Origin of the sequence: Streptomyces sp. NPDC056486 (assembly GCF_042795295.1) — a bacterium.
In the GTDB taxonomy this organism is placed as follows: domain Bacteria; phylum Actinomycetota; class Actinomycetes; order Streptomycetales; family Streptomycetaceae; genus Streptomyces.
Genome location: NZ_JBHTSF010000026.1, coordinates 1 through 56,570 on the forward strand (window position 1 = coordinate 1; position 56,570 = coordinate 56,570).

Genomic DNA, 56,570 nt, shown 5'->3' on the forward strand with positions numbered 1-56,570 from the left:
GCGTATGTCCGAACCGTGCATGGCCGGGCCGAAGCGGGTTACTCCGGGGAGTATGAACGGGACATCGGATGCCGAGTACAGCGCGGACCGCGAGCCGGCCGAACCCACGCAGTTGCCGAAGCGGTCCTGGCGGGCGGTCGTCACCGGCGTGGTCCGGGAGTTCAAGGACGACGAGCTGGCCGACCGGGCCGCGGCGCTGACCTACTACGGGGTCCTTTCACTGTTTCCTACGCTCTTGGTCCTTGTCTCTCTCCTCGGTGTCGTGGGGGAGTCGGCCATCGACTCGCTCCTCAAGAACCTGGAGAAGCTCGCGCCCGGTTCGGCGAGGGACATCATCAGCGACGCCGTCGAGCAGTTGCGGGGCCAGGGCGGTGTCGGCTCCGTCATAGCGGTGGTCGGCCTCGTGCTTGCCGTGTGGGCGTCCTCCGGGTACGTGGGGGCATTCATCCGCACGGCCAACGCCGTGTACGACATGCCGGAGGGGCGGCCCGTGTGGAAGGTCCTTCCGGTCCGGGTGGGCGTGACGGTGGTGCTGCTGACGCTGGCCGTCATCAGCGCGCTCATCGTGGTGTTCACCGGCGGTCTCGCCCACACCGTGGGGTCGGCCCTGGGGGTCGGTGACGCGGCGCTGACAGCGTGGTCGATCGCGAAGTGGCCGGTCCTCGTCGTCCTGGTGACCTTCATGATCGCGCTGCTGTTCTGGGCGACGCCGAACGTGAAGGGCCGCGGTTTCCGGTGGGTCAGCCCCGGCAGCGTGATCGCGCTGCTGATCTGGCTGATCGCCTCGGCCGGATTCGCCTTCTACGTGGGGAACTTCAGTTCCTACAACAAGACCTACGGCGCGCTGGCCGGAGTGATCATCTTCCTCGTGTGGCTGTGGCTCAGCAACATCGCGATCCTGCTCGGCCTGGAGTTCGACGCGGAGCTGTCCCGTCAGCGGGCCATCGCCGGCGGTCTCCCTCCTGAGGAGGAGCCCTACGTACCGCCCCGCGACACCCGCGCCTGGGACGAGCAGGACCACCGGCGCATGGAGGAGTGACGCCGCCCGGCGTGATCGCGTCCACCGGCCATGTGCCGATCGCGGAGATCGGGGTACTCGGCCGCAGAACAGACAGGAGGTTGATGACGATGGCCCAGGCAGACCCGCACACCACAGGCCGTGACAGCGGCGGACGAACCGCCCCCACCAGTGAGCCGGTGGGCGATCTCGTACAGCGCGCGGCACAGCAGCTGTCGGAGCTGGTGCGCGGCGAGATGCGGCTGGCTCAGGCGGAGATGAAGGAGAAGACCAGGCGTTACGGCAAGGGCAGCGGGTTGTTCGGGGGAGCCGGTCTCGTCGGCTTCCTCACCCTGCAGGCTCTCGTCGCCACCGCGATCGCGGCGCTCGCCGTGCCGCTTCCGGTGTGGGCCGCGGGTCTTGTCGTCACCGCCGTCCTCGGTCTGATCGCCGCGGTACTGGCACTGACCGGCAAGAAGGAAGTCGGCAGGGCCGCCCCGCCGGTCCCCGAGCAGGCCATCGGCGGCGTGAAGGCCGATGTCGCAGAGATCAAGGAGAGTGCACAGCGATGACCCAGTCCCACGACAAGCACACCGCCGGAGCCGGGGAACTGCGCGCGAAGGTCGAGCGAACCCGTCACGATCTGGGAGAGACGGTCGAGGCGCTTGCGGCCAAGGCGGACGTCAAGGCACGCGCACAGGACAAGGCGGTCGCGATCAAGGGCCAGACGGCCACCAAGGCCGCGGAGCTGAGCGGTCAGGCGGTGGCGAAGGCCACCGAGGCCGCCCACGTGCTCCAGGACAAGGTGCCCGACCAGGTCAAGGACAAGGCGGCCACTGCCACCGGGCAGGTGAAGGCAGCGGCCGAGCAGGCCACCGAGGTGTGGCAGGACAAGGCGCCGGAGCAGGTCCGCAACCACCGCACCGCGTTTCTCGCGGCCGGCGGCGCGACGCTCTTCGTCACGTACGTACTGGTGAGGCGCAAGCGGAAGCAGGGGAGCGCGGTGTGAAGGCATCGAAGATCGCGTACAAGCCGGTCGGCCTCGCTCTCGGCGCGCTCGCCGGTATGGCCGCGGGCGGGCTCTTCAAACAGGCGTGGAAGGTGATCGGACACGATGACGACGCTCCCGATGCCACCGATGAGGACCGCGACTGGGGCGAGATTCTGCTGGCGGCCACTTTGCAGGGTGCGATCTTCGCGGTGGTCAAGGCGACCGTCGACCGTGGTGGCGCGGTCGCCGCGCGCCGGTTGACGGGCACCTGGCCGGGCTGACGGAGGCCGTAGCCCGTGTCCCTGGTCCAGTGTCCCGTAATTCATCCGATGGATCGATGCAGGGCGGCGCAAATGTCCAAGTCCCCGCCGAGAGCAATGCATTGACACCCTGATGAGGCGCTTGAATCATCGGATGTCATGACTGACATGCGCATGATTTTGGCGCCCCGTGCGCGGCTACGCCGACTCAGAGTCGTCGCAGTGGCCCTGCTGCTGCTCGCGGCACCGGTCCCGGCGGCCCAGGCCGCCGGGACCCCGCAGCCCGCCACGGACCCGCCCCGCACCGTCCCCGCGCTCGCCGACTGGACGCCGGGGAAGGGGAGTTACGCCTACGGTCCTGCCACCCGCCTCGTCGCGCACGGGCAGGCGGCGCGCGAAGTCGCCCGTACCCTCGCCGACGATCTGCGCGCCGCGGGCGAAGGCCGGGTGCCGGTCACGGGAAGCGCCCCGCGCGACGGCGACATCGTGATCGACGTCGCTCCCGCGCGAAAGCCGCTCGGCGCCGAAGGGTACGAACTCCGTGCGGGCAAGCGCCTGACGATTACCGGCGCGACCGGCGCCGGAGCCTTCTACGGCACCCGCACCCTCCTTCAGCTCCTCGCCCGGAGCGACCGCGTACCGGCCGGACGCACGGTCGACGTGCCCCGGTACAAAGAGCGCGGCGTGGGCGTCTGCGCCTGCTACATCCACATCTCGACGCCCTGGCTGGAGAACCTCGTACGCGACATGGCGTACAACAAGCAGAACCAGCTGCTCCTCGAACTCAAGGTGAAGAGCGACAAGCACCCCGAGGCCAACAGCTGGGGCTACTACTCCAAGAGCGAGATACGCCGTCTCGTCGCCCTCGGCGAGAAGTACCACGTCACGATCATCCCGGAGATCAACTCCCCGGGCCATATGGACCCTTGGCTTGAGAAACGCACCGACCTCCAGCTCACCGACTCCGACGGCAAGCCGCAACCGTCGCGCCTGGACATCACCAAGGACGAGGCCTTCGCGTACTACACCAGCCTCATCGACGAGTACGCCGAGGTGTTCCCCGCGAAGTCCTGGCACATGGGCGCCGACGAGTACATGCTCGGCTCCGACTTCGCCAAGTATCCCCACATCCTCGAATACGCGAAGAAGAAGTACGGCGAGAACGCGACCCCGCAGGACGCCTTCGTCGACTTCGTGAACCGCGTGCACGCGTACGCGGCGGACAAGGGCAAGCAGCTGCGCATCTGGAACGACGGCCTGACCGGCGCGAACACGGTCCCGGTCGCGGCGGGGACGAGCGTGGAGCACTGGCTCGACGTGAAGACGAAGCCCAGCCAACTCATCGCGCAGGGCTACCCGTTGCAGAACGCCGCATACTCCCTCTACCTCGTCCGTGGCGGCTTCCACACCGACACCAAGGCGCTGTACGACAAGGCGTGGGACCCGCGCAGCTTCGAGGGCGAGAAGCTCGCCTCGCGGAACGGCATCACCGGCGCGAAGATCAGCCTGTGGCCGGACAACGGCCGGGGCGAGACGGAGAACGAGGTGGCGGCCTCCATGGCGATGCCGCTCAGCCATGTCGCCCAGGTCACCTGGGGATCCGCGCATCCGGATCCGACGTACGCCGACTTCACCGCACGCGCCAAGTCGGTCGGACACGCGCCGGGTTGGCGGGATCTGACGAAGACGCCGGTGACGGACGGAACGTACACCCTGCGGGACGCCAAGGGGCAGGCGGAGCCCGCCGCCCACGAGATCAAGCGCACCGCCGACGGCTACGTCACGCTGAAGTCCCCGGCGGACGGCACCTGCCTGGAGACCCGCAGCGGAAAGCTCACGCTCAACGTGCCTCTGGAGCCCGGCAGTTCGGTCACTCAGGAGACATGCGACGCGGCGAACACCTTGCAGCGATGGCAGCTGGTGAAGGCGCCGGGCGGCTACCGGCTGACGAACGCGATCACGCGCATGTCCGTGTATGTCGCCGATGACGGGCGGCTTCAGCAGTACCCGGCGGATCAGCGGACCCCGGCGACCTGGACCGTGACCGCTCGCTGAATCCGCTGACAGCCCGCTGACCCCGCTGATCCCATCGCCCCGAGAATCGACAGGGAGACCGGCACGCCCATGACTCTCAGCAGACGTCTTTTCGTGACCGCCGCCGTCACCACGGCGGTCGCCGCGTCGAGTAGTTCCCTCGCGCTCGCCGCACCCGGCTCCGTGGACACGGCCGCCAAGGCCGCTCCGGAACCGCCCTTCCGCATCCCTATCAGCCCCAAGGACTCCCCGGACGAGGTCGTCGCCAAGGCCTCCCGAGTCCGGCCCACCGAACGGCAGATCGCCTGGCAGCGTCTTGAGCAGACCGCGTTCCTGCACTTCGGCGTCAACACCTTCACCGGCCTCGAATGGGGCACGGGCGACGAGGACCCCGACGTCTTCCAGCCGTCCGGCCTGGACACCGACCAGTGGGCACGGGCCTTGCGCGACGGCGGATTCAAGCTCGCCATCCTCACCGTCAAGCACCACGACGGCTTCGTGCTCTATCCCTCGCGCTACACCAAGCACAGTGTGGTGAGCAGTAGTTGGCAGGGCGGAAAGGGCGACGTACTGCGCTCGTTCGCCGACTCGCTGCGCCGGTACGGCATCAAGGTGGGCGTCTACATCTCGCCCGCCGACGAGAACCAGTATCTGCACGGCGTCTACGCCAACGGCAGCGCCCGCTCGCGGCGCACCATTCCCACGCCGGTGGAGGGTGACGACCGCGCGGACGCCGCCGCCGTACGATCCTTCACCCTCGACGCGACCGACTACGGCGCGCACATGCTCAACCAGCTCTACGAGGTGCTCACCGAGTACGGGCCCGTCGACGAGGTGTGGTTCGACGGGGCGCAGGGGCGCATCCCGCCGGAGAAGGTCGAGACGTACGACTGGGACAGCTGGTACGCGGTCATCCGCGCCCTGGCCCCGGACGCGACGGTCGCCGTGCGCGGGCCCGACGTCCGGTGGGTCGGCAACGAGGGCGGTCTCGCGCGCGAGAACGAGTGGAGCGTCGTCCCCGTCAAGGACTCGGGGAACGGGAGCATCGACTACGCCCTGAAGTACGACGCGCCCGACCAGGGGAGCCGGGAGGCGCTGGCCGATGCGCGAGCCGTCGCCCAGTACGTGCAGTGGTGGCCTGCGGAGTGTGACGTCTCGATCAGGCCGGGGTGGTTCTACCACGAGGACGAACAGCCCAAGTCGGTCGAGCAGTTGACGGACATCTGGTTCCGGTCGGTGGGCCGGAACTCCGTGCTGCTCCTGAACATCCCGCCGGACGAACGGGGGCTGCTCCCCGAGGCGGACGCGGCGCGCCTTCGGGAGTTCCGCGAGCGGATCGGCCGCGAGCTGCCGCAGGACCTCGCGCGAGGCGCGCGGGTCAGCGGTGACGGTCGCCGCCCGTCGTACGCCGTCGACGGCGACCCGGACACGGCGTGGGCGTGCCCGGCACCCTCCCGGGGGACGCTCACCGTCGATCTGGGCAAGGCGCGCGAGGTCGACCGGATCCGGCTCGGGGAGGAGATCCGGCGCGGGCAGCAGCTGGAACACGCGGTGATCGAGGCGCGGGTGTCCGCCGGGGCCGGGTGGTCCCTGGTGACGGAGGTGGACACGGTGGGGGCGAGCCGGGTCCTCACGCTCGCCGCGCCGGTGCGGGCGCGGGAGTGGCGGCTTCGGGTCACGGGGTCGCGCGGGGCGGTGCGGGTGGCGGAGTTCGGCCTGTACCGGTCGCGGGTGTAGGGGAAAGCCTCTCGGAGGCCGTGCTCGTGGACGACGTCGCCCGCGAGCACGCCCCCGTCCACTTGCCTCACGAGGGCCAGTCGACCCCGCCGTTGCGCACCGTCAGCGGACTGGTCTCGTCGTCCTCGTAGAACCTGGTCCAGCCGACGCGTACGGAGCCGTCGAAGCGCTCGTGGTGGCTCGCGGCGTTGGCCGCAAGCCAGGTGAGCAGTTCCCCGACGAGATCGAAGTCGTCCGGGTGGATCTCCTGCCGAGCTGTCAACGCCCAGCCGTCCTTGCGCCGGAGCAGCACGGAGGTGAGAGCTCCGGCTATCTTGGAGGCTGTGCCATGGCATCCCAGGAGCGGCACGGGGGTGTCCTCCGTGACGAGTTCGCCCCGGTCGTCCTCCACCACGACAGGGAACTCGCGCACCACGGTCAGCGTCACCGGCCGAGGGCCCAGGCCGAGATGCCACCGGAGCTCGGCGATCTCCCCCTCGGAGAGATCGTCACGCAGGTCCAGCGCAATCGAGAGTTCGTAGCTGTCCGCCATACCGGCACAGTACTGGCGGGGTACGACAGGCCCGCTCGCCGGGCAGGGGAGTGAGGGACAGCTCAGCCCCCGGCCACCCGGCCCGTGCTCTCCCGCTCGATGAGTGTGGGCAGCGGTACCTGGACCGTGGCCGCGGGGCCGTCGTCCAGGAGTGACAGGAGCTCGCGGGCGGCTGTCCGGCCGAAGGACATCGTGTCGCGCGAGAGCGCCGTCAGCCAGGGGTGCACCATCCGGCACAGCGCCGAGTCCTCCCAGGCGATCACCGATACGTCCCCCGGTACGCCGAACCCGAGCGAGGCCGCCGCGGCGACCCCGGCGACGGCCATGACGTCGTTGTCGTACACGAGCGCCGTCGGCGGTGACGCGGCGGAGAGCACGCGCCGTGTCGCCGCCGCTCCCTCCGCGTCCGAGTAGTCCGTGGTCACCGAGCGGACCTCGGACAGGCCGCGCCGCTGCGCCTCGGCCCGCAGCGTGCGGATCCGCCGCTCCGTGTGGGCGAGTCCCGGCAGACCCGCGATGTGCACGATGCGGCGGTGACCGAGGGCGTGCAAGTGGTCCACGATCGACGCCATCGCGCCCGCGTCGTCCGCCCAGACGGTGGAGAGAGCGGGGTGGTGCGCGTCCGGGTCCGGCACGCCGCCCGTGACGACGGCGGGCAGTCCCAGCTCGTCGAGGAGCGCCGGGCGGGGGTCGTCCGTGCGCGGGTCCACGACCAGGACGCCGTCCACCCGACGCTCGGCCCACCACCGCTGGTAGACCGCGCACTCGGCGGTCACGTCCTCCGCCACCTGGAAGAGCAGGCCGAGCTGACGCTCCGCCAGGACCTCCTGGATCCCCGAGATCAGCTGCAGGAAGAACGAGTCGACGCCCAGCGTCCCGGCGGGCCTTGCCACCACGAGGCCCACCGTCGCCGAGCCCTCACCGGACAGTGCGCGCGCTGCCGTGCTCGGGTGCCAGCCCAGCTGCTCGGCGACCCTGCGGACCCGGTCGCGGGTGATCTCGGAGACTCCTGGCCGGTCGTTGAGCGCGAAGGACACGGCGCTCTCGGAGACTCCGGCACGGCGCGCGATGTCCTTCATGGTCGGCCGGCGTGCCGGGGACCGCTTGCCTTGCACCGGTGATGCCCCTTTCCTGTGGCGCGCAGACTAATGCGCTTGAGCCAGCACACTCTAAAGCGCATTAGTCGATCCCCGCAAGAAGTCGAACAGAACGCTCTGACCTGCATAGTTGGCGAGGTGAGCAAGGATTGGTCAACGAATCCATTGACTTTTTACCGCAGTTCCATGCAAGGTCTGCCTCACGCTGGGCCGAGCAAAGGAGCCGTTTCACCGTGCGCATCTCCCACCACCCCCGCATTCCCAGAAGGGCAGCCGCCGCTGCCGCCGCCCTTGCCGTGCTCTTGCCGCTGAGCGCCTGCGGCGAAGGAGGTGACGGCGGCGGCTCGACGGACGCGTCCGGCAAGATCGAGGGCGAGATCACCTTCCAGACCTGGAACCTGAAGGCCAACTTCAAGCCCTACTTCGAAGGCGTCGTCGACGGCTTCGAGAAGAAGTACCCGGGCACGAAGGTGAACTGGATCGACCAGCCCGGCGAGGGCTATGCCGACAAGATCAGCGCCGACGCCGCAGCCGGCACCCTCCCCGACGTCGTCAACGTCTCGCCCGACCTGGTGGCCCCGCTCGCCAAGGCCGGCCTCGCGCTCGACCTGGACAAGGCCGCGGGGAAGTACGAGAAGGAGTACCTGCCGGGGGCGTGGAAGAGCCACCAGATACCGGGTACGGAGGGGACGTACGCCTTCCCCTGGTACCTGAACACCGGGCCGCTCTTCTACAACAAGCGGCTCTTCGAGAGTGCGGGGCTCGATGCCGACAAGCCCCCGAAGACGTTCGACGATCTCTTCGACGACGCCATGCAGATGTCGAAGAAGAGCAAGGGCAAGACCGCCACGCTCGCCAACATCCCGACCATCGAGGACTTCGGCCGCTACGGCGTGCCGCTGATGGACAAGGACGGCACCAAGTTCACCTTCAACAGCGCCAAGGGCGTCGAACTCCTCAAGAAGTACAAGGAGTTGTACGACGTCAAGGCGCTCGACGGCCAGGCGCTCAACGCGACGCCCGAGTCGACGGGCAAGAAGTTCCTCACCGAGGCCGTCGCCATGAACCCCGGAAGCGCCCTGGATCTCGGCAAGTTCAAGAAGGACGCCCCCTCTCTCTACAAGAACATCGGGATCACCCCGCAGATCACCAACACGGGCAAGGACAACATGTACGTGATGGGGGTGATGGTCAACACCCGCACCAAGCAGACGCCCGCCGCCGTGGCCTTCGCCCACTACGTGACGGACGCCCAGCACCAGATGTCCTTCGCCAAGAAGGTCGCGATCTTCCCCAGCACGGAGGGCTCGCTCGACGACCCGTACTTCACCAAGGGGGACGGGACGGATGACACGCGCGTGCGCATCGAAGCCGCCAAGTCCATCAAGACCGCGGTGAATTACACGCCCGTGCTGTTCAGCGAGCAGATGAAGATCGAGCTGCGCAACAGCGTGGGCAAGGCCCTGCAGGGCAAGGAGAGCCCCAAGGAAGCGCTTGACAACGCTGTCAAGAACTGCGACCGGCTGCTGAAGCAGAGCTGAGAAGACGACACGGGACCCCCACCATGAAAAGCTCAAGCGCCGCCACGGCTTCCCGTGCCGCTGCCACCGTTCCCCGTGCCGCCGCCGATCACGGCCCACGGCGCCGCATCAGGCGTCAACTGCCCTCAAGCCCTTGGCTGTTCGCCGCGCCCGGGCTGCTGATCGTCGGCATCTTCATCCTCTACCCGTTCGTCAGCACGCTCATCAACTCCTTCACCGACAAACGGACCCTGATCCCGGGGGAGTACGTCGGCCTGGACAACTTCCGGGAGCTGCTGCACGACGACATGTTCTGGATCGGCCTGCGCAACTCGGCGCTCTACATCGTCGGGGTCGTCCCCGCGCTCGTACTGCTGCCGCTGCTGCTCGCGATGCTCGTCCAGAAGCACATCCCCGGCATCACCTTCTTCCGGTCCGCGTTCTACACGCCGGTGGTCGCGTCCATCGTCGTGGTGGGCCTGATCTGGGTGTGGATGCTGGATGAACGGGGTCTGGTCAACGCGGTGCTCGAAGCGGTGGGGGTCGGCTCGGTCGGCTTCCTCAGCGACCAGTGGCTGCTTCTGTTCAGCGCCATGGCCGTCACGGTCTGGAAGGGCCTCGGCTACTACATGATCATTTACCTGGCGGCCCTCGCCAACGTGCCGCGCGAACTCCACGAGGCCGCCTCGGTGGACGGCGCGGGCGCGGTGCGCCGCTTCTTCACGGTCACCGTCCCCGCCGTGCGCTCCACGATGGTCCTGGTCGCCGCACTGTCATCGGTCGCCGCCTTCAAGGTGTTCACCGAGGTCTACCTGATGGCAGGGCCCAACGGCGGCCCCGCGGGCGAGGACACCACGCTCGTGATGCTGGTGCAGCGCGTCGGCACCGGCCTGACCGGCCGCGTCGGGTACGCGTCGGCCATCTCGGTCGTCGTCTTCATCGTCACCGTCGCGCTGATGCTGCTCGTGCTGCGCGCGGACCGGAAGGAGGACGCGTGAGCATCGCGACGACGGACACGCACAAGACCGGGCAGGCGGAGAAGAAGGCCCAGGGGAAGGCCCGCAAGCCCGGCGCCCGCAAGCGCGGGCGGATCACCGACGAGAACGGCCGCAGGATGCCCGTGTGGGAGATCGTCCTGCGCTACGCACTCCTGCTCGCCGTACTGGCGGTGATGGTCGGCCCCTTCCTGTGGCAGCTGTCCACATCCCTGAAGGGGCCGCACGAGAACATCTTCAGCTCTCCGCCCAAGTTCCTGCCGAGCAACCCGACCTTCCACAACTACGAGCGGGTCGCGGACACCATCCCCGTCTGGGACTACGCGCTCAACTCGCTGAAGGTGGCCGCCGCCAACGTGGTGACCAACTGCGTGGGCGCCACCCTCGCCGGGTACGCCCTCGCGCGCCTGCGCTACCGGGGCCGCAGAGCGGCCACGCTCGTCTTCATCCTCGCCATGCTGGTGCCCGTGGAGGGCATCATCATCGCCCAGTTCACGACCATGCGGGAGCTGGGCCTGAACAACACCCTCATCGGTGTGCTGCTGCCCGCCTGCGTCTCCGCGCTCAACGTCCTGCTGATGCGCAACGCCTTCCTGAACCTGCCGTACGAGATCGAGGAAGCGGCGTACGTCGACGGCGCGAACGTATGGCAGCGGTTCCTGCGGATCGCCCTGCCCGCGGTCAAGGGAACCCTCGCCGTGGTGGCGATCTTCGCTTTCATGGGCGCGTGGGACGACTTCCTGTGGCCGCTGATCGTGCTGAGCGACCCGAACAAGTTCACCCTGACCATCGGCCTGAACTATCTGCACGGCACCTTCGCCAACGACGAACGGCTCGTCGCCGCGGGCACGGTCATCGCCGTCCTTCCGCTGATCGTGCTCTTCGCCTGCCTGCAGCGGTACTTCTTCCGCGGGGTGGGCGAGGGAGCCGTCAAGGGCTGAGCCGCCGCCGTACTTCACCACCCGCACACCGGGCCCCGCACCGGATCCCCCGCACCCCGGAGAACCAGGACTCGCATGCCTAGCACCACTCGTGTGCCTTCTGCCGACACACCGCCCGTACCGTCCGCATCGCCCGCATCGCCCGCATCGTCCACGCCGCGCTTCGGTGCGAACTACACGCCGAGCCAGGGCTGGTTCCACCACTGGCTCGACTTCGACATCGACGCCGTGCGCGCCGATCTCGACGCGATCGCCGCGCTCGGCCTCGACCACATCCGGGTCTTCCCGATCTGGCCGTACTTCCAGCCCAACCGCACCCTGATCAGGCCGCGCGCCGTGGAACAGCTCGTCGCCCTCGCGGACGCCGCGGCCGAGCGCGGGCTCGACGTCAACGTCGACGGACTGCAGGGGCACCTGTCGAGCTTCGACTTCCTGCCCGCGTGGACACAGACGTGGCACCGGCGGAACATCTTCACCGATCCGGATGTGGTGGAGGGGGAGGTCGCCTACCTGCGTACGCTCGCCGCCGCCCTTGCCGACCGGCCCAACTTCATCGGCATGACCATCGGCAACGAGGTCAACCAGTTCTCGGCGGGACCGCACCCCGATCCGGACCGCATCACGCAGGAGCAGGCGGGGGAGTGGCTGCGGCGGGTCCTCGCCGCGTGCGAGGAGGGGGCGCCCGGCAAGCTGCATCTGCACGCCGAGTACGACGCCGCCTGGTACCAGGACGACCAGCCCTTCACCCCGGCCCAGGCCGCGCGGCTCGGCGGCGCGACCGCCGTGCACTCCTGGGTGTTCAACGGCACGGCCCAGCGGCACGGCCGTGAGGGGGTCGCCACCGCGCACCACGCGGCGTACATGATCGAGCTGTCCAAGGCGTGGGCGGACGATCCGCACCGCCCCGTCTGGCTCCAGGAGGTGGGCGCGCCCGCTCCCCTCATCCCCGCCGAGCACGCGGCGTCCTTCACCGGGGCGACGGTTCAGGCGGCGCTCGACTGCGCGGATGTGTGGGGGGTGACGTGGTGGTGCTCGCACGATGTGTCGCGGGGCCTTGCGGACTTCCCCGAACTTGAGTACAGCCTCGGTCTGCTGACCAACGACGGGCAGGTGAAGCCGGGGGGTGAGGCGCTGGCCCGGATCGCCGAGGAGTGGCGGGGGCGGGAGTATGCGCCTGCGGTGCGGGCCACTGCCGTGGTGGTGGACGACTCGACCTCGGCGCGGTCCGCGTGCGCGCCCGGGGGTGCGGTGTTCGACGCCTTCATGGGCCTCGTCGCGGACGGGGTCCGGCCCACCACTGTGCTGGCCAGTAGGGCTGATGACTCGGCGCACTTGGCTGCGCGGGGCATCAGGGAGGTCGTGCGGGCGGGGGAGGTCGGCTAGGCCCAAGACCTTTCCCCAACCCCGCCCCTTCCCGGAAACCGTGCCTGCGCCCCGGACCTACCTGGGGGCTCCGCCCCCAGACCCCCGCTCCTCATACGCCGGAGGGCTGGATTTTCAGCCCGTCCGGCGTTTGAGGACGAACTCGGCGGAGCCGGTGATTGACGGCAACCAAGGCCCCTGCGCAGCAGGCTTTCGGGAAGCCCCGATGTTCCAGACTGACAGTTCTGGAGCCGTCGGGTCATGGTCACATCGTCGCAGGTCAAGGGCACCGGATCGGTGCGTGGGAATTCGCCGGTCTCTACAGACAGCATGAAGGCAACCGAGACAGCAGCGATCGCGGGGCGGGAGACCCTGCGGGGCGTGCGGTGCATCCGGCTGTCTGTCCGCACGGACGAGACGACCAGCCCAGAGCGGCAGCGCGAGGCCGACGACATTGCGGCGGCATCCCTCGGTATCGAGTTCGGCGAGGGCGACCAGGTCCGCGAAGCCGTCGACCTTGACGTAAGCGCGTCAAAGATCGGCCCGTTCGACCGTCCGCAGCTCGGCGGTTGGCTCGCTCGACCCGACGCGTTCGACGCCCTGGTGTGGTGGCGCTTTGACCGTGCCATTCGGTCGATGAGCGACATGCACGAACTCGCCAAGTGGGCGAAGCAGCACCGCAAGATGCTCGTCTTTGCCGAGGGGATCGGCGGGGGTCGACTGGTGTTCGACTTCCGCAATCCCATGGACCCAATGTCCGAGCTCATGATGATGATGCTCGCCTTTGCCGCACAGGTGGAGTCACAGAGCACCAGCGATCGAGTCACCGGGGCACAGGCGGCCATGCGTGTGATGCCGCTGCGTTGGCGTGGCGGGGGTCGGCCCTCATTCGGTTACATCCCCGTTCCGATGCCCGCCGAACACGGTGGAGTGGGCTGGACCCTCGCGCCGGACCCCATCGCGGTACGCGTCATCGAGCGCATCATTGCCCTTCTGCTTGCGGGCACGTCGCTGCACAGCATTGCGAAGATCCTTAATGCTGACGGAGTTCTGTCCCCGTCCGCCCACTGGGCAGCGCACCAGGCACGCAAGAAGGCCGAAGCCACGGGCGGTGTCGTCGAGAGCCCCGATTCGGAGAAGAAGCCCGCACAGTGGCGCTCACAGACCATCGGCAAGTTGTTGGCGAACCCCGCGCTCATGGGGTGGAAGGTCTCGGGCGGTGTCCCTGTGCGCGACGACCAGGGCGCACCCGTCATGGCCACCACAGCCCCCATCCTCACCCGCGAAGAGTTCGACCAGGTGGGCGCGCTGATTGCCCCCAAGCCCACGGCGGAGAAGGCGCCCGAGCGCCCCGACTCGTCCGCGCTGTTGCTGCGCGTCATCCACTGCGCGGGCTGCGAGGGGCGCATGTACTTCAGTCGGTCCTCGGACAACTACGGGTGCAGCTCGTACAAGTACGGGACGCACTGCCCGGCTCCGGCCACCGTCCGTGGAACGTGGGTGGACGACTACGTGAGCGCCGAGTTCATCAAGGCTGCCGGACCCGTACAGATCACCCGCGTGACAGAAATACCTGGCTACGACCCGCAACCCGAGATTGATGCCACCGTGGCCGAGATGGAAGACCACGACCAACAGCGCGACCGGCGCAAGTCCAAAGCTGGCATGGCGGCTTGGCAGAAGCGCGCCGACTCCTTGGAAGCGCGCTTGGCCGAACTGGAAATGCGAGAGAAAACCATGACGCGACGGGACGTTGTACCTACGGGGCGCACCTTTGCGCACGACTGGAACAGCGGTGACACCACGGCACGGCGCACCATGCTCATCGACGCGGGGGCGCGTCTGACGGTCAAGCGCGGAACCAAGGGCGGGTGGCGCACCCTGGATCTCCGTCGAGTCGAGTTCACCATCAGCGGCGACCTGGACCCAGCCATAGAAGAGGCCGTCACCGAAGCCGAGAACACCGCCAGCGAGGCACGCGGCGACACTCCCACACCGGGCAGCACGATCAAGCCCGGCAGGCAGCAGAGCCACCACCTAGCCGCCTGACAAACCACACCCGCCAGCCCCGGACCGTCCATGTGACCGCCGGGGCTGCCTGGTGTCCGCAGCGGAACCCGATCTCCCCCATGCCGAGCCATGGGGGCTTTTCATGCCCGAAATCACACACCGAAACAAGGACAGACGATGAACGAATTCCTCAGCGATGCCGAATTCCTGGACGGCCCGCGCAACAAGGGACAGATCCGCGCTGATGCTTGGAAGTACAGCGAGCAGATGGAAGAGCTTGCGGAACTCGCTGTTTCTCGCCCCGAGATCTTCGAGCGGATGAACAGCACGGCGCGCATGAGTCTCGGTTACTACCAGAGCGACAAGACGTACGCGGCTGCGTACGGGCGTGACGTGACCAAGGAAGGCAAGTGAACATGGCTACTGAGATTGAAAAGGCTGCCGAACGGGTCGCGAAGCTGCGGGCGCAGGCAGACAAGCTGTCCGGTCCGCTCGCTGACGCTCAGGCACAGTTGCAGGATGCCCAGGAAATAGAGGCAGCACGACGCGCTGAGCGGGCTGCCGCCTACAACCGTGGCGTTGTCGAGTCCTGGCGGGAACGTGCCGAAACCGCCGCTCATTCCGGTGACGACGCACACGTACGGTTTGTTGAACTACTCGCCGAAGAGCCGTGGTTCGTTGCGTACGTCGAATACCGGGCGGCCCGCTACAGGCGAGGTCACATCGTCACGGAAGCCCAGCGAGCACAGACCGCTTTGGGTGAGGCGGTCACTGCACCCGAACAGCGTTGGTACGACGCGCGGATCCTTGACGAGATCGTTGGGGCCGTAGAGAAGCAGGCGGCAGCAAGGGCCGCGGAGTTTGCGCACGAGCTGGACGAGACGCGGGAAGCCTACGTCTCGGGGACGGACTGACCTTGGCCACTGACGCACTCGACCCCGGACCGAACGGGGACTACCCGTACTTTCCGCGGGATGCCCAGGGTCGGCCCCGCTGGTCCGATACGCCGACGGGAGAGCCGGGCGGTGGGACGTACATGCCGCGCGGCGTTCAGCCGGTACGTGAGCCGGGCGGTACTGGGCGGGTCGTACTGGTGGACCTCACGCCGCGCCATGCGGACGGTTCGGAGGTAGACCCACCGGTCACCCCGCCGGGCGCTCCCGACGCTCCGTAGGCCCTCTGACCCCATGCAAGATGCCCCGGCAGTCGACGAGACCGCCGGGGCTCTCGCGTGCCCGCAGCCGGGCGTTCAGATGCTCGGGGGTTCGGCGAGCAAGGGCAGCATCAGCGGATGGAGTCATGACGAGATGACGGTTAGACCTACTTTTTTAATGCACATAGAAAAATACAGAGAAAACCAAAACGGCATCCCGAACGTCATCCCGTCATAGCCCGGCTCGTTGCTGTGCACTCGGGGCTGCTCGGCTCCGCGCTCTGGTCGGTGCCCGTGGTGGTGCCCGCTGCGCCCGGTGCGGCTCGCTCGTCCCGCGGACGTGGTGGACGTGGACCATGTGCAGCCGCTCGCGCTCGGGGGCGAGGACACGGACGGCAACGTTCAACCGCTGTGTCATGGGTGCCACTTGGACAAGACCGCTGAGGACTTCCCGGATGACCGTCCCGCACTTCGTGAAAGTGCTGCACGACACCAGGACAGGGCACTAGGGCGGGGACCGAGTTACCCACGTCCCGGTAAGCCTCATTCCTGATTTTCGCGACGCTTCCTCCCTCTCTCTAGCTCTCGCTGTCGTTGCCACTCCCGCAACAGCTCTTTGCGGTGGGCAGATGACTGCGGCCAGACAGCGCGGATGACGCCACGAACCCCAAGCAACACAATACCGAGGACGGTAACAGCCAAGACAGCCCACCAAGGGGCCGAGTCCGGCAGGGAAAACATGATCTCGAACCTTCCGACCGTTCAAGGTCGGCGGCCATCTAGGCAGCCAGTACGGCGCTCCCCAGCGCACGACTGCTGTGATGCCCGCCCCGGTGGATAAGCACGGGGAGGGCGAAGGTCGGGCCGCGCGGTGTGGCCCGTGGAGTTGCATCGATCAGGTCACTCGTCCAGTCCGAGGCGTCGTCGGCTGTGCCTCGCCCGAGGAGGAGCGAGAGCAGCGCAAGCAGGACACGGACCACGAACCGCAGTAGACAGAGGAACAGCTCAGCAAGGGCTGACAAGAAGTTCCGCACGGCAACACGCCGTTGGCTAGCCGTCACCGCCGATTTGAGGGCATCGGCAGCCGCTCGGAGCTGCCTCCGGGCCGTCGCCTCTTCGTTGGCAAAGCTCTCGGAAGTTGAGACATAGCGGTGTTGTCCATCCGCAATCACCAAGTCGATATCGACACCGACAGACAGCATCGCGGTATGCACCACAACGGAGTCTTCTAGGTCGCGCTTGGGTGTACTCAACCAACGCTTGACCGCATTCGCTAGCTGATCCGAAGGCGTATCGCCCGTCCACCACGTGATCTTGTACGGCTCGTTGGCGTCCATCTCACCTCCCACGGCGATCGAGTGCCGACAACCATAGCTGTCCCCGCTGGAAGAGCGGCCACACGAAGGGCTCTGCTCCGCCTGACGATGGTTCGTCTGCCGTCCAGTTTGTGGCCCGTGAGTGCGCCAACGAGACAGTCACCGCGACGTGAGCCACGCTGCGAGCCCGCTACCCGTCGTTGTGGCGAGAGCTGCCACCAGCCATCCGGGGATGCGTTGAATCGTCAAGTGCAGGCCGCCACATCGGAGTTCGAAAGCAGGGGTTTCGGTTCTCACCAGTCGTCATGGCGTCATCCCACCCCGGCGTACAGGCGTTGCGGCAGGGGGCACGGCCGTGAATATCCGTGAAGTCTGCGGCCGAAGCGTGAAAACCCGTGAAACCCCGACAGCTGCATGAACACCCCCCAACGTCAGGAGGTGCCCCCGCACCCCGCAGACCCCGCCCCCTTGCCCAGTCCCCGGCTGCCTTGAGTAGTCATCACCGAGACCCAAGCCACGCTGCGAGCCCGCTTCCGGTGGCCGTGCCGAGCCCTGTTAGCACCCATCGGGGACTCGCTGGATCGTCAAGTGCAGCCCTCCGCAGCGGATTTCAACTGCCGGACGCTGCTCGTTGGAACTCTCTCTTGGCGTCATGCCCGCAGTATGAGTGGACTTTTCGAAATGCCTCAATGCGGACATTGCTGCCCCGCCTGTGAGGTGATCCCCCCATGCCCCGCAGACCCCGCACCCCTTGCTCAGTCCCCGGCTGCCCGTAGCTAACCGCCCGTGGTGGCCGGTGCCCAACTCACGCCAAGGAAGCGGAAGCGGGTACGGCGTCCGATGGGAGCGCATCCGTAAGCGCTACCTCTACGCGCATCCGTGGTGCGTGCTCTGCTCGCGGACTGCGACGGTTGCCGACCACTTCCCCGACTCACGGCGTGCGCTGGTCGCTCGGGGCGTGTCCGATCCGGACGCATGGTCTCGCCTCCGTCCGCTGTGTACGACGTGCCACAACAAGGAGACCGCGAAGCACCAGCCGGGCGGTTGGGCTGCCGAGCGCGTCGAGCCCCGTCGGTTCTGACTCGTTGACCAGGCACCCACCCCCGACTCCTCCCGCAAAAGAACGGCAGGGAGGCAAAGAAATCGCGTGGCTCATTTGAGCGTTTCTGTGAAAGGAGAGCGGCCGTGGCAGTGCCCGGAGCGGCATTGCCCCGCCGGACCCCGAGGACGACGACTCGGATGTCTGGGACTGACTCGACGCACTACCAAGCTCCCGCGCTACCCACCATGGGGCTGCGTCTCGTTGGGCCGTCAGGCGTGGCGGATGGTGGGTCAGGTTGGCCCCTCAACGGTGCGCACTCACGCCGCTGGTGGTGCTTGCCTCGGGAAGTTGGCCCCTTGACGTTGATCATGCTCCGGAGCGACGCTCGTGCACACACGTGCAACCGACTCGGTAGAGGAGCGCCCAATGGCCTTACAGTTCCTGGGGATTTGGCCGAACACTCCGGATGACGGCTCGCCCACGATCTGGCTGGACGACACGACTGGAGACCTGATCATCCAGTCATGGAAAGCCGATGATGCAACGGTCCGGCAGGCTCAAGAAGTCGGTTCGGTGCCCGGCCATTCCACGGACGTACCGGATCATGAGACTGTGATTCGTCTGCCCGCGAACATGCTTCAGTTCATCCCGCGCCCGGATAGTGAGGTAAACGGTGGCAACAGCGGTACGTGAATGTCTCGCTAAGGCGCAGCGTTCGGCGATGCACCTTGAAATGCGGGACAGCTATATGCGCGATGACCCGGAATTCCTCCGCTGGAAAGCGGGGCACCGGTATGACCCGGCCGACCGCGAATCGTGGTGGCGTCCGTGGCTGGACGTAGTGGCCGAGACGACCGGCCGAGGTGTGACCATGCGCCGGTTGCGCGTCGTATCCGAACCGCTGAGTGCCTACGTCCGGTACGAATATGACGGCACGTTCACGAATGTGGCAGCGGGTGAGAACGTACGTTGGCTGCCTCGCGCATCGGCTCGTGACTTGCTGTTGCCCGCGCTGGACGGATGGGTCATGGATGAGGAAACCGTGATCCTGCACCACTTCAGCGGAGAGGGTCAGTGGACCGGGCCGCGTATGGAAGTCGTGCACGATCGGGCGCTAGCGACGCAGTACGTCACGGCGTATGAGGCAGCGTGGGAACGGGCAACCCCTCACGCGGATTACCGGCCTGTCTGACGCATGGCTGTCTCCTCGTACTCCAGTGCTCAGCAGGCCCGGCAGGCTCTCGCGGATCGTCTCGCGGAAATCTGTCGGGATGCTGGCTTTACCGGGGCCGATATCGCGGATCTCTGCGAATGGAGTAAGTCCAAGTCTTCCCGCATCATGAATGCCCGTACGCCCCCGTCCGCTGACGATATCCGGGCGTGGTGTCAGGCGTGCGGTGCCGACGATCAAACCGAAGATTTGATTGCCTCGCTGCGAACGGCCGAGGGAATGTGGATCGGTTGGCGCCGAATGGAGCGGGCCGGACTCAAACAGGCACAGGAATCCCGCCTACCGCTGTATCAGCGCACCCGCCGTTTCCGCTCTTATTCCTCGTGGCTTGTGCCCGGCATGATTCAAACGCGTCCCTACACGACGGCAGCGCTACAGGCAATTCAGCGTCGGCGCGGTTTGGTGGACGATGTGACCGAAGCGGTGGCCGCGCGTATGGAACGGCAACGCGTGCTGTACGAGGGCGATCGGAAGTTCGCCTTCCTTGTTGAAGAGTCAGTTTTGTGCGCTGGTATTGGTGGCGCTGAGGTAATGGCCGGACAGCTTGGCCACCTCGTATCGGTGGCTTCACTTCCCAACGTGAGTTTGGGAGTTGTGCCTATGGCCCCGGATAGGGAGCGCTGGCCGGCTGAAGGTTTCTGGATTTATGACACGACGCAAGTCAATGTCGAATTGATCTCCGGGTACCTCACGATCACGCAACCTAGCGAGGTAGCCATGTACGCGGAAACGTTCGCGGAGTTGGCCGCGCTGGCGGTCTACGGGGCGAACGCTCGTGCGCTTATCTCGGCCGCCATGGACCAGTTGTCGTGATTGGTGTGCAACCTCGTGCAACCGGCTGGCGGTTGGCTTGTCGGCGTTCTTAGCGTGGTTGGCCAACGGACCACGCGAGGGGACGGCAGCATGGCGGGGAAGACAGAGGCAGCGGACACCACTACGCGAATGATCGTGTCCAGCCATCCGACCCCGGAGATTCGGGCGACTCCGGCCGAGGGATGCGACGTGTGCGGCGCGCTGGCGAAACAGTGGGATGAGGCAGGCGACCGAGACCTACTCATCGAGATCAACAACCACCCCCACGACCCGCCCAAGCTGTCTCGGGTGGCCGAGTTGCAGCGTGAGGGGGTGGCGCTGGCATGAGTGCCTCCACCGGTCGTACAGGCGCCTTATCGGCCCCGGAGCTGGTGAGCCTCGCCGAGGAAGAGATGGGGCCTGTGGAGGGATGTCGGGGTTGTTACGACCGGGCCCAAGATCTGAACGTGTCTCGGGTGAACGGCGACCGCGAGGCAGAAACGCAGCACATCGAACGGCTACGCCGCCACGTGGAGGTGTTCCACCGGTGAGCGTTACCAGGGCAGATGTCGGCAAGACCGTAACGGACGGAGAGCGCACGGGGACTCTGGTCGATCTTGTGGACGGATACGAGGATGCGGCTACCCGTCTTCAAGTACTGGGACTAACCGCGTTCGTCCGACCCGAGGGCGGGGGCATCGAGTGGACGGCAGACCCCGAGCAACTGATCCCCGCGTCATGAGCTGGAGGTGGGCCGCCGCGTTTCTCGGGTGGCTCACATGGTCAGCAGTCGTGACCTACCTAGTGGCGAGAATGGCCCCATAAACCCCCTGCGGCCGGTGCCGTCAAACTCGGGCCGTAGGGAGACCGGGCCCCGCCCGTGTGCTGCCCCCGTGGCGCATGGGCGGGGCTACTTTGCGCTTTGGCCCTCGCCGCTGCGATCCCGGACGTACGTACCTCGCTGCGGCACGGTGTAGACGTACCCGAGTTCCCGCAGGTGCCGCACCGCTCGGCGTGCGGTGTCCCGAGCCACGCCCCACCGCTGAGTGATCGCGGCCTCGGACGGGATCGGCCGATCCACGGCAAGAACGCCGGACTCGATATCCCGAATGATCTCCGCTGCGATCTGCTGATACGGCGGTGTCGGTGCTTCGTAGTCAATGCTCGGGCCCATGGGGAAAGCGTAGACAACCGGACACGCGGGCACCCGTTGCCGTACGTAGGTAGACGAGGGTAGAGGAGTTGCTTTACCGTCGAACGTGAAACGCCCCGACAGACCGCTTAGGACCGGTCCGCCGGGGCTCCGCCGAACAGCTTTCTAGGAGCTGAACGACTATGCGCGATGCTATCGCCCGAGCCCTTTCGTGGGTGCTCTCCGTCCTCGCCCCTCGGCACCCCGGACGCCACTCCGCCGCATTCCTGGCCGAGCTGTCCACCCCGATCCCCGCACCGGTCACCCCTTGGTCCCGCCCGTGGTCCGGACCGACTAAAGAAGAAGCCGCAGCGCTCTTCCGGCGGGAAGCCGAGACCACCATGGAACTCGGGGTCATCCAGGAGCGGCGACGCGCGGCAGCCCTCGCAACGATGGGCGTGGACTACCCGTACACGTACGAGGGTGCCCCGTTCCCCCGGTCCGCGTTCGCCGCTGCGGGGGTGTCAGCGTGACCGCCGAAGAACTGTTCCCGGTCGTCCTCGCGGGTCACGTCGCGCTCTGTGCCGAGTGCCACGAACTCACCACGGCCCCCGTGGCAGTCCGCTGGATACAGAGCACGAGCGGCCCCGGAACCACCCTGTACGCCTGCCCCAACTGCGCCCCTAAGCTCGGAGCCGGACCAACCCCCGATGACGAGATCCCCACCCCGTAGTCATAGGCGCAGGAAGAAGACGTCCCGCCCGGTCAGATGCCGGGCGGGACAGAACACCTACTTACGAACATCGGGAAGGGGCGGGGTTGGGGAAAGGAACCCCCGCTACAGCAACCTCCCACGCGCCCGCACCAACATCACGGAGAGAACATGCACGACGACCGCACCCTCATAGAAGCCCGCCTCAAGCGCGTCCTCGACGAGCGCATCCGCCCCGCCGTCTACCCCGAGTCCGTCCCCCTGGACGTCGCCGTATGGACCGCCCCGGGCGAGCCCGTGCCGGTCGCGGAGGGGCTCGCCGCCACCCCCGAGCCGACCGAGGCCGGCGCCGCCTGGGGCGCCCCCTGGTCCACCAGCTGGTTCCAGGTGACCGGCACCGTGCCCGCACACTGGGCGGGGAAGACCGTCGAGGCCATCCTCGACCTCGGCTTCGACGAGAACATGCCCGGATTCCAGTGCGAGGGCCTGGTCTACCGCCCCGACGGCACCCCGGTGAAGGGCCTCAACCCCCGCAACCAGTGGGTGCGGATCGCCGCCCCGGCAACCGGCGGCGAGAACGTCAAGCTGCACATCGAGGCAGCGTCCAACCCCGTCATCCTCGACTACCACCCCTTCCTGCCCACGCAACTCGGCGACAAGGAGACGGCGGGCAGCGAGCCCCAGTACAAGCTCGCCCGCATGGACCTCGCCGTCTTCGACGAGACCGTGTGGCAGCTGGTCATCGACCTCGAAGTGCTCGGCGAGCTGATGCAGGAACTCCCCGAGGACTCCGGGCGCCGTTATGCGATCGTGCGCGCCATCGGCCGCGCCCTTGACGCCGTAGACCTCCAGGACGTGAACGGCTCGGCGCCCGCGGCCCGCGCCGAGCTCGAAGGCGTCCTGGCCACCCCCGCCGAGCCCTCGGCCCACCGCATCAGCGCCGTCGGCCACGCGCACATCGACTCCGCGTGGCTGTGGCCGCTGCGTGAGACGGTGCGCAAGGTCGCGCGTACGACGTCGAACATGACCGCGCTCATCGAGGACGAGCCGGACTTCGTCTTCGCCATGTCGCAGGCGCAGCAGTGGGCGTGGGTCAAGGAGCACAGGCCCGAGGTGTGGGCGAAGGTCAAGAAGGCGGTCGCCGACGGGCGGTTCGTGCCCGCGGGCGGCATGTGGGTCGAGTCGGACACGAACATGCCGGGGTCGGAGGCGATGGCCCGCCAGTTCGTGCACGGCAAGCGGTTCTTCCTCGACGAGTTCGGCATCGAGAACGACGAGGCGTGGCTGCCCGACACCTTCGGATTCGCGGCAGGGCTTCCGCAGATCATCAAGGCGGCCGGGTCCAAGTGGCTGCTCACACAGAAGATCTCCTGGTCGCAGACCAACCGCTTCCCGCACCACACCTTCAACTGGGAAGGCATCGACGGCACCCGGATCTTCACGCACTTCCCGCCCGTCGACACCTACAACTGCTCGATGAAGGGCAGCGAGATCGCCCACGCGGCGAAGAACTTCAAGGACAAGGGAGTCGCCAGGCACTCCCTGGCGCCGACCGGCTGGGGCGACGGAGGCGGCGGCACCACCCGCGAGATGATCGCGAAGGCGGGACGCCTCCGTGACCTGGAGGGTTCGGCGACCGTCGAGTGGGAGACGCCCGCCGCCTTCTTCGAGAAGGCCGAGGCGGAGTACCCCAACGCCCCCGTCTGGGTGGGCGAGCTGTACCTGGAGCTCCACCGCGCAACCCTCACCAGCCAGGCGGGCACCAAGCAGGGCAACCGCCGCAGCGAGCACCTGCTCCGGGAAGCGGAGCTGTGGGCGGCCACGGCGGCCGTCCGGGCGCCCGATTTCGCCTATCCCTACGAGGAGTTGGACCGCATCTGGAAGACGGTCCTGCTCCACCAGTTCCACGACATCCTGCCCGGTTCGTCCATCGCCTGGGTACACAGGGAGGCGCGGGCGACGTACGCGGCGGTCGCCGACGAGCTGAACGGCATCATCGAAGCGGCCCAGCGCGCACTGGCGGGCGAAGGCGGCACGGGAACTCTCGTCTTCAACTCCACCCCGCACACCCGCGACGGCGTTCCCGCGGGCGGCGCCCGCCCCGCCGCCATCGACGGCCAGTCGGCGATCGCCTCGCGCGCCGACGGCGGTTACGTCCTCGACAACGGCCTGCTGCGGGTCGAGATCGACGCGCGCGGCCTGATCGTCTCGGCGTACGACATCGCGGCCGACCGGGAGACCGTCGCACCCGGGCAGGCGGCGAACCTGCCGCAGATCCACGCCGACTTCCCGAACATGTGGGACGCGTGGGACGTCGACGAGTTCTACCGGAACACGGTCACCGACCTCACGGAGGCGGAGGAGATCAAGGCGGGCGAGGACGGCACGTCGGTCCGTGTCGTGCGGACCTTCGGTGACTCGCGGCTCACACAGGTGCTGTCCCTGACGCCCGGCTCCATGCGCCTGGACATCGAGACGGAGGTCGACTGGCACGAGACGGAGAAGTTCCTGAAGCTGGCGTTCCCGCTGGACATCCACGCGGAGCGGTACGCGTCGGAGACGCAGTTCGGCCACTTCTACCGGGCCACGCACACCAACACGAGCTGGGAGGCCGCCAAGTTCGAGGCGTGCAACCACCGCTTCGTGCACATGGAGGAGCCGGGCTGGGGCGTCGCCCTCGTCAACGACTCGACGTACGGCCATGACGTGACGCGTACGGTGCGCGCGTCGGACGCCGGTACGACCACGACGGTCCGCGCCTCGCTCCTGCGCGCCCCGCGCTTCCCCGACCCCGAGACGGACCAGGGCGTCCACCGCTTCCGGCACGCGCTCGTTCCCGGGGCCGGGATCGGGGACGCGGTGCGGGAGGGCTACCGGATCAACCTTCCCGAGCGGCGGATCACGGGCGGCGCCGATGTGGCCCCGCTGGTGACGGTCGACAACGACGCCGTGGTCGTCACGGCGGTCAAGCTCGCCGACGACGGCAGCGGTGACGTGGTCGTCCGCTTCCACGAGTCGCGCGGCGGTCGCGCGAAGGCGACGCTGGCCGCGGGATTCCCGGTCGGCTCCGTAGAGGTGACGGACCTCCTTGAACGGCCCCTCGCCGACGCCGCCGCGCCGGTGCGCTCGGGCGACGGTGTCGCACTGACACTGCGGCCGTTCGAGCTGGTGACGTTGCGGCTGACGCGGGCGTGACGTGCCGCTGAGCAGAGGCTGACACCGGGGCCCCGGGCGGGCTGGTTCCACCAGCTGGTCCGGGGCCCGATTCCTCGCGCGCCGGGGCATCAGCGGGGCACACTGGCCGACATGCCTGTCGCGCTGCATCACATCGTGATCGACGCCCATGATCTGCCCGCCCTGGCCCGGTTCTGGGCCGATGCGCTGCGCTGGCGGATCCTGTCCGAGCGGGAGCGGGAGGTCGTGATCGGTCCGGACGAGACCGCGCCCGTGGGCATCTGCTTCATGCCGGTGACGGACCGCAAAGTCGTCAAGAACCGTCTGCACCTCGATCTGACGTCCTCGGCGGAGGACCGGGACGAAGAGATCGAGCGGCTGCTCGCACTCGGCGCCCGCAGGGCGGAGGTCGGCCAGAGCGGCAAGGAGTCATGGACCGTCCTTGCCGATCCGGAGGGGAACGAGTTCTGTGTGGTCCGCCCGAAGGAGACCCTCATCGGCTAGGGGAGGGGAGGGGAGGACAGGGCAGGGGAGGTTAGGGCAAGCCGGGATCAGCGCCGAGGCGGGCCGCCCTGTGGTGGAACGCTCGCCGGACGGCGGGGAAGCGTTTGCCGTCGCGGCGCGGATGTACCCGGTTGGCGAGCAGTACGTGGAAGCGTCCGGCGGCCGGGTCCACCCAGAGGCTCGTGCCGGTGAAGCCCGTGTGGCCGTACGAGTCGGGGCCCATCGCGCCGCCGACCGGTGAGCCGACGGGGTCCTGCCCCTGCCAGCCCAGGCAGCGGCGCAGGTTGAGCCCTTCCGTGTGGCACTTCGTCATCTGGCGGAAGGCGGCGGGGCCCAGGAGACCGTCACCGCCCCTGACCAGGGCCGCTCCCAGGCGTTCGAGATCGGCGAGCGGGGCGAACAGCCCGGCGTGGCCCGCGACGCCGCCCAGGACGACGGCGTTCTCGTCGTGCACCTCGCCCGTCACCACATGGCCACGCCAGTCGCAGTGCTCGGTCGACACGGCGTGCGCCCGGTCGTCGCCGCGCGGCGCGAAGGTGAGGCCCGTCAACCCCAGGGGATCGCCGACCAGATGGGTGACGAGCGCGTCGAGCGGCTGTCCACCCGCCGCCTCGGCGATGAGGCCGAGCAGGATGAAGCCGGCCGACGAGTACCAGACCGCTGTGCCGGGCCGCGTCGCGAGGGGCAGCGCGTGCAGGCCTTCGAGGAGTTCCCGGCGTGTGGGGGAGCTGCGATAGAGCGGCACACCGCCCGGTAGACCCGAGGTGTGCGCGAGGAGCTGGCCGACCGTGATCCGGGCCTTGTCCGTGCCGCGGTAGGCGGGCAGCAGCTCCTCGATCGGGTCCGTGAGGGCCAACGCGCCCCGCTCGGCCAGGACGAGGACCACCAGGCCCACCACGGGTTTGGTCACCGACGCCAGGTCCCACAGTTCGGTGCCGTCGAGCGCGGGGCCGCCCCAGCGGCGGGTGCCCAGGTGCCCGGAGTCGACGATGCCGTCCGCGGTGCCGACAGACCAGGCCGCCGCGGAGAACAGCCTGTGCCGTCGGGCCTCGGCGAGCAGATCGCGGGGGCCGCGGGGCGCGCTCATTCGCGTACCAGGCCCAGCAGTGAACTCCCGCCGGACGAGGACGAGATGACGCCCGCCGCCGCACGCACCATGGGCCCGAACAGCGCCACGCTCTCCGCGTCGAGCGTGAAGGTCGGACCGATGATGCCCACCGCACCGACCGGACGGCCGTCCGCCCCGAGGACCGGAGCCGCCACGGCGCGCACGTCCGGCTCGGTGCACTCGTCGTCCAGCGCGTATCCCTGGGCGCGGACCGAGGCCAGTGCCGCGAGAACGGCCTCCGGATCGGTGACTGTGTGCGGTGTCCCGGCCGGAAGAGCAGCCGTGCCGAGGATCTCCGCGGCCTCCTCCTCCGGAAGGGCGGAGAGCATCGCCCGGCCCACGGCGCTGCAGTGCAGCGGGACCGTGCCCCCGGCCCGGACGGCGAGGCGGTAGGTGTCCGCCGCCTCGGACTGGGCCAGGTGCACGGCGGTGTCGGCGTCACGTACCGAGTAGTGCGCCACGTGTCCGGTACGCAGGCGCAGGTCGGCCAGTACGGGCCGGGCCAGGCGCAGTTCGGGGCTGTCGGCGAGGGCGGTCGCCGCGAGGCCGAGCAGCCGAGGCCCCGCGCGATATCTGCCGCCCGGCAGCGCGACGGCGTAGCCGTTGTCGCCGAGCGTGCCGAGGAGCCGGTGCACCGTGGGCTTGGGCAGCCCGGTGTACGCCGCGAGGTCCGCGAGCCGGTGCGGGCCGTGTGGCCGCACCAGCGCGTCGAGGACCTCAAGGGCTTTGTCCACGGGGCCCTTGGCGCCGGCCTGAGTGTCCGTCCGGGTGGTGATCCGGGTGTTGACCGCCTTCGTCATGTCGCTTAGCTTAACCCAACCGCGTTCCGGTGAACGGAATGCTCGTACTGTTCGATGGAACATTGAAAGGGTGCGTGGCGCGTGACCCATCCAGGTATGTCACGTCGTAGAGCCCTACGGCTGGGGGCACTTGCCGTGCCCGCCCTCGCCGTCCCCGCGGCGCTCACCGGCTGCGGGGCCCAGGCCGGAGGCGTGCGCGACGGGGTTCTTCGGGTGGCGCAGGCCGAGGACCCCTCGACCCTCGATCCGCACAAACAGGGCGACATGATCACTATGAACGTCCTGATCAACATCTTCGACACCCTGACCGCTCTGGACGCCCGGGGCCGGCTCGCCCCCCGCCTGGCGCTGTCCTGGTCCGCCCGCTCCAAGAACATCTGGCGCTTCAGACTGCGGCGGGGTGTGCGCTTCCACAACGGCGAGCCCTGCGACGCGGCGGCCGTCAAGTTCAGCATCGAGCGGATCCTCGATCCGGCAACCCGCTCGCCGATCGTCGAACTGCGCTACGTGAAGCGCGTGTCCGTGGTCGACGCGCACACCGTGGACATCCACACCAGCCAGCACGATCCGATCCTGCCCGCCAAGCTCTCACTGTTCGGCGGTGTTGTCGTGCCGCCCAAGCGCCTTGCAGAGGTCGGCGACGAGGCCTTCGCCCGCCATCCCATAGGCACCGGCCCTTTCCGCTTCACCAGCTGGCGGCGCGACCGTGAGCTGCGGATGCGGCGCAACACCGGGCACTTCCACGGCACTCCGGACGTCGAGGAGCTCGTCTTCACGCCGCTGCCCAACCCGGCATCCGCGCTCGCCGCCCTGCAGAGCGGCGAGGTGGACCTGGTCACCGGGCTCACCCCCGACGCCGCCCGGCAGCTCTCCGGATACGGGGGCGTGGAGCTGGAGAACCACCCCGGCACCCGGACCGCCTACCTCAACCTCGACACCCAGGTCGGGCCGTTGCGCGACCGAAGGGTGCGCCAGGCGCTGAACCATGCAGTTGACGTGCCCCTGCTCATCGACGCCGTACTGGACGGGAAGGCCCGCGAGGTGCCCGCGATGATCCCGCACGGCACCTTCGGGTTCGACGACTCGCTGCGGCCCTACCGCCGCTCCCTGCGCACGGCACGCAGGCTCCTCGCCGCAGCAGGACACCCCGACGGCTTCTCCACCACCCTCACCGCGTCCAACACCGACGCCCAGGTCGCCGAGGCCATCTCGGGACTGCTCGCCCGGGTCGGCATCCGCGCCCGCGTCGAACTCCTCGACCCCGGCACCTACTCCGCCCGGATCACCTCGAAGAACCGGCACGCTCTGGGCCCCCTCTACCTGGCCGCAAGCTCCGTGTGGACGCTCGACGGCAGCAGCATGCTGCAGTCCATCGTGCGCAGCGACCGGCGCCAGAGCCGCTGGCGCTCCGAGCGGGCCGACCGGCTCATCGACGTCGAGGAGCTGTCCGTCAGCCCCGAGGAACGCACCAAGGCCTTCTCCGCACTGCAGCAACTCATGCTCGACGAGGCGCCGTTCGTGCCGCTCTACCAGCAGGACATCATCCTGGCGCGCACCACCCGCGCCCACTGGACCCCCATCGTCAACGGCTCTCTGGCCATGGAGAGCGCGGAGGTTTCCCGATGAGCAAGGCCGCCGCCGCGCCACGGAGCCGGACAGCCGCCGCGCCACCCCTGCTGCGGCAGGTCGTGGCCCGCCTGGGCACCGCGCTCGGCGTCCTGTTCGCCGTCGCCACCATCGCCTTCCTTCTCGTACGACTCTCCGGCGACCCGGTCACTCAGCTCCTTCCGCCGGATGCCACCGCGGCCCAGGAGCACACCCTGCGCGCGCAACTCGGTCTCGACCGACCCCTGCTCGCGCAGTACGGCGACTATCTGTGGGGGCTGCTCCACTTCGACCTCGGCGACTCGCTCGTGCACGGCAGACCCGTCGCCGAAGTGCTCGCCGAGCGGCTGCCCGCCACGCTGGAACTCGCCCTCGGTGCCATGGTGATCACGCTCCTGGTGGCGATACCGGCCGGGATCTACGCGGCGATGCGGCGCGGACGCGCCGGGGACACCTCCGTGATGACCGCCGTCCTGCTCGGCCAGTCGACGCCGCCCTTCTGGATCGGCATCCTGCTCATCCTGGTCTTCTCCGTACAGCTCAAGGCGCTGCCCGCATCCGGCTACGGCACCTTCGCCCATCTGGTGCTCCCGGCCATCACCCTGGCCGTCTACTCGGTCGCCGTCATCGCCAGACTGCTGCGGTCCTCCCTCATCGACGTGCTCGGCTCCGACCACATCCGCACCGCACGCGCCAAGGGCCTGAGCCCCGGCAAGGTGGTCATCGCCCACGGCCTGCGCAACGCGGCCCTGCCGACCGTCACGGTGATCGGCCTGGAGTTCGGCGGACTGCTCGGCGGCGCCATCCTCACCGAGCAGGTCTTCTCCTGGCCGGGCATCGGACGGCTCACCGTCGAGGCCATCTCGCACCGCGACTTCCCGATGGTGCAGGCGGCGGTGCTGTTCTTCGCGGCGGCCTTCGTCCTCGTCAATCTGCTCGTCGACCTGTCCTACAGCTTCCTCGACCCGAGAGTGCGGGCCCAGCGATGACCACCACCCCGATACCCGACCAGGACCAGGCTGCCCCCGCACCCCTGCCGCCCGCGAAGACGCCCCGCGTACGCTCCGCCGCCCTGCGTACGCTGCTGCGCAACCGCCTGGCCGCCGTCGCACTCGGTGTCCTCGCCCTGATGGTGTTCGCCGCGGTGTTCGCCCCGCTCCTGGCCCCCCACGACCCGGCGGCCCAGAACCTGCTGGTCCGGCTCAAGCCCCCGGCCTGGCAGGAAGGCGGCAGCACGAGCCACCCGCTCGGCACCGACCAGCTCGGCCGCGATCTCCTCTCCCGCGTGATCTACGGTTCGCGCATCTCGCTGCTCGTCGGGGTGGGTGCCGCCCTGCTCGCCGGAGTCGCGGGCGCGGCCTGCGGCCTGTTCGCCGGATACCGCGGCGGCCGGTTCGACCGGATCCTGATGCGGGCCGCCGACATCCAACTGGCCTTCCCCTCGCTGCTCCTGGCGCTCGCCATCGTCGGCTTCCTGGGCTCGGGCCTGTGGAACGTGGTGCTCGTCCTCGGCTTCACCGGCTGGGTCTCCTACGCACGGGTGGTGCGCGCCGAGGTGCTTTCCCTGCGGTCGCGCGACTACATCACCCAGGCCCGCGCCACCGGCGTACGCGATCTCACCATCCTGCGCCGCCACCTGCTGCCCAACGTGATGGCGCCCCTCGCGACCATCGGCACCCTGCACATCGCGGCCGCCATCGTCGCCGAGGCCTCGCTCAGCTATCTGGGGCTCGGCGTTCCCAAGGAGACCGTCACCTGGGGCGCCATGCTCGCCGACGGCCAGCTGTACCTCGGCACCGCCTGGTGGATCGCCGTCTTCCCCGGACTCGCCCTGATGCTCACCTCGCTGTCCATCAACATCACCGGCGACGCCCTGCGGGACGTCGCAGACCCGAAGGCGTACCGCCGATGACCCCTCTCCTCCAGATCAAGGACCTGACCGTCGACTTCCGCCTCGGCTCAGGCCCTGTGCACGCCGTACGCAGTGTCAGCCTCGACCTCCACGCGGGCGAGACCCTGGCCGTCGTCGGCGAGTCGGGCAGCGGCAAGTCCGCCACCCTGCTCTCCGTCCTGCGGCTCAACCCCGAACCGCCGTGCGTCTACACCGGCGGCGAGATCCGCCTCGAAGGCCGGGATCTGCTCGCCCTGTCGGAGAAGCAGCTGCGCGAGGTCCGCGGCAACGACATCGCCATGATCTTCCAGGACCCGATGACCAGCCTCGACCCGCTGCAACGGGTGGGCCACCAAGTCGCCGAAGTGCTCCAGAGGCACCGGGGCGCCTCCCGCACCGAGGCCCGCAAGGAGGCGGTACGCGCCCTGGGCGAGGTGGGCATCCCCGAGCCCGAGCGGCGTGCACGCCAGTACCCGCACGAACTCTCCGGCGGCCTGCGCCAACGCGTCATGATCGCCACCGCGCTCGTCGGACGCCCCCGCGTGCTCATCGCCGACGAACCGACGACCGCCCTCGACGTCACCGTGCAGCGCCAGATCCTCGAACTCCTCGACGAGCTGCGCGAACGGCACGGCATGGCCGTCGTACTGATCACCCACGACCTGGGCGTGGTGGCCGAGACGGCCGACCGCGTCGTGGTGATGCACCACGGCCAGGTCGTGGAGAGCGGGCACGTCACGGACGTGTTCGAGGACCCGCAGCAGGACTACACCCGGCGCCTTCTCGCCGCGACCCCCCGACTGGAGTCGGCATGACGACGCTGCTCGAACTGACGGGCCTGCGAAAGGAGTTCGGTACCGGTCCTGGCGCCACCCTCGCCGTCGACGACGTATCGCTGACCGTCACCGAGGGAGAAACGCTGGCCCTCGTGGGCGAGTCGGGGTCCGGGAAGACCACCCTGACCCGGCTGCTCCTCGCGCTCACCGAGCCGACCGCGGGCAGCGTCCGGTTCGAGGGCCGTGACCTGGCAGGACTTCCCGCCGCCGAACTGCGCCGGATGCGCGCCCATATGCAGGTGGTCCTTCAGGACCCGTACTCCAGCATGAACCCCCGCCTGCGCATCACCGACATCGTCGGCGAACCCCTGGTCACCCATGACGCCTCCTACCGGGGCAGGCGAGGCAGGGCCCGGCTGCGCGAGCGGGTCGGGGAACTCCTCACGCGGGTGGGCCTCGACGCGGGACTGCAGGACCGCTTCCCTCACGAGTTCTCCGGCGGCCAGCGCCAGCGCGTCTCGATCGCCCGCGCGCTCGCGCCCGAGCCCCGTCTCGTGGTCCTCGACGAACCGACGAGCGCCCTCGACGTCTCGGTGCAGGCCCAGGTCCTCGACCTGCTCACCGAGCTGCAGCAACGCCTCGGCCTCACCTATGTGTTCGTCTCGCACAATCTGGCCGTCGTCCAGCAGGTCGCCGACCGGGTGGCCGTCATGCGCCACGGCCGGATCGTCGAGACCGGCTCCGTGGACGCCGTCCTCAAGCACCCGCAGCACCCCTATACGAGGGAGCTCCTTGCCGCGGTGCCACGGCCCGACGGATACCGCTCCCGGCGGACGGCGAGGGCCCGATGAGAGGGGCGGCGCAGGCGGGGCTACGCGTGGGTCAGGACAAGACCTGCCCCGCCGAGCAGCGCCACGTCGTCCGGGCCCACCTCACCGAGCAGGGCACGCGGCGGCTCGGCCGTCGACCAGGCCGTGTCGCGCCGCAGCCGCTCCTCGATGCGGGCGCGGAAGGACTCACCGCCCTCACGGGCCTCGCCGTGCAGCACGAACAGACCCGGCGCGAAGAGCTGCTGCACGTTGACCAGGCCCAGGGCGAGATTGTCCGCGTACTCCTCGACGAGCGAGCGGGCCACGGTGTCGGTACGGTCCGCGAGATCCGCGAGGGAGTCCACCCCGGCAAGGCCCGCGGACCGCGCCCGCTGCCGCAGCCAGCGGGTGGTCGCCATCGTCTTCCAGCAGCCGCGCGCCCCGCAGGTGCACGGCTCGCCACTGGCCGCCACCGTCATATGGGCGCCGCTGCGGCCGCCGTGCGGGGCGAGCACCGCGCCGTCGTAGAGGATGCCGACACCGAGTACCTCACCGGTCGATACGGAGGCGAAGGTACGGCGGCCACGGCCCGCCCCGAACCAGCGGTCGCCGAGGACCTGCAGCCGGGCCCGGTGCTCGACATGGACGGGCACGCCCACCAGGTCGCGCAGGACGTCCGCCACCGGGTAGCCGTGCAGCGCCGGTACGTCGTTGGCCTCAAGGACGGTTCCCGTCTCCGGGTCCACCAGGCCTGCCGCGGCGACTCCGATGCCGTCCGGTGTCCGGCCGGGTCCGGTGAAGCACGCCTGGACCGCCTCCCGCAGCGCACTGTCCACGCACCGCCGCGGGCCGCTCGCGTCGAAGGCCGTCTCGGTGCGGTGCAGCAACTTCCCCGCGCGGGAGACCAGCGCGGCCCGGACCACTCCGGGCAGCACCTCCACCGCACCGAGGGCCGGGCGCGGCGCGGGTGGCCGCGGCGCCGGATCGGGGACAAGGCGCAGCGGAGGACGTTCAACAGCCATGCGCAGACTCTGCCACGGCACGATCCGAGGAGACAGACCGGTGCTTGACCTGACCGAGCTCACCTGGCGCCAGACACGGGAGGCGGGGCGCAGCGGTATCGCGCTGCTGCCCATCGGCTCCCAGGAACAGCACGCCGAGCATCTGCCGATGGGCACCGACACCCTGCTCGCGAGCGCTGTCACGGACCGCGCGGCGGCCCTGCTCGCAGCCGAAGGAGCCGAAGGCGACGAAGGACCGCAGGTCGTACGGCTTCCCGTGCTGCCCTACGGACACAGCCCGCACCACCTCTTCGCCGCCGCGGTCTCGCTGTCCGCGGCGACGCTCGCAGCGGTGCTCGGCGACATCCTGAGCTCGCTGAGCCGCAGCGGCTTCAGCCGGATCATGATCGTCAACGGGCACGGCGGCAACGACGAGGTGATGCGTCTGGCGATCAAGGAATTCGCCCTGCACACGGATGTCGCCCTGGCCGCCTGCTCGTACTGGAGCCTCGGCGAGGCCGACGACGCGGGACGCCCCGATGTGACGCCAGGACACGCGGGCTGGTTCGAGACCTCCCTGATGCTGTCCGCCCACCCGGACCTGGTGATGAACCCGCTGCCGGTACGCGAGCCGGTGCAGCCGCCGCCCCTGTTCGACCGGCCGCCGCACCCCGGCCTGAGCGTCGAGCGGTACGGCGAATGGGAGCGGGTGGGAGGTGCCACCGACGACCCCTCCGGCGCCGACGGGGAGCGGGGCGGCCTGCTGCTCGACGCGCGGGCGGCACAACTGGCGCAGGCGATCCGCGCCTTCGACACGGCGACCCGGCCGTAGGCCCCGGCGGACGAGAAATGCCCGGCGGACGAGAAATGCCCGGCACACGAGAAATGAACGAGAACGGACCGAGGAGACCCTTGAAGATCACCGATGTCGATGTGCAGGTCGTCAACCTGCCCCTGACCAACCCGTTCACCAGCTCCTTCGAGACCAAGACCGGTGAGACGCGCACTGTGGTGCGCATCCGCACCGACGACGGTCTGGTCGGCTGGGGCGAGACCATGTGGGGCAGGCCCGTCGCCGCGCTCGTGCGCAAGCTCGCCGATGACCTGATAGGCACGAGCCCCTTCGCCCTTGAGGCCTTCCACCGCAAGCAGCACATGGTGCCGTTCTTCCACGGCTACCTCGGCTACGCCGCCATCGCCGCCCTCGATGTCGCCTGCTGGGACCTGATGGGCAAGGCCAGCGGGCACTCGGTGACCGATCTCCTCGGCGGCGCGGTGCGCGATCAGGTGCCGCTGACGGCGCTGATCACCCGGGCTGACGCGGGCGGCGCGACCGGTCAGGCCCTCGGCCCGGCGCTCGCCGAGCACACCGCCAAGGTCGTCGCCGAGGGCGGCTTCCAGGCCGTGAAGCTGAAGGGCACCACCGACATCGACGGCGACGTGGAGATCCTGCGCGCCATCCGAGCGGTCCTGCCCGCGATCAAACTGCGGGTCGACCCGAACGCCGCCTGGTCGGTGCCGGACACGGTGAGCGCGGGTCGGGCCCTGGAGGACCTGCATCTCGAATACCTGGAGGACCCCTGCGTCGGGATCGAGGGCATGAGCCAGGTCCATGCCCAGGTGCGCATCCCGCTGTGCACCAACATGTGCGTGGTCCGCTTCGAGGACTTCGCACCCGCGATGCGGCTGAGGGCCGTCGACATCATCCACGGCGACGTCTACAAGTGGGGCGGCATCGCACCGACCAAGGCCCTGGCCGCGCACTGCGAGACCTTCGGCCTCGGCATGAACCTGCACAGCGGCGGCGAGCTCGGCATCGCCACCGCGGCGCATCTGGCGGTGGTGGCCAGCACACCGGTCCTCAACCGGGCCATCGACTCCATGTACTACCTGCACGCCGACGACATCATCGAGCCGCTCGAACTGAGCGAGGGCCGACTGACCGTCCCCCAGGGCCCTGGGCTCGGCGTCACCGTCGACGAGGACAAACTGCGGCACTACGCCGGGGTCAACGAGCGCGAGGGAGACCTGACGGGATGACCGGGCGGACCCCACACCCAGCAGCACCCCACCGCGAGATCCGCACGGACGCCGCGCCGCGGCCCGCAGGCGCCTACAGCCAGGGGATCGAGGCGGCGGGCCTTGTCTGGACGGCGGGCTTCGGCCCCCAGGACCCGGCCACGGGCGCCGTGGCAACCACGGTCGGGGCCCAGACGGCCCAGGTCCTGCGGAATGTCGAGGCGGTACTCGAGGCGCAGGGTCTGTCCCTGGCCGACGTGGTCAAGACCACCGTCCACCTGCAACATCTGCACCGGGACTTCCAGGAGTTCAACCAGGCGTACGAAGAGGTCTTCACCGCTCCCTACCCGACCCGCACCACGGTCGGCTCGGACCTGATGCACATCCTCGTGGAGATCGACGTAGCGGCGGTCCGCCCGTCCTGACCCCACGGCCGGGCGCAGCTTCGGACAGCTCTCAGCCGTCCAACTGCGCCCGCATCCATTCCTCGACCTCTCCCACATGCGCCGCCGCCGCGGCCCTGGCCGCCTCCGGATCCCGGGCGACCAGGGCCCGGTGGATGCGTGCGTGCTCCCGGCGAGTGCGTTCGAAGGCGCCCTCTTCCTGGTAGCCGCGCCACACCCGCGCGCGGAACGTGCGCGAGGACAAGCCCTCCAGGATCGCCGCCATCGTGTCGTTGCCCGCCGCGAAGGCGATCGTGCGGTGGAACGCCAGGTCGTGGGAGAGGATCTCCTCCGGGTCCTCCGTGGCGTTCATCGCCTCCAAGTGCTTCTCCACATCGGCCAGTTGATCGGCCGAGATGCGGGCCGCCGCAAGCGCCGTCGCCGTGGATTCGAGGACCCGGCGTACCTCAAGGAGTTCCACGATCCGGGGTCCGCGTGACAGGTCGGCCACGACGCCGAAGGTCTCCAGGAGGTCTCCGGCCTCCAGCTGGGTGACGTAGATGCCCGAGCCGTGCCGGGCTTCCAGGACGCCCATCACCGTGAGCGCGCGAATCGCCTCCCGCATCGAACTCCGCGAGATGCCCAGCTGCGTGGCCAAGTCCCGTTCCGTCGGCAACCGTTCGCCCGGTTCGATCCTGCCCTCGCCGATCATCGCCGTGATCTGCTCGATGGCCCGCTGCGTCACGGTGCCCTTCTGCGGGGCGGTCTGGTCCACGTAACGCTCCTCCACTAGCCGAGTGCGCCGCAGTCTAATCAGAGATGTGGTCGGACCACTACGGTCTGAAACGAGGAAAATTTGCCGTCGAGGGGTGTTGTGAGCGCCAAGTGGTCTGATAAATATTCGCCCATCAGTCGCTAGGACTCGCCAGTACGCAACGGGGATTTCGTCCGATCCCGCTCGATCCACGCCCGATTCACGCCCGACTCACGCTCGATGAGGAGCCGTCAGATGGCCGGCAGAACAGTGCGCAACAGGTCCAGCAGGGCAGGGATTTCGCGGACGGCGCGGATCGCCGCCGCGGCGGCCTGCGCGTCCCTCGTGCTCACGGCATGTGGAAGTACGAAGGACAGCGCGTCGCCCGCGGGCGGCGAAGGCGGTGGAGAGGGCAAGGTCGGGGTGATCCTGCCCCTGCTGACCTCGCCGTTCTGGCAGTCGTACAACGACTACGTACCCAAGATGGCGAAGTCCGAAGATGTCGACGCGCTGAAGACGGTCAACTCCAACAGCGACCCCTCGCAGCAGATCACCGACATCAACAACCAGCTCAACCAGGGGGTCAAGGGGCTCGTCGTCGCGCCCCTCGACAGCGCCGCGATCTCCGCCGGGCTCGACCAGGCCGAGCGCAAGGGCGTGCCCGTGGTCGCCGTCGACGTCGCCCCCGAGAAGGGCAAGGTCGCGATGGTGGTGCGGGCCAACAACGTCGCTTACGGCGAGAAGGCCTGCGAGTACCTCGGCAAGCAGGTCAAGACCGGCAAGGTCGTCCAGATCATGGGAGACCTCGCCTCCGTCAACGGCCGCGAGCGCTCCGAGGCGTTCCGCACCTGCGTGAAGAAGAAGTACCCCAAGGTCAAGGTCCTGGAGATCCCCGCCAAGTGGGAGTCCGACACGGCGGCGTCGAAGCTGGACACGCTGCTCAACTCCAACCCCGACATCAAGGGCATCTACATGCAGGCGGGCGGCGTCTACCTCGCGCCCACCCTGCAGACCCTGAAGTCCAAGGGAATGCTGAAGAAGGCGGGCCAGAAGGGGCACATCACCGTCATCTCGAACGACGGCATCCCGCAGGAGTTCGACGCCATCCGCAAGGGCCAGATCGACGCCACGGTGTCGCAGCCCGCCGACGCGTACGCCAAGTACGGGATGCTCTACATCAAGGCCGCCATGAACGGTAAGAAGTTCAAGCCGGGCCCGACCGACCACGACTCCACCATCGTGAAGCTGCCCAGCGGCATTCTCGAGGACCAGCTGCCCGCTCCGCTGGTCACCAAGGAGAACGTGGACGACTCCAAGCTGTGGGGCAACACGGTCAAATGAGTACGCCGATGACCAAGCCCCCCGCGCCGGGGCCGACGGCGCCGCCCGCGCTAGTCGAAGCGACCGGCATAGCCAAGCGGTACGGACCCACCGTCGCCCTGCAGGACGGACAGCTGACCGTCCTGCCCGGTGAGTCCCACGCCCTCGTCGGCCGCAACGGCGCGGGCAAGTCCACCCTCGTCACCATCCTCACCGGACTCCAGGCCCCCGACGCGGGCACCGTCCTCTTCGACGGCGAGCCCGCACCGCCGCTCACCGACCGCGACGCCTGGCGCCGCAAGGTGGCCTGCGTCTATCAGAAGCCAACTGTCGTGCCTGACCTGACCGTTGCCGAGAACCTCTTCATCAACCGGCAGCCCGAAGGGCGCGGCGGCTTCATCAGCTGGCGCAAGCTGCGCACCCAGGCAGCGGAGGTGCTCGACACCTGGGACGTACGCGTCGACCCGGAGGCGCGCACCGCCGACCTCAAGGTCGAGGACCGCCAAATGGTGGAGATCGCAAGGGCGTTGAGCTTCGGTGCGAGGTTCATCGTCCTGGACGAGCCCACCGCGCAGCTCGACAACCGGGAGATCGAGCGGCTCTTCACGCGCATGCGGGCGCTCCAGGAGTCCGGCGTCACCTTCCTCTTCATCTCGCACCACCTCCAAGAGGTGTACGAGGTGTGCCAGACCGTCACCGTCCTGCGCGACGCCCGCTGGATCACCACCGCGCCCGTCGCCGAACTGCCGCGCGCCGCACTCGTCGAGGCCATGGCGGGCGAGGCGGCCCTGCGGGACCAGGCAGCCGCCGAGGAGTCCGTCGTACGGACCGAGGTTCCCGCCGACGCCCCGGTGATGCTCGACGTCAAGGGCCTCACCAGCGAGTCGTACACGGACATCGACCTGACCGTCCGCAAGGGCGAGGTCGTCGGCCTCGCCGGCTCCAGCGGCAGCGGCAAGATCAACCTCGCCGAGACCATCGCGGGGCTGCATACGCCGACCGGCGGCAGCGCCCGACTCGACGGCAAGCAACTCCCGTTCGGGGACGTGACCGCCGCTCTGCGGGCCGGTGTCGGCTGCGTGCCGCGCGACCGGCACGACCAGGGCCTGGTCTTCGGCATGACGATCGGCGACAACGCCACGATGACCGTGCTCGACCGGCTCGGCAAGTACGGCTTCGTCGGCACCGAACGCAAGCGCGGCTTCGCCGAGGAGCTGATCGACCGCCTCGACATCCACGCCGAGGGGCCCGACCAGCCCGTGTCCGACCTCTCCGGCGGCAACGCCCAGAAGGTCGTCATGGCGCGAGCGCTCGCCTCCGACCCGAGGCTTCTCGTCCTCATCAACCCCACCGCGGGCGTGGACGTGAAGTCCAAGGAGTCACTGCTCGCCCGCATGGACAACGCCCGCGAGGACGGCACCGCCGTCCTCGTCGTCTCCGATGAGCTCGACGACCTGCGGCGCTGCGACCGCGTCCTGGTCCTCTTCCACGGCCGGGTCGTCGCCGAGCATGCGGCGGGCTTCAACGACCACGACCTGATCGCCTCGATCGAGGGCGTGGGAGAGGCCGAGCGCGCGACAGACATCGAAGGAGTGCAAGAAGGAGTGAATGACCGTGGCTGACACGAAGGCCCCGTCGGCCTCGACCGCACCGGACCTGCCCGCGAAAGCCGAGAACGCCCGCGCCCAGGCACGCTCCGTGCTGTTGCGCCGCGCACGCGAACTCGCCCTGGTCCCGGCCCTGTTGCTGCTGATGCTGCTCGGCACGCTCGTGAACGACTCGTTCCTCACCGAACGCAACCTCATCTCCATCCTCGGCGCATCCGCCGCCCTCGCGATGGTCGTGCTCGCCGAGTCCCTCGTCCTCATCACCGGCAAGTTCGACCTGTCCCTCGAATCGGTCGTCGGCATCGCGCCCGCCGTCGGCGCGCTGCTCGTACTGCCCGCCGCACAGGCCGGATTCGGCACCGAGATGCCCGCCGTGGTGGCGCTGCTCGCGATCCTCGTCGTCGGCGCGGTCATCGGAGCCTTCAACGGCATCCTCGTGGTGAAGCTCAAGCTCAACGCCTTCATCGTCACGCTCGCCATGCTGATCGTGTTGCGCGGACTGCTCGTCGGCGCGACCGAGGGCAAGACGCTCTTCGGCATGCCCGATGCCTTCTACACCCTCGCCACCTCGACGTTCCTGACCATCCCGCTCTCCGTGTGGCTGGCCGCCGTCTCCTTCGGCATCGCGGGCTTCGTCCTCAAGTACCACCGCGTGGGGCGTGCCCTGTACGCGATCGGCGGCAACCCGGACGCGGCACGCGCCGCCGGTATCCGCGTCGAGCGCGTGATGCTCGGCGTGTTCGTCGTCGCCGGAGTCCTCGCCGCCGTCGGGGGACTCATGCAGACCGGCTACGTCGGCGCGATCAACGCCAACCAGGGCCAGAACATGATCTTCACCGTGTTCGCGGCCGCGGTCATCGGCGGCATCAGCCTCGACGGCGGCAAGGGCACCATGTTCGGCGCCCTCACCGGCGTCCTGCTGCTCGGGGTCGTACAGAACCTGCTCACTCTCGCCCAGGTGCCTTCCTTCTGGATCCAGGCCATCTACGGCGGAATCATCCTGGTCGCCCTGATGATCGCGCGCGTCACCACCGGCCGCGCACAGGACTGACCCCGCTCCGGGTTCCCCGCCTCCTTGCTCCTTTCCGGAAAGGCCTCCCGTGTCCCCGACCTCAGCCCGCATCACCGCGGTCGACACCTACGACGTACGGTTCCCGACCTCACGGGATCTTGACGGATCCGACGCGATGAACCCGGACCCCGACTACTCCGCCGCCTATGTGGTCCTGCGCACCGACGCGGACGACGGTCTGGAGGGGCACGGCTTCACCTTCACCATCGGGCGCGGCAACGACGTCCAGGTCGCCGCGATCCAGTCGCTGCGCCACCACGTGCTCGGCCGGTCCGTCGAGGAACTCTGCGCCGATCCGGGGACGTTGAATCGCGACCTGATCGGGGACAGCCAGTTGCGCTGGCTCGGGCCCGAGAAGGGCGTGATGCATATGGCCATCGGGGCCGTGGTCAACGCGCTGTGGGACCTGGCGGCCAAACGCGCGCGCAAGCCGCTGTGGCGGTTCCTGGCCGACGCAGAGCCCCAGTGGCTGGTCTCCCAGATCGACTTCCGTTACATCGCCGACGCACTAGCGCCTCAAGAGGCTCTGGAAATGCTCCAGTTGGGCCGCCACGGAGCCGTCGACCGGGAAGCCCTGCTGCGGAAGCGCGGTTTCCCCGGCTACACGACATCGCCCGGCTGGCTCGGCTACAGCGACGAGAAGCTGACCCGCCTCGCCCGCCAGGCCGTGGCGGACGGCTTCACCCAGATCAAGCTGAAGGTCGGTGCGGACCTCGCGGACGACGTACGCCGCTGCCGTACCGCCCGCGAGGCGATCGGACCCGGCATCCGGATGGCGATCGACGCCAACCAGCGCTGGAACGTCGACGAGGCCGTCGAGTGGACGCGCGCGCTCGCGGAGTTCGACCCGTACTGGGTCGAGGAGCCCACCAGTCCCGACGACGTCCTCGGCCACGCGGCGATCCGCAAGGCGGTCGCCCCGGTCAAGGTCGCCACCGGTGAGCACGTGCAGAACCGCATCGTCTTCAAGCAGCTCCTCCAGGCGGGCGCGATCGACGTCCTGCAGATCGACGCGGCGCGCGTGGGCGGCGTCAACGAGAACCTGGCGATCCTGCTGCTTGCGGCGAAGTTCGGCGTCCCGGTCTGCCCGCACGCGGGTGGCGTGGGCCTGTGCGAACTCGTCCAGCATCTGTCGATGTTCGACTACGTGGCGCTCGCAGGAACCACCGAGAACCGCGTCATCGAGTACGTCGACCACCTCCACGACCACTTCATCGACCCCGTCGTGCTGCGCGAGGGCCACTACATGGCGCCCACCGCGCCGGGCTTCTCCGCCACCATGCGGGCCGAGTCGCTCGCCGAATTCACCTATCCGGACGGCGCCTTCTGGGCCGCCGATCTCGCACACGGCAACCCCGCACACGGCAACCCCGCACACGGCAACCTCGCACACGGCAAAGGAGCAGCTGCATGAGTGACGCCCAGGACTTCGAGGGTCTCAAGGCCCTGGTCACCGGCGGAGCCTCCGGCATAGGGCGGGCCACGGCCGAACTGCTCGCCGCGCGCGGCGCCCAGGTGGCGGTGCTCGACCTGGATCCGGACGGCGTGGAGAAGCCGCTCACCGGCTACCGCGCCGACGTCTCGAACGACGCCTCGGTGCGCGAAGCCGTCGCCGCCGCCGTGGCCGGCCTCGGCGGACTCGACGTACTGATCAACAACGCGGGGATCGGCGCGCAGGGCACCGTCGAGGACAACGACGACGACCAGTGGCACAAGGTGCTCGACGTGAACGTCCTCGGGATCGTGCGCACCACCCGCGCCGCCCTGCCGCACCTGCGCGTCTCCACCCACGCGGCGATCGTCAACACCTGCTCGATCGCCGCCACCGCGGGCCTTCCGCAGCGTGCCCTGTACTCGGCGTCGAAGGGCGCGGTGCTCTCGCTCACGCTCGCCATGGCCGCGGATCACGTACGCGAGGGAGTGCGCGTCAACTGCGTCAACCCCGGCACCGTGGACACCCCGTGGGTCGGCCGTCTCCTGGATGCCGCGCCCGACCCGGCGGCCGAGCGTGCCGCGCTCGCCGCCCGCCAGCCGACAGGGCGCCTCGTGTCCGCGGACGAGGTCGCGGGCGCCATCGCCTACTTGGCGAGCCCCCTCTCCGGCGCCACCACCGGCACGGCGCTCGCCGTCGACGGCGGAATGCAGGGCCTGCGGCTGCGCCCGGCGGGCCAGTGAGCGGCATGGCCCGGCGCACCCTGGGACCCTGCGGCGTCGAGGTGACCGAGCTGTCCTTCGGCGCCGCAGGACTCGGCAACCTCTACACGCCGATCACCGACGAGGAGGCGGCAGCGGCGCTCGACGCGGCATGGGACGCGGGCATCCGCTACTTCGACACGGCACCGCACTACGGCATCGGCCTGTCCGAACGCAGGCTGGGCGCAGCGCTGCGGGCGCGCCCACGGGAGACGTACACGCTCTCGACCAAGGCGGGCCGCCTCCTCGAAGAGGTTCCCGGGCCCGTGGGCGACGACCTCGACCACGGCTTCGCCGTACCCGCGACGCACCGCCGTGTCTGGGACTTCAGCGCGGACGGCATCCGCCGCTCCCTGGAGACGAGCCTGACCCGCCTGGGCCTCGACCGCGTCGACATCGTCTACCTCCACGACCCGGACGACCACGCGGAACAGGCCTTCCGGGAGGGATATCCGGCCCTGGAGCGGCTGCGCTCCGAAGGCGTCGTCGGCGCGATCGGCGCGGGCATGAACCAGACGGCGATGCTCACCCGCTTCGTCCGTGACACGGACGTCGACGCCGTGCTGTGCGCGGGCCGCTACACGCTCCTTGACCAGAGCGCCCTGGCCGAACTGCTCCCGGCGGCGCAGCAGCGCGGCAGGGCGGTGGTGATCGGCGGCGTCTTCAACTCGGGTCTGCTCGCCGATCCCAGACCCGGTGCGACCTACGACTACGCGACCGCACCCCGTGCACTCCTGGACCGCGCCCGCCACCTGAAGTCGATGGCGGAGCGGCACGGCACCACGTTGCGCGCGGCGGCCCTGGCCTTCCCCCTGGCCCACCCGGCGGTGGCCACCGTCCTCGTCGGCGCCCGCTCGCCGTACGAAGTCCAGGGCGCGGCAGCGCAGTTCACGGCCGCTGTCCCCGCCGACTTCTGGAAGGAAGCCCGCGCCGAAGGGCTGCTGCCCGCCGACGTCCCCGTCCCCGCCCCCGGAGAGGACCCCTCGTGAGAATCGCCCTGCACACCAAGGCCCGCGCCGACCGCCTCGCCGAGTACGACGCCGCGCACCGCGAGGTGCCTGCCGAGCTCGTCGCCGCCATCCGCGCGGCGGGCGCCACCTCCTGGACGATCTGGCGCAGCGGCACCGACCTCTTCCACGTCCTGGAGTGCGAGGACTACACCCGTATGCTCGCCGAGCTGGACAAGCTGCCGGTCAACATCGCCTGGCAGGCGCGCATGGCCGAGCTGCTCGACGTCGTGCACGACTACTCGTCCGACGGCGCGGAGGCGGGGCTGCCCGTCGTATGGGAGCTGTGATGAGTGACGTGCCGTGGCGGATCGACGCCCACCACCATGTGTGGGACCTCTCCGTACGCGACCAGGAATGGATCACCGGCGACGCGCTCGCCCCGATCCGCAGGGACTTCTCCCTCGCGGACCTCCTGCCCGAGGCCCGCGCGGCCGGTGTCGCAGCGACCGTCCTCGTCCAGACGGTCACCGTCGCCGATGAGACCCCCGAGCTGCTGGCCATCGCGGCGGCGGACAGCGACCTGGTGGCGGGCGTCGTGGGGTGGACCGACCTCACGCGCCCCGACGTCGCCGACGCGCTCGCGGAGCTGTGTCAACTCCCGGGCAGGCAGTATCTGGTGGGCATCCGGCACCAGGTCCAGGGCGAGTCCGACCCGCAGTGGCTGCTACGGCCCGACGTGCGCCGTGGCCTGGCCGCGGTCGGCTCGGCGGGTCTCGCCTACGACCTCGTCGTCCTGCCTCACCAGCTCCCCGCCTGCGTAAAAGCTGCTCAGGAGCACCCCGAACTCACCTTCGTCCTGGACCACTTGGGCAAACCGCCCATCGCGTCCGGCGCCATCGAGCCCTGGGCCGCCGCCGTCCGCTCGCTCGCCGCCCTCCCCAACACCGTCTGCAAGCTCTCCGGCCTGGTGACCGAGGCGGACGCCAAGACCTGGACGGTCGACGACCTGCGCCCGTACGCGGACACCGTCCTGGACGCCTTCGGCCCTGACCGGCTGATGTTCGGCTCGGACTGGCCCGTCTGTACCCTGGCCGCCACGTACGCCGAAGTCATCGACGTGGCACGGCAGTTGACCGACTCGCTGAGCGACAGCGAACGTGCCGCCCTCTTCGCCGGGACCGCGACCCGCGTCTACCGCCTCTGAGTCAGCGAGGCGCGTCGACCCGCGTCGGCGGCAGGAACTCCCGCACGTACGTCCGCTCCCAGCAGGCGCCCGTCTCACGAAGCTCACGCCACGTCGTGTAGCGGTAGCGGTACAGGCGGGCGCGGATGTACGCGGGAGGCGCCTCCGGCGGGAACGGGGCGTGGCGCAGCAGCCGCAGGGTATCCCGGTCGCCGTCGAGGAGCCGCTCCACCAGCGGGCCGAACCACGGCCTCGCGTACGCGGGGGAGAGCGCGGCGAACCACATCATCCAGTCGAGCCGCAGATGGTACGGCGCGAACTGCCGGGGCCACCGGTGCACATCACCCGGTTTTCCCTTGAACTCGTACTCACGCCACTCGGAGTCCTGACGGGGTGCCGTATCCGACGTGCCCTCGATGACCACCTCCTGGCGGACACGGCTGACACTGCCGAACGCGCCGTACGCGTTGACGAGATGGAGCGGGTCGAAGGAGTAGTTCATGATCTGCCGACGTGAGAACAGATTGCGCGTGGGCCGGTAGCTGAGGACCAGGAGCAGGACGGTCACCGCGATGACCACCGCCTCGTACCAGAGCGGGGGAGCGGGGGACGTGGACGGCGTTCCCGCGTCCCCGAAGTCCACGACGGACACGGCGAGCACGATCGTCATCCAGTTCAGCCAGGCGAAGTTCCCCGAAAGGACCAGCCACAGCTGGGTGACGATCATCAGGCAGGCCGCGGCCGTCGCGATCGGTTGGGGCGTGAACAGGAGGACGGGCACGACGAGTTGGGTGAAGTGGTTCGCCGCGACCTCCACCCGGTGGGCGGGCTTCGGCAGGTGGTGGAAGAACCAGCTCAGCGGGCCCGGCATCGGCTGTGTCTCGTGGTGGAAGTCCAGGCAGGTGAGCTTCCGCCAGCACGCGTCGCCGCGCATCTTGATCAGCCCGGCCCCGAATTCGACGCGGAACAGGACCCAGCGCATCAGGAAGAGGACGAGCACCGGCGGCGCCGTCTCGTCGTTGCCGAGGAAGACGGCGAGGAAGCCCACCTCCAGGAGCAGCGACTCCCAGCCGAAGCCGTACCAGCTCTGTCCGACGTTCACGATCGAGAGATACAGGGCCCACGGCACGAGCCAGAGCAGCATGCCGCCCCACAGCGGGAGGAGCCCGTCGGCGCCCGCGAGCAGCGCAAGCGCGCAAGCGCAGCCCGTCCACGCGACGAGGGCGAAGAAGCGGTCCGAGTAGCGGAGCTGGAAGAGGCTCGGCGCCTTACGGAACGGCACGCGCTCGACGTAACGCGGCACCGGCAGCATGCCGCGCTCCCCGATCAGCGCACGGAACTGCAGCACCGCGCCCAGGAACGCGACGAGATAGACCGCGGCGAGCGTCCGCTGGAAGACGAGGCGGCTGAGCCAGTACTGATCTGCGGTGAACCACTCCACAGGGCCATCTTGCGCCCAAACCGGCCGGGCGCCCCTCGCCCGTCACCCGTTCGCCGCAGTCCCCGACGACCTGCACTGACGCGCCCGGCGTGCGGGCTCGGGCCCGACGGCGAAGAATCAGGAAGTGTCATGACGCCCACGTCACTGCCGGACGACTGGCCAGCGGATCCACGGTCGATCCTGGCGTTCAACCGCACAGGCTGCTTCGACTGGGACCTCGACAGCCGCCTGCTGCACTTCGACGCCTCGGCACTGGACGTCTTCGACATGCGGGCCGACGAGTTCGACGGCCGCCCGGAAACCCTCGCCGTCCGGGTCTCCACGGCCGAGTCGCACCGCCTGGACGCCCTCGTCTCGCACGCGCTGAAGGACGGCAGCGAGACCTACGGCGTCTACTTCCGCGTACGGCTGCGCGAAGGCGGCCTGCGCTGGACCCATACCCAGGGGTTCATCCACCGTGACGGGACAGGCCGTCCGTACCGCATCGTGGGCGTCGTCCGCGACGCCACGCAGGAACTGGGCGACAGCACGGCCCGGCATCAGCGTGCCGACGAGGAGGAGGACCGGCGCCGCCGCACGAGCATCGTGCAGGGCACCACGGCGGCCCTCGCACACGCCCGTACCGTCCGGGACGTCATCGACGTACTCAAGGACACCCACGGCCTGGCGCACCTGGGGGCATCGAATCTGGTCATGGGTCTGGTCGAGGCCGGGCGGATCCGCCTTGTCGCCGAGGGACCCGTGGGCAGCTTCGTGCCCGGCACCAAGTTCACGCGGATCGACGAGCGGTATCCGATGAGCGACGCCGTGCGCACGCTCTCGCCGCGCTTCATCGAGACGGACGCGGAGTTCGCGGCCTCGTACCCGGACCTGTGGCCGCACATCGACAAGCTGGGCATCAGATCGGCCGCGTACCTGCCGCTGATCGCGCAGGCCAGGCCGATCGGCGTGCTCGGCCTGCTCTACCAGGACAAGACCGGCTTCACCGAGGAGGAGCGCGACGTCCTGGTCGCGCTGAGCAGCGGCATCGCGCAGAGCCTCCAGCGCGCCATGTTCTACGAGCAGGAGAAGGACCTCGCCCAGGGCCTCCAGCAGGCGATGCTGCCGCGCACCATCCCCGGCGTGCCCGGCGCCGACATCGCGGTCCGCTACCGTTCGGCGGCGCTCGGCAGGGACATCGGCGGCGACTGGTACGACGTGATCCCGCTGCCCGGCGGACGTGTCGGTGCGGTCATCGGAGACGTACAGGGCCATGACACGCACGCGGCGGCCGTCATGGGCCAGCTGCGCATCGTGCTGCGTGCCTACGCGGCCGAGGGCCACACGCCCGCCACCGTCATGGCCCGCGCCTCCGGGTTCCTGCACGAGCTGGACACCGATCGCTTCGCCACCTGCCTCTACGCGGAGGCCGACCTGACGACGGGGGTCGTCCAGCTGGTGCGGGCAGGACACATCGATCCGCTCGTGCGGCAGGCCGACGGGAACTGCCGCAGGGTGCCGGTCGAGGGCGGTCTCCCGCTGGGCCTCTCGGCCGAGTTCGGCAGCCTCGACTACCCGGTCACCACCTTCGAGCTCGACGAGGGCCAGACCCTGCTGCTCTTCACCGACGGCCTCATCGAGGAGCCGGGCGTCGACCTCGGAGACGGGATGCGGGCTCTGGGCGAGCTCACCCGCACGGGGCCGCGTGACCTCCAGGAGCTCGCCGACCGGCTCTGCTCGATCGTCGACGAGCGGGGCGGCGATGACGACGCGGCGCTGCTGCTCCTGCGCCGTCGCATGATCGACGCGCCCCGGTCCGGCGGACGCCTCCAGCAGCATGTCGGCCCCGGGGATCCGGAGGCGCTCGCCGAGGCCCGGCACATGATCCGCGCGGCGGTACGCGCCTGGGGCGCCGGGGAGCGCGCCGACGAGATCGAGCTGGTGGCGGACGAGGTGATCACCAACGCCCTGATGCACACGGACGGCGCGGCGATCGTGACCTTGCGGGGCATCAGCGGCACCGACCGGCGCCTGCGCGTCGAGGTCGAGGACTCGTCGAGCGCACTGCCGCGGCGCAGGGAGGCGGGGGATTCGGGGGTGTCGGGGCGGGGTCTTCTTCTGGTGGACATGCTGGCGGACGTGTGGGGCGTCGAGTCGCGAGGCAGCGGCAAGTGCGTGTGGTGCGAGTTCATCGTGCCCGCGCGGGAAAGCCGGGGGAAGGACGAAAGCCGGGGGAAGGACGAAAGCCAGGGGCCGGGCGTGCGCACGGAGACGTCAGAACAGGGTCAGGAGTGAGCGGATGCCGGAACTTCCCGAGGTCGAGGCGTTGCGCGCCTTCCTCACCGACCACATCGTCGGGCACGAGATCGTCCGTGTGCTGCCCGTGGCGATCAGCGTCCTGAAGACGTACGACCCACCGCTCGCCGCCCTCGAAGGCCGCACCGTCACGGCGGTGGCGCGCCACGGCAAGTTCCTCGACCTCGACGCGGACGGCCTGCATCTGGTGACCCACCTCGCCCGCGCGGGCTGGCTGCACTGGAAGGACCGCCTCCCCGACGGCCCGCCACGCCCCGGCAAGGGCCCCCTCGCGCTGCGCGTCGCCCTGGAGACGGGTGAGGGCTTCGACCTGACGGAGGCGGGCACACAGAAGCGCCTCGCGGTGTACGTGACCGACGCCCCGTCAGAGATCCCGGGCATCGCCCGCCTCGGCCCCGACCCTTTGACGCCGGACTTCGACGAGGACCGCTTCGCCGGGCTTCTGGAGGGTGAACGCCGCCAGATCAAGGGCGCGTTGAGGGACCAGACCCTGATCCCGGGCGTCGGGAACGCGTACAGCGACGAGATCCTGCACGCGGCCCGTATGTCCCCGTTCAAGCTCACGTCCAGCCTCACGAAGGAGGAAGTCCATGGGCTGTATGTGGCGCTGCGGGCCACGCTGGCCGAGGCGGTGGAGCGCTCGCAAGGAGTCGCGGCGGGCCGCCTCAAAGCGGAGAAGAAGAGCGGCCTGCGGGTCCACGGCCGCGCCGGCGAAACGTGCTTCGTGTGCGGCGACACCATCCGCGAGGTCTCCTTCAGCGACTCCTCGCTGCAGTACTGCCCCACGTGCCAGACGGGCGGGAAGCTTTTGGCGGACCGGAGAATGTCGCGGTTGCTGAAGTAGGCATTTACGGGAGCGAGTTCAGTGGCGACGCAAGGTCAGCAGGTGCTTGCCGTCCGTCGAGCGCACCTCGTAGCGGGCGATGTCCTCGCGGGGCATGGCCGCGCCGCCTCGTGTCGACAGACCGGCCGAGTGCGCGCCCGCGGAGTCGGCGGCGGGCGCCTTCCATGTCGTCACCGTCTGCTCGGAGCCGTCGGCGCCGACAGCGACGAGCTCGCAGACACGGGCGCCGTACGGGTCGCGGATACGGAGCCCGATGTCCGTGCCCCAGTCGCGGCCCCGCGCGGTGAGGGTCGCCGAGACGCCGGTCCGGCCGTCGCGGGCCGTGATCTGCTCCGGGCCAGGACCACCGGCCCTCAGGACCGCCGTGGCGGGGGCCGCGAGCGCCAGCACGATGCTCGCCGCGACCGCGCACAGCCACCGTCTGCGCCCGGCCCTGCGCAGCCTTCCGGCCTCGGTGAGCAGCCGGTCGACGAGGCCGGGGCCCGGCGCGGCCAGTGGTTCGACGTGGGGCGGGGTGAGGCGGTCGTAGGCGGCCAACTGCTGTGCTGCTGGGCTGAGTTCTTCCACCAGGGCCTGACACGTGGGGCAGTCCATGAGGTGATCGTCGAAGCGGAAGGTGTCCGCCGCGTCGAGGACACCGAGCGCGTAGGCGCCGGCGTCGCGATGCCGCTCCAGGGACCTCATGGCGTTCCTTGCGTGACGAGTTGGGCAGGGGGTGCTTGCTGCCCTCCCGTACGCAGTGGACCGTCGAATCACTCAAGGCGCGGGACGCGAACACTCGTGCGTGGTATCAGAACAGATGGATCGCCAGGTGCCCGAGCGGCAGCCCCAGGCGCCATGCCGCCGTCCATACCTTGGGCCCGTCGTCCTCGCTGCCTGGTCCGCCGCCCGGCACCGAGTCCAGATCGGGTGCGAGCAGCTCCGTCTCCTCCAGCCACCGCCACGCCAGGTCGGCGAGTTCGAGGTCGGGCGCCGGTTCGCCGGAGGTGATCGCGTCCGCCCACAGCACGGCCATCCGCTCACCGACCCAGTCCTGCCACGGCTGGTCGTACGCCGTCAGGGACAGCCAGGTCTCCAGCTGGGAGACCACGCGGATGCCCGACAGTTCGTTTTTCAAGTCGGAGAGGAAAATAGTCAGGGCCAGAGCGTCACGCCCTGCTCGGTATTCGAAAGATGCCGGCGGCATCAAATCGCCGGTGCGCAGTAATTCGTCCGCGATGTACTCGGCGTACAGCCACGCCATCGGCACGGCCAGTTCACCACCGCTCGGGCCCTCCGTGTTTCCCCGGCTCTCGTGCAGCATCCCGTCTCGCCTTCCTCCGATCCGTGCGCGTCGCCGGCCTCTGGCACCCCAATCCGGAACACGGATGAGGACAGCCGATTACCCCAAGGGGGCTCTGAGCAAGGCGCTTTGCGAAGGCTTGACCTAGCCCTCGGTTTCGTCGCAGGTGAGGGGCCCTCTGTTCTTCGTGTCACATGGCCCGACGATATGACTCTGTTTCAGGGACTATGACGGCATTGCTACTTGACTCGACCTTGTGTCCGAATGTGGATTCATTTCGCCGAATATTCCCCATTCACGGAGACTGGTCGATGACGCAGCGCACACCGCAGGGAACAGTTGTTCTGGCAGCGGTAATGATCGGAGCCACTCTCGCCGCGACCGCCGCCTGTACGGCGAATGAAAAGCCCGCGCGGGAGAGAAATCCGGAGAGACAGAGCGAAAAGCCTCCGGGCGGCGCCAGGAGGGACGGCCGGGATGTTCCGCCTCCCGCGCCGTCGGCGGCCGGCGGTGGTCAGGGCGCCCCGCGCGCCTTCACGCTCGTCGCCTCCGGGGACGTGCTCCCGCACTCCTCGATCATCCGCAGGGCCAACGCCGACGCGGGAGGCGACGGCCACGACTTCGTGCCGATGCTCAAGGGCGTCAAACCCGTCGTGTCCAAAGCCGATCTGGCGATCTGTCACATGGAGACGGTCTACGGCGCGAACGGCGACTACACCGGATACCCCAGCTTCAAGTCCCCGCCCCAGATCGCCCACGCCCTGAAGGTCACCGGCTACGACGCCTGCTCCACCGCCTCCAACCACACGCTCGACGACGGCGCCGCGGGGGTGCGCCGGACACTCGGCGCGCTCGACAAGGCAGGCGTCAAGCACGCGGGGTCGGGCCGCACGGCCGACGAGGGCAGATCCCCCGCCTGGCTGCGGGCGGGCGGCGCGAAGGTGGCGCAGCTCGCGTACACGTACGGCACGAACGGATATCCGCTGCCCAAGGGCAAGCCCTGGACGGTCAACCTCATGGAGCGCGACCGGATCATCAGGGACGCGCGCGCCGCCCGGAAGGCGGGAGCGGACGTGGTCGTGGTCTCGGTCCACTGGGGCACGGAGTGGCAGGACAGCCCGGACCGCCGCCAGCTCAGGCTCGGCAAGCAGCTCACGGCGTCCCGCACCCGGGGCCGACCCGACATCGACCTGATCCTGGGTACCCACGCGCACGTCCCTCAGGCGTACGACAAGGTCAACAAGACCTGGGTCATCTACGGCATGGGCGACCAGATCGCTGGCGAGATGATCAATGACGAAGGTGAGAACGACCCGCGGGGCAACCAGGGAACCCTCGGCCGCTTCACGTTCGCCCCGCCCGCTGCCCCCGGCGGACGCTGGAAGGTCAAGAAGGCCGAGTTCATCCCCCAGTGGTTCAACACGGAGACGGGGCGCGCGACCAACCTGAACGCGGCACTGGCCCGCGGCGCGGACGTCGCCGACATCCGGGACCGGATCCGCCGCGTCGTCCTGAGCCGGGGCGCGGGGAAGGACGGCCTGGTGATGGGCAAGTAGCCGGGGCACGGCCCGAAAGACCCCCCTGGGCGCACCTCGGCGACGCGGCGAGCGCTACCGTCCTGGCCGTGGAGCAAAAAGCGAGGGGTGTGCCCAACCGTGTCGACGCGGTCGACACTGCCGACGACCAACCGGTTGCGGCCGGCCGGACCGAGGAGTTCGAGGAGCTTCGGCCTCTCCTGTTCGCGATCGCCTACCGGATCCTCGGCAGCGTCAGCGAGGCGGAGGACGCGGTCCAGGAAGCCTGGCTGCGTTGGGCGGCCTCACCGGTGGAGCCCCGGTCGGCCAAGTCTTTCCTGTCGGCCGTGGTCACCCGGGTCTCGATCGACGTGCTGCGGTCGGCCCGCGTCCGCCGGGAGGCGTACCTCGGGCCGTGGTTCCCCGAGCCGCTCCTCACCGATCCCTACGAGGATCCGGCGCGTTCGGCGGAGCTGGCCGATTCGCTGTCGATGGCGGCACTGGTGCTGCTCGAGCGGCTGACCCCGCTCGAGCGCGCGGTCTTCGTGCTGCGGGAGGTGTTCGGTTTCGGCTTCCCGGAGATCGCGTCGTCGGTGGAGCGTTCGGAGGCGGCGTGCCGCCAGCTCGCCGTACGGGCGCGGCGCCACATGGACACGGGCCGGCCCCGGTTCGAGGCCGACCGCAAGGAGCGGGAGGTACTCGCCGAGCGGTTCTTCGACGCCTTCAGGGAGGGGGACATCGAGGGGCTGCAAGAACTCCTCGCGGCCGACGTCGCCATGGTCGGCGACGGCGGCGGCAAGGCCCCGCAGCTCGCCAGGCACATTGTCGGCCCCGCGAACGTGGCCCGCGTGTTCGCTGCGTTCGCCCCGCAGTTCGTGCAGGTCGGTGTCGTGGTGGAGCCGCGTCGGATCAACGGCCAGCCGGGCGCGGTCTTCCGCGACCGGGACGGCAAGGTCGTCAGCACCTTGGTCCTCGAGATCCTCGACGGACAGATCCAGACGATCCGCTCGGTGCTCAACCCCGAAAAGCTCGGCCACATCGGTCCCGTGGCGGACGCCTGGGCGCTCAAACGCGAGGTGAACGAGGCCCGTCGGCCCGGGAGCGACCGGGCTGACCGGACCGACCGGACCGACCGGACCGACCGGACCGACCGGGCCGCCCCGACGAGCTGACCACGAGGGCGAAGCTCACCCGATCCGCACCAACCACCCTCGCCCGGGCTCCACCCGTAGCGCCTCGCCCGCGGCGAACTTCCGCTCCGGCTGGAAGCCCTCGATCGCGGGAGCGTGGGCGGCGACGGGCCCCGCGGCCGTGGCGAGGACGACGTCCACCGGCTCCCCGGCCCAGGAGGCAAGGGACGTCACGGTTCCTCCGGGCCCCTCCCACGTGGTGGCAAGGACATCGTCCCGCCCGGTCCGCACCGGCGATGAGCCGGTGGCCCACCACCCCGTCATCTCCGCCTCAGGCAGTCGGAGTTGGTCGAAAGCCCGCCACAAGGGCCGTACATCCGTCATGGGTGCCCGCGCCGTCATCCCGAAGACGAGCCCGCGCCAGGGATTCCCGCCACCCTCCAGCATCTCGCCCATCAGACCGAAGGGAATGCCCGAGATCTCGACGAGCCAGTACGCGGGATCACCCCCGGCGGAGCCGTCCGCACCGTCAGAACCGTCGTAGTCGAAGAGCTCTCCCAGCCAGAGCCGATCGACGTACGGCAGCAGCTCCGCGTACAGATTGGCGCTTGAGGCGAACCCGTCCGGCTCGCGGAACTGGTTGCAGGAGTGCAGATCGACCAGTGGCGGCGCCTCACCGGAAGCGGACAGGACCTTGCGGACCCGCTTCATCGTCGTCCGGTCGTACGCCACGTCGTCGAGATAGAGCCCGTCCACCCCGACCACCCGCCGCAGCCTCTCGATTCCGCTCACATAGGAGTTGTGCCACCGCGAGTCACCGGACGTGACGACCGCGACGTCCCCGACATCGGGCGCCACCCACCCGGGCACGTAGTCATCGCCCAGATGCTCCCGCAGCCACGCGTGCCCGCCCCCGGGCCCCGGCGCGAAGATCTCGTCGCCCAGGGATGCGAGCATCGGCAACTCCGGTGTGTGGCGCGTCAGTTCCCGCACGGTGTCGTACACCTTCACCTGGATCCCGAGCCGGTGCGCCTCATCGGTGTAGGAGTGCAGGGCGTCCGCGCCGAGAAGCGGGTCGTTGATGTACGGGTTGGGCGGCGTCGCGTGGTGCAGATTGGCGACGTTCGCGCCGTACTCGGCGATCTCCGCGGGTGACGCGTACGCGTGGAAGTAGCGCTCGGAGAGCTGCCGCCCCGGTTCGATGGGCTTGAACGGGGTCAGGAGCAGCCGGAACTCGAAGCACCGGCTCTCGCCCGCACGCAGCGCGAGCGGCCCGCTGAACGCGGAGAGGCGGCGCACCCCCTCGCTCGTCCGCAGCCGCACCCCGCCCGCTCCGTCGCCCGCCCAGGAGCGCGGTGTGCAGAGGGGCTTCTCGCGGTAGTAGTTGGTGTTGAGCGGCCGCGCGTAGTGCTCGTCACGCAGGCTGAGCTGGAGCCCCGCCGCCGGGTCGCCGAGCCAGAACGCGTCCTGGTTGCGGGTGGGTGTGTCCCAGCTCCAGTCGTACGTCGCCGGGCACGCCCGACCCGTCAGGCCGAGCCCCATGGCGTACCGCGCGACCTCCTCGCGGACCGGCACGTCCAGCGTCACGTCGAGTTGGGTGTCGGCGGTCGCCTCGACCGTGGCGCGCACCACGAGGAAGCCGTCGGCCTCCAACTCGCCCTCGGTGCGCAGGAGTACGTCCTGGCCCGCGGCCCGCGCCGACCAGCGCACCCGCGCCGGGCCCGGCCGGTCCATGCTGAGCGGTCCATGTTCAAGGGGGCGGCCGAGGTCCAGAGTGACGGGCGCGGCGAGCAGGTCGCGGGGCGGCCCGTCGACACGGGTGACGGTCGGCGTGAAGGTGGAGACGAGCCGCCGGGGGAGTGCGCCCGGGCCGAGCTCGACCGTGCGCCCGAGGATCGTCAGGCGCAGTCCGTCGGCCTCCGCCGCGGCCTCGACCGGCGTGAACGGCGCCACAGGATCGTCGTCCTGCGCGAGCGCCGAGTCCAGCCACCCGAGCCGCGCGAGCCGCCACGGCTCACCGGCACCGCCGTCGGCGACGGCGTCCTGGCCGACGGTGAGGCGCAGCGGCAGCACGCGCTCCGGGGTGCCGGGCGTGCCGATGGCGATCTCCCCTTCGTACAGGCCGGGTTGAGCGTCCTCGGGAACCTCCACGCCGAACCACAGAGCCCCCGCACGCCCCGCGCCGATGGCGACGCGCCGCTCGAAGGCCTGCCCGCGCGCGTCGACGCCGCCCAGGCTCAGGCACCGTACGGAGAAAGGAAGCCCGCGGGCCTCGGCTCGTACGTCCGTCAGCTCCTGGAGCGCGTACACCCCGACCTGCACCGCGGAGAACTCCCCGCGGTCCGCCGTGACGTCCAGCGGTGCGAAGGGGGTGGTCAGCGCCCAGCGTGCGGGCAGTCGTTCATAGCGGCCGAGGGGGTGGGCGCGGCCCTCGCCGAACAAGAGGAACTGCTCGCCCGCGTAGGCGTGTTGAAGCCGTGTGCGCTCATCCTCTGTCGCCGCGAAGCCGAGCGGCGCGAAGGAGTCGACCGCGCTCGCCGCCTCGTAGCCGAAGGCCTCGGCGCGCGGCAGCTTCTCCCAGCCGCCCGCGTGGTGCAGGCCGCAGCGGTGCACCCAGCCGGGATCCGCCGTCTGTGTCGGGGGCCGGTAGGCGGCCTGCGGATAGTAGGGCTTGCCCGTGTGCGCGTACGGGAGGTAGTGCACGGCGTAGGTGCCGGGGCCGTCCACCGGCTCGAAGGCGATGCGCCCCGCCTCGTCGGTGACCTCCACGGCCACGGTGTTGCGCACGCGTTCCCCGGAAGGGCCGATCACGATCACGTCCACCGCCGCAGGGTCCCGATCCTGGCGCCGCCACGGCAGTTCGGCCGCGACAGCCGGGGCCGTGGTGTCTCGGATGTCGGCGGTGTCGGCACGTACGAGAAGCCGGTGGTTACCGTAGACGTCGCTGTCCCAGGAGCCGATCCCGCATGCCAGCTCCGGATGACCAGTCTCACCCATCTGTGCTCCCCCAAGGGCGCTATTTATTAGGTAAGTTTCTCAATCGCTCCGGGTCACCCTGGAG

General features: G+C 69.3%; 54 protein-coding genes. 42 read left to right on the forward strand and 12 right to left on the reverse strand.

Annotated features, from left to right (window positions below; all coding sequences use genetic code 11):
- Positions 1-52 precede the first annotated feature (52 nt).
- From ACFQ7F_RS13560 to ACFQ7F_RS13585, 6 genes are all read left to right on the forward strand, one after another.
- On the forward strand, positions 53-1,039 hold the full coding sequence (locus ACFQ7F_RS13560) for a YihY/virulence factor BrkB family protein (RefSeq protein WP_383269988.1): 987 nt from the start codon (positions 53-55) through the stop codon (positions 1,037-1,039).
- Between the two features lie 158 nt (positions 1,040-1,197).
- A complete protein-coding gene (locus ACFQ7F_RS13565) occupies positions 1,198-1,569 on the forward strand; it encodes a phage holin family protein (protein ID WP_383270102.1) in 372 nt (123 codons plus the stop codon).
- Complete coding sequence (locus ACFQ7F_RS13570; protein WP_383269989.1) at positions 1,566-2,006, forward strand: DUF3618 domain-containing protein; 441 nt, start codon at positions 1,566-1,568, stop codon at positions 2,004-2,006. The genes ACFQ7F_RS13565 and ACFQ7F_RS13570 overlap by 4 nt, the downstream gene beginning before the upstream one ends.
- The gene (locus tag ACFQ7F_RS13575) at positions 2,003-2,269 is read left to right on the forward strand and encodes a DUF4235 domain-containing protein (RefSeq protein ID WP_383269991.1); all 267 of its coding nucleotides are present in this window, start codon (positions 2,003-2,005) and stop codon (positions 2,267-2,269) included. The genes ACFQ7F_RS13570 and ACFQ7F_RS13575 overlap by 4 nt, the downstream gene beginning before the upstream one ends.
- 147 nt (positions 2,270-2,416) lie before the next feature.
- Positions 2,417-4,303: a family 20 glycosylhydrolase gene (locus ACFQ7F_RS13580; protein WP_383270104.1), complete on the forward strand. Its 1,887-nt coding sequence runs from the start codon at positions 2,417-2,419 to the stop codon at positions 4,301-4,303.
- Between the two features lie 69 nt (positions 4,304-4,372).
- Positions 4,373-6,019: an alpha-L-fucosidase gene (locus ACFQ7F_RS13585; protein WP_383269993.1), complete on the forward strand. Its 1,647-nt coding sequence runs from the start codon at positions 4,373-4,375 to the stop codon at positions 6,017-6,019.
- A gap of 67 nt (positions 6,020-6,086) precedes the next feature.
- Here ACFQ7F_RS13585 and ACFQ7F_RS13590 read toward each other — a convergent pair whose 3' ends face one another.
- Positions 6,087-6,551: a hypothetical protein gene (locus ACFQ7F_RS13590; protein ID WP_383269994.1), complete on the reverse strand. Its 465-nt coding sequence runs from the start codon at positions 6,549-6,551 to the stop codon at positions 6,087-6,089.
- Positions 6,552-6,613: 62 nt separating this feature from the next.
- Positions 6,614-7,630: a LacI family DNA-binding transcriptional regulator gene (locus ACFQ7F_RS13595; protein WP_383269996.1), complete on the reverse strand. Its 1,017-nt coding sequence runs from the start codon at positions 7,628-7,630 to the stop codon at positions 6,614-6,616.
- A 251-nt stretch (positions 7,631-7,881) separates the two neighbouring features.
- Between ACFQ7F_RS13595 and ACFQ7F_RS13600 the strand changes: the two genes are divergently transcribed.
- The 8 genes from ACFQ7F_RS13600 (at position 7,882) to ACFQ7F_RS13635 (ending at position 16,182) form a co-directional block, all read left to right on the forward strand.
- Positions 7,882-9,189 (forward strand): ABC transporter substrate-binding protein, encoded by a 1,308-nt coding sequence (locus tag ACFQ7F_RS13600; RefSeq protein WP_383269997.1) that lies wholly within the window; start codon positions 7,882-7,884, stop codon positions 9,187-9,189.
- 23 nt (positions 9,190-9,212) lie between these two features.
- Positions 9,213-10,166 (forward strand): carbohydrate ABC transporter permease, encoded by a 954-nt coding sequence (locus ACFQ7F_RS13605; protein ID WP_383269999.1) that lies wholly within the window; start codon positions 9,213-9,215, stop codon positions 10,164-10,166.
- Between the two features lie 92 nt (positions 10,167-10,258).
- Positions 10,259-11,104, forward strand: a complete 846-nt coding sequence (locus tag ACFQ7F_RS13610) for a carbohydrate ABC transporter permease (RefSeq protein ID WP_383270105.1) — start codon at positions 10,259-10,261, stop codon at positions 11,102-11,104.
- A 75-nt stretch (positions 11,105-11,179) separates the two neighbouring features.
- Positions 11,180-12,487: a glycosyl hydrolase gene (locus tag ACFQ7F_RS13615; RefSeq protein WP_383270001.1), complete on the forward strand. Its 1,308-nt coding sequence runs from the start codon at positions 11,180-11,182 to the stop codon at positions 12,485-12,487.
- A gap of 309 nt (positions 12,488-12,796) precedes the next feature.
- The gene (locus tag ACFQ7F_RS13620; protein WP_383270003.1) at positions 12,797-14,515 is read left to right on the forward strand and encodes a recombinase family protein; all 1,719 of its coding nucleotides are present in this window, start codon (positions 12,797-12,799) and stop codon (positions 14,513-14,515) included.
- 138 nt (positions 14,516-14,653) lie between these two features.
- Positions 14,654-14,890, forward strand: coding sequence for a hypothetical protein (locus ACFQ7F_RS13625; protein WP_383270005.1), 237 nt, complete (start codon positions 14,654-14,656; stop codon positions 14,888-14,890).
- A gap of 2 nt (positions 14,891-14,892) precedes the next feature.
- Positions 14,893-15,390: a hypothetical protein gene (locus ACFQ7F_RS13630; RefSeq protein WP_383270007.1), complete on the forward strand. Its 498-nt coding sequence runs from the start codon at positions 14,893-14,895 to the stop codon at positions 15,388-15,390.
- 597 nt (positions 15,391-15,987) lie between these two features.
- Positions 15,988-16,182, forward strand: coding sequence for an HNH endonuclease (locus ACFQ7F_RS13635; RefSeq protein WP_383270107.1), 195 nt, complete (start codon positions 15,988-15,990; stop codon positions 16,180-16,182).
- A 226-nt stretch (positions 16,183-16,408) separates the two neighbouring features.
- Here the strand turns inward: ACFQ7F_RS13635 and ACFQ7F_RS13640 are convergent, their stop codons facing one another.
- Positions 16,409-16,966: a hypothetical protein gene (locus ACFQ7F_RS13640; RefSeq protein ID WP_383270008.1), complete on the reverse strand. Its 558-nt coding sequence runs from the start codon at positions 16,964-16,966 to the stop codon at positions 16,409-16,411.
- Positions 16,967-18,413: 1,447 nt separating this feature from the next.
- Here ACFQ7F_RS13640 and ACFQ7F_RS13645 point away from each other — a divergent pair.
- From ACFQ7F_RS13645 to ACFQ7F_RS13660, 4 genes are all read left to right on the forward strand, one after another.
- Positions 18,414-18,680 carry a hypothetical protein gene (locus tag ACFQ7F_RS13645; protein WP_383270010.1) on the forward strand — a complete coding sequence of 89 codons (267 nt, stop codon included), beginning with the start codon at positions 18,414-18,416 and terminating at the stop codon, positions 18,678-18,680.
- Complete coding sequence (locus ACFQ7F_RS13650) at positions 18,661-19,179, forward strand: DUF6879 family protein (protein ID WP_383270012.1); 519 nt, start codon at positions 18,661-18,663, stop codon at positions 19,177-19,179. The genes ACFQ7F_RS13645 and ACFQ7F_RS13650 overlap by 20 nt, the downstream gene beginning before the upstream one ends.
- Positions 19,180-19,182: 3 nt before the next feature.
- A complete protein-coding gene (locus tag ACFQ7F_RS13655) occupies positions 19,183-20,031 on the forward strand; it encodes a helix-turn-helix domain-containing protein (RefSeq protein ID WP_383270014.1) in 849 nt (282 codons plus the stop codon).
- 129 nt (positions 20,032-20,160) lie between these two features.
- On the forward strand, positions 20,161-20,358 hold the full coding sequence (locus ACFQ7F_RS13660) for a hypothetical protein (RefSeq protein ID WP_383270015.1): 198 nt from the start codon (positions 20,161-20,163) through the stop codon (positions 20,356-20,358).
- A gap of 562 nt (positions 20,359-20,920) precedes the next feature.
- Here ACFQ7F_RS13660 and ACFQ7F_RS13665 read toward each other — a convergent pair.
- A complete protein-coding gene (locus tag ACFQ7F_RS13665; RefSeq protein WP_383270017.1) occupies positions 20,921-21,184 on the reverse strand; it encodes a GntR family transcriptional regulator in 264 nt (87 codons plus the stop codon).
- 161 nt (positions 21,185-21,345) lie between these two features.
- Here ACFQ7F_RS13665 and ACFQ7F_RS13670 point away from each other — a divergent pair, with 161 nt between their 5' ends.
- The 4 genes from ACFQ7F_RS13670 to ACFQ7F_RS13685 all read left to right on the forward strand — a co-directional run bounded on the left by ACFQ7F_RS13670 (position 21,346) and on the right by ACFQ7F_RS13685 (position 25,532).
- Entirely contained in the window at positions 21,346-21,675 is a 330-nt protein-coding gene (locus ACFQ7F_RS13670) for a hypothetical protein (protein ID WP_383270019.1), read from the forward strand.
- A complete protein-coding gene (locus ACFQ7F_RS13675; protein ID WP_383270021.1) occupies positions 21,672-21,875 on the forward strand; it encodes a hypothetical protein in 204 nt (67 codons plus the stop codon). Before ACFQ7F_RS13670 ends, ACFQ7F_RS13675 begins: the two co-directional genes overlap by 4 nt.
- 150 nt (positions 21,876-22,025) lie before the next feature.
- A complete protein-coding gene (locus ACFQ7F_RS13680) occupies positions 22,026-25,049 on the forward strand; it encodes an alpha-mannosidase (protein ID WP_383270022.1) in 3,024 nt (1,007 codons plus the stop codon).
- 111 nt (positions 25,050-25,160) lie between these two features.
- Positions 25,161-25,532, forward strand: coding sequence for a VOC family protein (locus ACFQ7F_RS13685; RefSeq protein ID WP_383270023.1), 372 nt, complete (start codon positions 25,161-25,163; stop codon positions 25,530-25,532).
- 31 nt (positions 25,533-25,563) lie between these two features.
- Here the strand turns inward: ACFQ7F_RS13685 and ACFQ7F_RS13690 are convergent, their stop codons facing one another.
- On the reverse strand, positions 25,564-26,619 hold the full coding sequence (locus ACFQ7F_RS13690) for a serine hydrolase domain-containing protein (protein WP_383270024.1): 1,056 nt from the start codon (positions 26,617-26,619) through the stop codon (positions 25,564-25,566).
- Complete coding sequence (locus ACFQ7F_RS13695; protein WP_383270026.1) at positions 26,616-27,440, reverse strand: IclR family transcriptional regulator; 825 nt, start codon at positions 27,438-27,440, stop codon at positions 26,616-26,618. The genes ACFQ7F_RS13690 and ACFQ7F_RS13695 overlap by 4 nt, the downstream gene beginning before the upstream one ends.
- A gap of 96 nt (positions 27,441-27,536) precedes the next feature.
- Between ACFQ7F_RS13695 and ACFQ7F_RS13700 the strand changes: the two genes are divergently transcribed.
- From ACFQ7F_RS13700 to ACFQ7F_RS13720, 5 genes are read left to right on the forward strand one after another with little or no spacing between them, the layout of a single operon-like run.
- Positions 27,537-29,066 carry an ABC transporter substrate-binding protein gene (locus ACFQ7F_RS13700; RefSeq protein WP_383270027.1) on the forward strand — a complete coding sequence of 510 codons (1,530 nt, stop codon included), beginning with the start codon at positions 27,537-27,539 and terminating at the stop codon, positions 29,064-29,066.
- On the forward strand, positions 29,063-30,034 hold the full coding sequence (locus ACFQ7F_RS13705; RefSeq protein ID WP_383270029.1) for an ABC transporter permease: 972 nt from the start codon (positions 29,063-29,065) through the stop codon (positions 30,032-30,034). Before ACFQ7F_RS13700 ends, ACFQ7F_RS13705 begins: the two co-directional genes overlap by 4 nt.
- A complete protein-coding gene (locus ACFQ7F_RS13710; RefSeq protein WP_383270031.1) occupies positions 30,031-30,957 on the forward strand; it encodes an ABC transporter permease in 927 nt (308 codons plus the stop codon). Before ACFQ7F_RS13705 ends, ACFQ7F_RS13710 begins: the two co-directional genes overlap by 4 nt.
- Positions 30,954-31,751 carry an ATP-binding cassette domain-containing protein gene (locus ACFQ7F_RS13715; RefSeq protein ID WP_383270032.1) on the forward strand — a complete coding sequence of 266 codons (798 nt, stop codon included), beginning with the start codon at positions 30,954-30,956 and terminating at the stop codon, positions 31,749-31,751. The genes ACFQ7F_RS13710 and ACFQ7F_RS13715 overlap by 4 nt, the downstream gene beginning before the upstream one ends.
- Positions 31,748-32,563, forward strand: coding sequence for an ATP-binding cassette domain-containing protein (locus tag ACFQ7F_RS13720; RefSeq protein WP_383270034.1), 816 nt, complete (start codon positions 31,748-31,750; stop codon positions 32,561-32,563). Before ACFQ7F_RS13715 ends, ACFQ7F_RS13720 begins: the two co-directional genes overlap by 4 nt.
- Positions 32,564-32,583: 20 nt before the next feature.
- Here the strand turns inward: ACFQ7F_RS13720 and ACFQ7F_RS13725 are convergent, their stop codons facing one another.
- Positions 32,584-33,543, reverse strand: a complete 960-nt coding sequence (locus ACFQ7F_RS13725) for an ROK family protein (RefSeq protein ID WP_383270036.1) — start codon at positions 33,541-33,543, stop codon at positions 32,584-32,586.
- Between ACFQ7F_RS13725 and ACFQ7F_RS13730 the strand changes: the two genes are divergently transcribed.
- From ACFQ7F_RS13730 to ACFQ7F_RS13740, 3 genes are all read left to right on the forward strand, one after another.
- Positions 33,542-34,354 (forward strand): creatininase family protein, encoded by an 813-nt coding sequence (locus tag ACFQ7F_RS13730; RefSeq protein WP_383270038.1) that lies wholly within the window; start codon positions 33,542-33,544, stop codon positions 34,352-34,354. The two genes, ACFQ7F_RS13725 and ACFQ7F_RS13730, sit on opposite strands and share 2 nt — an antisense overlap.
- An 80-nt stretch (positions 34,355-34,434) precedes the next feature.
- Positions 34,435-35,562 (forward strand): mandelate racemase/muconate lactonizing enzyme family protein, encoded by a 1,128-nt coding sequence (locus ACFQ7F_RS13735; protein ID WP_383270040.1) that lies wholly within the window; start codon positions 34,435-34,437, stop codon positions 35,560-35,562.
- Entirely contained in the window at positions 35,559-35,966 is a 408-nt protein-coding gene (locus ACFQ7F_RS13740; protein WP_383270042.1) for a RidA family protein, read from the forward strand. The genes ACFQ7F_RS13735 and ACFQ7F_RS13740 overlap by 4 nt, the downstream gene beginning before the upstream one ends.
- Positions 35,967-35,997: 31 nt before the next feature.
- Here the strand turns inward: ACFQ7F_RS13740 and ACFQ7F_RS13745 are convergent, their stop codons facing one another.
- Positions 35,998-36,699: a FadR/GntR family transcriptional regulator gene (locus ACFQ7F_RS13745; RefSeq protein WP_383270044.1), complete on the reverse strand. Its 702-nt coding sequence runs from the start codon at positions 36,697-36,699 to the stop codon at positions 35,998-36,000.
- Between the two features lie 234 nt (positions 36,700-36,933).
- Here ACFQ7F_RS13745 and ACFQ7F_RS13750 point away from each other — a divergent pair, with 234 nt between their 5' ends.
- From ACFQ7F_RS13750 to ACFQ7F_RS13785, 8 genes are read left to right on the forward strand one after another with little or no spacing between them, the layout of a single operon-like run.
- Positions 36,934-38,019, forward strand: a complete 1,086-nt coding sequence (locus ACFQ7F_RS13750) for a sugar ABC transporter substrate-binding protein (protein WP_383270045.1) — start codon at positions 36,934-36,936, stop codon at positions 38,017-38,019.
- An 8-nt stretch (positions 38,020-38,027) separates the two neighbouring features.
- Positions 38,028-39,620, forward strand: a complete 1,593-nt coding sequence (locus ACFQ7F_RS13755; RefSeq protein ID WP_383270047.1) for a sugar ABC transporter ATP-binding protein — start codon at positions 38,028-38,030, stop codon at positions 39,618-39,620.
- Entirely contained in the window at positions 39,613-40,656 is a 1,044-nt protein-coding gene (locus tag ACFQ7F_RS13760) for an ABC transporter permease (protein WP_383270049.1), read from the forward strand. Before ACFQ7F_RS13755 ends, ACFQ7F_RS13760 begins: the two co-directional genes overlap by 8 nt.
- 49 nt (positions 40,657-40,705) lie before the next feature.
- Positions 40,706-42,091 carry an L-fuconate dehydratase gene (locus tag ACFQ7F_RS13765; RefSeq protein WP_383270051.1) on the forward strand — a complete coding sequence of 462 codons (1,386 nt, stop codon included), beginning with the start codon at positions 40,706-40,708 and terminating at the stop codon, positions 42,089-42,091.
- Positions 42,088-42,852: an SDR family NAD(P)-dependent oxidoreductase gene (locus ACFQ7F_RS13770; RefSeq protein ID WP_383270053.1), complete on the forward strand. Its 765-nt coding sequence runs from the start codon at positions 42,088-42,090 to the stop codon at positions 42,850-42,852. The genes ACFQ7F_RS13765 and ACFQ7F_RS13770 overlap by 4 nt, the downstream gene beginning before the upstream one ends.
- A 5-nt stretch (positions 42,853-42,857) precedes the next feature.
- A complete protein-coding gene (locus tag ACFQ7F_RS13775; protein ID WP_383270054.1) occupies positions 42,858-43,859 on the forward strand; it encodes an aldo/keto reductase in 1,002 nt (333 codons plus the stop codon).
- A complete protein-coding gene (locus ACFQ7F_RS13780; protein ID WP_383270056.1) occupies positions 43,856-44,167 on the forward strand; it encodes an L-rhamnose mutarotase in 312 nt (103 codons plus the stop codon). Before ACFQ7F_RS13775 ends, ACFQ7F_RS13780 begins: the two co-directional genes overlap by 4 nt.
- Positions 44,167-45,024: an amidohydrolase family protein gene (locus tag ACFQ7F_RS13785; RefSeq protein ID WP_383270057.1), complete on the forward strand. Its 858-nt coding sequence runs from the start codon at positions 44,167-44,169 to the stop codon at positions 45,022-45,024. Before ACFQ7F_RS13780 ends, ACFQ7F_RS13785 begins: the two co-directional genes overlap by 1 nt.
- Before the next feature lies 1 nt (position 45,025).
- Here ACFQ7F_RS13785 and ACFQ7F_RS13790 read toward each other — a convergent pair whose 3' ends face one another.
- Positions 45,026-46,444, reverse strand: coding sequence for a lipase maturation factor family protein (locus ACFQ7F_RS13790; RefSeq protein WP_383270059.1), 1,419 nt, complete (start codon positions 46,442-46,444; stop codon positions 45,026-45,028).
- Between the two features lie 129 nt (positions 46,445-46,573).
- Here ACFQ7F_RS13790 and ACFQ7F_RS13795 point away from each other — a divergent pair, with 129 nt between their 5' ends.
- Together ACFQ7F_RS13795 and ACFQ7F_RS13800 are read left to right on the forward strand one after the other, a co-directional pair.
- Entirely contained in the window at positions 46,574-48,718 is a 2,145-nt protein-coding gene (locus ACFQ7F_RS13795) for a SpoIIE family protein phosphatase (protein WP_383270061.1), read from the forward strand.
- A 4-nt stretch (positions 48,719-48,722) separates the two neighbouring features.
- A complete protein-coding gene (locus tag ACFQ7F_RS13800) occupies positions 48,723-49,583 on the forward strand; it encodes an Fpg/Nei family DNA glycosylase (protein ID WP_383270062.1) in 861 nt (286 codons plus the stop codon).
- Positions 49,584-49,601: 18 nt separating this feature from the next.
- Here the strand turns inward: ACFQ7F_RS13800 and ACFQ7F_RS13805 are convergent, their stop codons facing one another.
- Both ACFQ7F_RS13805 and ACFQ7F_RS13810 read right to left on the reverse strand, forming a co-directional pair.
- The gene (locus ACFQ7F_RS13805) at positions 49,602-50,267 is read right to left on the reverse strand and encodes a zf-HC2 domain-containing protein (RefSeq protein ID WP_383270064.1); all 666 of its coding nucleotides are present in this window, start codon (positions 50,265-50,267) and stop codon (positions 49,602-49,604) included.
- Positions 50,268-50,373: 106 nt separating this feature from the next.
- The gene (locus ACFQ7F_RS13810) at positions 50,374-50,886 is read right to left on the reverse strand and encodes a hypothetical protein (RefSeq protein WP_383270065.1); all 513 of its coding nucleotides are present in this window, start codon (positions 50,884-50,886) and stop codon (positions 50,374-50,376) included.
- 290 nt (positions 50,887-51,176) lie between these two features.
- On the opposite strand from ACFQ7F_RS13810, the gene ACFQ7F_RS13815 reads away from it, so the two are divergent.
- Positions 51,177-52,421, forward strand: coding sequence for a CapA family protein (locus ACFQ7F_RS13815; protein ID WP_383270067.1), 1,245 nt, complete (start codon positions 51,177-51,179; stop codon positions 52,419-52,421).
- Between the two features lie 179 nt (positions 52,422-52,600).
- A complete protein-coding gene (locus ACFQ7F_RS13820) occupies positions 52,601-53,551 on the forward strand; it encodes an RNA polymerase sigma-70 factor (RefSeq protein ID WP_383270108.1) in 951 nt (316 codons plus the stop codon).
- A gap of 15 nt (positions 53,552-53,566) precedes the next feature.
- Here the strand turns inward: ACFQ7F_RS13820 and ACFQ7F_RS13825 are convergent, their stop codons facing one another.
- Positions 53,567-56,506, reverse strand: a complete 2,940-nt coding sequence (locus ACFQ7F_RS13825; protein ID WP_383270069.1) for a glycoside hydrolase domain-containing protein — start codon at positions 56,504-56,506, stop codon at positions 53,567-53,569.
- Positions 56,507-56,570: the final 64 nt, after the last annotated feature.

Coding starts and splice junctions, on each gene's coding strand:
- ACFQ7F_RS13560 (WP_383269988.1), top strand. CDS start 53: ATGAACGGGACATCGGATGCCGAGTACAGCGCGGACCGCGAGCCGGCC.
- ACFQ7F_RS13570 (WP_383269989.1), top strand. CDS start 1,566: ATGACCCAGTCCCACGACAAGCACACCGCCGGAGCCGGGGAACTGCGC.
- ACFQ7F_RS13580 (WP_383270104.1), top strand. CDS start 2,417: ATGCGCATGATTTTGGCGCCCCGTGCGCGGCTACGCCGACTCAGAGTC.
- ACFQ7F_RS13585 (WP_383269993.1), top strand. CDS start 4,373: ATGACTCTCAGCAGACGTCTTTTCGTGACCGCCGCCGTCACCACGGCG.
- ACFQ7F_RS13590 (WP_383269994.1), bottom strand. CDS start 6,551: ATGGCGGACAGCTACGAACTCTCGATTGCGCTGGACCTGCGTGACGAT.
- ACFQ7F_RS13595 (WP_383269996.1), bottom strand. CDS start 7,630: ATGAAGGACATCGCGCGCCGTGCCGGAGTCTCCGAGAGCGCCGTGTCC.
- ACFQ7F_RS13605 (WP_383269999.1), top strand. CDS start 9,213: ATGAAAAGCTCAAGCGCCGCCACGGCTTCCCGTGCCGCTGCCACCGTT.
- ACFQ7F_RS13615 (WP_383270001.1), top strand. CDS start 11,180: ATGCCTAGCACCACTCGTGTGCCTTCTGCCGACACACCGCCCGTACCG.
- ACFQ7F_RS13620 (WP_383270003.1), top strand. CDS start 12,797: ATGAAGGCAACCGAGACAGCAGCGATCGCGGGGCGGGAGACCCTGCGG.
- ACFQ7F_RS13625 (WP_383270005.1), top strand. CDS start 14,654: ATGAACGAATTCCTCAGCGATGCCGAATTCCTGGACGGCCCGCGCAAC.
- ACFQ7F_RS13630 (WP_383270007.1), top strand. CDS start 14,893: ATGGCTACTGAGATTGAAAAGGCTGCCGAACGGGTCGCGAAGCTGCGG.
- ACFQ7F_RS13640 (WP_383270008.1), bottom strand. CDS start 16,966: ATGGACGCCAACGAGCCGTACAAGATCACGTGGTGGACGGGCGATACG.
- ACFQ7F_RS13645 (WP_383270010.1), top strand. CDS start 18,414: ATGGCCTTACAGTTCCTGGGGATTTGGCCGAACACTCCGGATGACGGC.
- ACFQ7F_RS13655 (WP_383270014.1), top strand. CDS start 19,183: ATGGCTGTCTCCTCGTACTCCAGTGCTCAGCAGGCCCGGCAGGCTCTC.
- ACFQ7F_RS13660 (WP_383270015.1), top strand. CDS start 20,161: ATGATCGTGTCCAGCCATCCGACCCCGGAGATTCGGGCGACTCCGGCC.
- ACFQ7F_RS13665 (WP_383270017.1), bottom strand. CDS start 21,184: ATGGGCCCGAGCATTGACTACGAAGCACCGACACCGCCGTATCAGCAG.
- ACFQ7F_RS13670 (WP_383270019.1), top strand. CDS start 21,346: ATGCGCGATGCTATCGCCCGAGCCCTTTCGTGGGTGCTCTCCGTCCTC.
- ACFQ7F_RS13680 (WP_383270022.1), top strand. CDS start 22,026: ATGCACGACGACCGCACCCTCATAGAAGCCCGCCTCAAGCGCGTCCTC.
- ACFQ7F_RS13685 (WP_383270023.1), top strand. CDS start 25,161: ATGCCTGTCGCGCTGCATCACATCGTGATCGACGCCCATGATCTGCCC.
- ACFQ7F_RS13690 (WP_383270024.1), bottom strand. CDS start 26,619: ATGAGCGCGCCCCGCGGCCCCCGCGATCTGCTCGCCGAGGCCCGACGG.
- ACFQ7F_RS13695 (WP_383270026.1), bottom strand. CDS start 27,440: ATGACGAAGGCGGTCAACACCCGGATCACCACCCGGACGGACACTCAG.
- ACFQ7F_RS13700 (WP_383270027.1), top strand. CDS start 27,537: ATGTCACGTCGTAGAGCCCTACGGCTGGGGGCACTTGCCGTGCCCGCC.
- ACFQ7F_RS13705 (WP_383270029.1), top strand. CDS start 29,063: ATGAGCAAGGCCGCCGCCGCGCCACGGAGCCGGACAGCCGCCGCGCCA.
- ACFQ7F_RS13710 (WP_383270031.1), top strand. CDS start 30,031: ATGACCACCACCCCGATACCCGACCAGGACCAGGCTGCCCCCGCACCC.
- ACFQ7F_RS13715 (WP_383270032.1), top strand. CDS start 30,954: ATGACCCCTCTCCTCCAGATCAAGGACCTGACCGTCGACTTCCGCCTC.
- ACFQ7F_RS13720 (WP_383270034.1), top strand. CDS start 31,748: ATGACGACGCTGCTCGAACTGACGGGCCTGCGAAAGGAGTTCGGTACC.
- ACFQ7F_RS13730 (WP_383270038.1), top strand. CDS start 33,542: ATGCGCAGACTCTGCCACGGCACGATCCGAGGAGACAGACCGGTGCTT.
- ACFQ7F_RS13725 (WP_383270036.1), bottom strand. CDS start 33,543: ATGGCTGTTGAACGTCCTCCGCTGCGCCTTGTCCCCGATCCGGCGCCG.
- ACFQ7F_RS13740 (WP_383270042.1), top strand. CDS start 35,559: ATGACCGGGCGGACCCCACACCCAGCAGCACCCCACCGCGAGATCCGC.
- ACFQ7F_RS13750 (WP_383270045.1), top strand. CDS start 36,934: ATGGCCGGCAGAACAGTGCGCAACAGGTCCAGCAGGGCAGGGATTTCG.
- ACFQ7F_RS13755 (WP_383270047.1), top strand. CDS start 38,028: ATGACCAAGCCCCCCGCGCCGGGGCCGACGGCGCCGCCCGCGCTAGTC.
- ACFQ7F_RS13770 (WP_383270053.1), top strand. CDS start 42,088: ATGAGTGACGCCCAGGACTTCGAGGGTCTCAAGGCCCTGGTCACCGGC.
- ACFQ7F_RS13775 (WP_383270054.1), top strand. CDS start 42,858: ATGGCCCGGCGCACCCTGGGACCCTGCGGCGTCGAGGTGACCGAGCTG.
- ACFQ7F_RS13785 (WP_383270057.1), top strand. CDS start 44,167: ATGAGTGACGTGCCGTGGCGGATCGACGCCCACCACCATGTGTGGGAC.
- ACFQ7F_RS13795 (WP_383270061.1), top strand. CDS start 46,574: ATGACGCCCACGTCACTGCCGGACGACTGGCCAGCGGATCCACGGTCG.
- ACFQ7F_RS13800 (WP_383270062.1), top strand. CDS start 48,723: ATGCCGGAACTTCCCGAGGTCGAGGCGTTGCGCGCCTTCCTCACCGAC.
- ACFQ7F_RS13805 (WP_383270064.1), bottom strand. CDS start 50,267: ATGAGGTCCCTGGAGCGGCATCGCGACGCCGGCGCCTACGCGCTCGGT.
- ACFQ7F_RS13810 (WP_383270065.1), bottom strand. CDS start 50,886: ATGCTGCACGAGAGCCGGGGAAACACGGAGGGCCCGAGCGGTGGTGAA.
- ACFQ7F_RS13815 (WP_383270067.1), top strand. CDS start 51,177: ATGACGCAGCGCACACCGCAGGGAACAGTTGTTCTGGCAGCGGTAATG.
- ACFQ7F_RS13825 (WP_383270069.1), bottom strand. CDS start 56,506: ATGGGTGAGACTGGTCATCCGGAGCTGGCATGCGGGATCGGCTCCTGG.